Consider the following 55,507-nt stretch of genomic DNA (forward strand, 5'->3'; position numbering starts at 1 on the left):
GCCGGACGGATGCGGTCCGGACGGATGCGGTCCGGACGGATGCGGTCCGGACGGATGCGGTCCGGACGGATGCGGTCCGGACGGATGCGGTCCGGACGGATGCGGTCCGGAGGGCGGCTGCCCAGGTGGAGGCTGGCCACCCGGCGGCCCGGGCGGACGCTGCCCGAACGGAGGCCCCTCGGGGGATGGCTCCCCAGGTGGAGGCTGGCTGCCGGGGGGCCCGGGCGGATGCTGCCCGAACGGAGGCCCCTCGGGGGGCGGCTCCCCGGCTGGAGGGGGCGGCGGCGTGGTCACGGCGTTCACCCTACGGGGCTAAAGCGACTCTGAGTAGTAAATCGCCGCCTGCACGCGGCTCTTCAGGCCCAGTTTGTTCAGCAGCCGGCTGACGTGCGTCTTCGTGGTGGCCTCGGCCATGTCGAGCTCCTTGGCGATCTCGGCGTTGGACAGGCCGCGACCGATGCAGGCCAGCACCTCACGCTCGCGCGGGGTCAGGGCCTCCGGCTCGGGCGGCTCACGGCGGGCCGGCTGGTCGGCGAAGGCGGCGATCAACCGTCTGGTGACGCCCGGCGCGATCATCCCCTCGCCGCCCGCCACCAGCCTCACCGCTTCCACCAGGGCATCGGCTTCGGTGTTCTTGAGCAGGAAACCGGCCGCCCCCGCCCGGAGAGCGCCGAAGACGTACTCGTCGACGTCGAACGTCGTGAGGATCAGGACGTCACTCACCCCCGCCAGCTCCCTGGTGGCGGAGATGCCGTCGAGACGAGGCATGCGGATGTCCATGAGGACGACGTCAGGGCGCAGATCATGAGCCAACCGAACCGCCTGCTCACCATCGGCGGCCTCACCCACGACCTCGACGTCGTCCGCGCCGTCCAGAATCATCACAATCCCGGCCCGTACGGCCGCATGATCGTCAGCCACCAACACCCTGATGCTCATGCCACGTCCGTTCCGCCATCACCATTCCTGGGACACTCGCCACCCCTGGGACGTTCACCATCCCTGAGGTGTTCACCGTCGTCGCCAACGCTCTCGTCCGGCGCCAACGCTGCCCCTCCGACCGCCCGCCACCGCACCGCCCGCCCATCCACAGCGCCAGCCCCCGGCGCCGGCACACCCGCACCCCGCCCCCTCGAAGCGCGCTCCCCAGAAGCACGCACCTCCACAGAACGGCCACCCAAAGCACCATCACCCACGGCACGCCCACCCACAGGACGGCCACCTGACGCGCTACCGTCCGGCGGGCGGGCGTCGAGCGGCTGTGTGTCCGGCGTGAGCGACGTCGGAAAGGCCGCCGCGATACGCCACCCATCCCCCGACCGCCCCGCCTCGAAGAACCCTCCGACCAGCGAAGCCCGTTCGCGCATGCCGATCAGCCCCGCCCCCGAACCCGGCAGCCGAGCCCCCCGCCGCCCGACCCGGTTCTCGACCGTCAGGAGAACCTCCCGAGGTTCGTACGTCAGCGAGACGACGACCGGCGCCTCACCATGCTTGAGCGCGTTCGTCAGCCCTTCCTGAAGGATGCGATAACCGGCCAGATCCACCGAAGCCGGCACCTCACGCACCTCCCCGTCCACCCGCAGCTCGACCTCCATCCCAGCCCGCCGCGTACGCTCGACCAGGCTCTCCGCGTCGGCCAGCCGCGGCCGGGTGGCCTCAAGCTCCGGCCCGTCCCCCTCACGCCCGCCGTTGGCCTCCCGCAGCAGCCCGATCATGTCCCGCATCTCGGCCATGCCCTTGACGCTGTTCTCCCGTACGGACTCCATGACCTTCCGGACCGTCTCCCGATCCAGGTCCTTTCGGGACAGAGCAGCCGTCGACTGGATGGCGATGGCGCTGAAATGGTTCGCGATCATGTCATGCAACTCACGAGCCATCCGGGTACGCTCGGCCGCGATCGCGGCCTGCCGGTCGAGCTCGGCGAGATGCGCGACCTGCTCGGCCCGCGCGCGTTCCGCGGCCACCCGGTCGCGCTGCTCCCGCAGCACCCAGGCCGTGGTGACCGGCGTGACCAGCACCAGCCCCGCCTGGATCCCCATGACGGCCAGCAACCGCCAGTCCGCCGCGATGAACGCCGCCACGGCCCCGGCCACCACGGCCAGCACCGTCGTGATCCCGAGCAACCACCGAGCGAGCCGCGCCGGCCCATAGAGCGCCGCGGCGTAAAGATTGTCGGTGAACACCAGCACGGTCGCCAGCGACGGCCCCACCAGCCCGTCGATCGTGACGGCCACCACTCCCAGAGCCAGCGACCACAACGGGGCCCGCTGCCGCAGCAACACGGCCGAACAGGTGATCGCCAGCGGGACCAGCAACACCCACACCGGCACGCCACGGCGCAGGTATCCACCGGCCAGAATCAGCAGCGCCCCCAGAACGAAGGCCACCCCGGCCGCCACCCCAGGCGGCACCCTGCCCTTCTCCTGACCGCCGCCCCCGGAGGCCCCTCGCGCCTCGAACCGCCTCAACCACCGTGAACCCGTCCGCACCCCGGCCCCCCACGGCAGCGGCACCGACCGCCACCACTGTGAAACCGACCGCGTCAAGGCCGGCGACCGGTCAGCGACCCTACGCACCCGGACCACCCGGCCTACTCCGGCCCCGCCCACACCCTGAACAACCAGAGCCGGCCTCCGGCGGCGCCCCGGACAGTGTCGCCCGACCCGCCACCGCCCGCGCCCCGGCGCCACAGCCTTTCACCGCCGCTCGTGTCATGTCCTCATCTCACCACTCCCGGACGCCGCCGCCGTCCTCCGAGGGTCACCCTGTGGATACACCTTTCGATGTATCCACAGGCTCGTTTTCACCGACGATGTGCCGGCCCGCGAATCACAGCAAGCTGGTACACGTGATTGTCGCCATCCTCATCGGCTGCGAAATCGGCTTCTGGCTCCTCCTGGGCCTCGGCCTGGCCTGCCGCTACCTCTGGAAGCGCCGACGGCTGAGCACGGCCCTCCTGCTCTGCGTCCCGCTCCTCGACGTGGTCCTCCTGGCCGCGGCGGTCATCGACATGCGCGGCGGCGCCACGGCGGACCTGCGCCACGGCCTGGCAGCGGCCTACCTGGCCTACTCCATCGTCTTCGGCCACCGGACGATGCGCTGGGCCGACGCCCGCTTCCACCACCGCTTCGCCGGCGGCCCCCCGCCCTGGAAGCCTCCAGCAGGCGGACCCGCCCGGACACGCTACGAGTGGGCGTTCTGGCTGAAACTGCTCCTGGCGTACGGAATCTCGTGCCTCATCCTCTTCGGCCTCATCTGGCTCGTGAACGACCCCTCCCGCACAAAAGCCCTGGTGGACTTCATGCTCAACCTCCTCAAGGTCCCCCTGATCGCCCTGATCTGGCCGGTGAGCCACACGCTCTGGCCCAAGAAGGAGGAGCCGGCTCGCCAGTGATCGCGGTATTCGGTTCGATGCACTGCACAGAACCCGCTATGCTTGCTTACGCAGCGAGCGGCCGTAGCTCAATGGATAGAGCATCTGACTACGGATCAGAAGGTTGGGGTTTCGAGTACCTCCGGCCGCACAGCAGGTCAAAGGCCCTCCGGGATGATCCCGGAGGGCCTTTTTCGTGGGCGTACAGCAGCCGCGTACAGCAACGTGCTCGACATCACGTTCGGGCCGACCATCACAGACGGCACCCGGCGCCCATCATCAGACTGCATCTGACGGCCCGCGATCTATGCGGCGACCGACGGTACGCAGTGAGTGACCTCACCACCACTGCAGACGAACATCACCGCTGTAGTGTGATCTACATCACAGATACCCTTGTGCAGTTAGGATCTCGTTCGCCACCGAACTTCCTCTTCGCTTTCATGGAGCCCTACACCAATGCAGCGACATGAAGGGAAGTTCCAATGTCCGACGTCAACAGCACCCCGTCGAATCTCCAAATCATCATGCGCTACGTGATCATCCTCTTCATTCTTGTCGTCGTAATCATCTGGGGCCCGGACGCCTCGGACAAGATCATCACTTCGATGGCACTTATCTACGCCATCAGCGGAGTGGCAATCAAGAATGTGAGAGAGTTGTGCGCATAGAGGACCTTCCCGTCCTGCAAGACGGAGACCGCTGGCTAACGACATCACAGGTAGCGTCACAGCTCGGCGTATCCGTCCAGTCGATCTACGCCTACGCCAGCAAGGGGATCTCCCCCACTATCCCCTTCCCCAAGCCCGACGCGAAGCTGGACAACGGTCGGTGCTACTGGAAGAAGTCCACGATCGACACATGGTTCTCATCAGCGCGTTCAATCGTATTTATACGGGACTATGACCCTCAATTTGATGAGGACTAATCCCGTCAATCAGAGAGGCTCTATCGCACAACGTGCCTGCCGCCGCGATATAGCGGCAGCAGGCACGTGCACTCTCAAGAGATTCTACTGAAGACATCGAACAAGCACTGCTACATACCGCTCAAGCCTCCAAACTCTTATTGAGCCGATCGAGGGCTTTACGAGTCTCTAGTGACGGTATTTGGGTGTAGACGTCCATGGTCATCGAGATCTGCGAGTGCCGCAGGATGCGCATCGCCACACGCGGATGGACGTCGAGGGCGGCCAGGAGCGAGGCACAGGTGTGCCGGGTGTCGTGGACACGGATGCGCGGGACGCCCGCTCGGTGGCAGTGGTTCTCGAAGGCCCGGTTGAAGTTGCGCGGCTCGATCGGCGTACCGGTCCGGGTCGTGAACGTCAGGTCCGAGGTCTTCCATGCGTCCCCAGCCACTTTTCGTGCCTCCTCCTGGACGCGCTGCCGGTGCCTGAGTGCGGAAACGCACAGGCCGAAGAGTGGCAGCGAAGCGGTTGAGTCCTCTGTCTTGGTGGTGTGCCGATGGAGGAGCCGGCCACCGACTCTGGTGAGCTGGTGGGAGATCCAGAGCTGTTCGCCAACGAGATCCACACTGTCCCACGTGAGACCAAGGACCTCTCCCCTACGAAGGCCCAGGACGAGGATGAGCACGTACGCCGCGTAGAGAGGGTCTTCGACCTCCCGTAGGTGCTCTAGGAATCTGCGGGCCTCATCTACAGTCCAGACCGTGTTCTGGCGCTTCTTCTTGGTCTTGCTGGCGCTCGGGAGCGTGGTCAGCGAGGCGACGTTTCTCGTGACCAGTTCTTCCCGCAGGGCGTGACCGAGCGCCGAGCGCAGGACCCTCCGGATGCCCGCGATGCTGCTGCGGGAGAGGTAGCCCTTGCAGCATTTGCCGATCGAGCAGCACCGTCGCTTGTGCTCCGGTCGCTTGTGATCCTTCCGCTGGTCACAGCAGGTACAGAGCGTGGGCAAGGTGTTGAGCCAGGCTTGCACGTCCCGGACGGTGAGCTTGTCGAGACGCTTCTTGCCCAGGCCGGGGACGATGTACAGCCGGACGAGCGGTTCGTACGCCACGTAGGTCGTGGGCTCTCTGTTGGGCTCGATGACTTCTCCGAGCCAGCGCTTGAGGAAGGCGGCCAGCGTTTCGTGCTTGGTGGCCACCGGTCCTCGTCGCGCTCGTTCGTGGAGCTTGAGCCACTTCTCATGGGTCTCCTCGCGGGTCTTGCCGTAGGCCCACTTGCGGGTCTTCTTGCCATCCGGTGTAGTGACCCAGACGTAGCCCGCCCAACCGTTCTTGTACGGGAAGATCGAGCCTTCGTTGTTGGCCCGGATACGACGGCTCGTACGCGGACGCTTGGGCTCACCTGGGGAGGCAAGCGTGGTCTTGGCGGGCATCAGACTGCCTCCTCGCAGAGTCGCGTGACGTAGTCGCTGAGGGCGGCTTGAGGAATGCGGCGGCAGCGGACGCCTACGATGACCGAGCCCAATTCGCCGGAGCGGATGAGGTTGTAGAGGGTCCACCGGCTGACCTGCAAAGTGGCCATGGCTTGCGGAACCGTGAGCAGTTCAGGCGTCATGCTGTTCCCCCAAGTTCGGCACGCGGTGGCCTGTGATGGCGGCGGCGAGGAGTTGTTCTCCGAGGGAGAGGCCCTGTCCGGCGTACTCCCAGTGAGCGACGACGAGGATGGTGTCCTCGTCGAAGAGCGGCAGCCGCCCGAGGCTGATCTCTTCTGTGCGCATGTGTTCTTCGCGGGCGGCGCGGAGGTCGCCGAGGGTGGTGGAGTAGTGGCGGCTCTTGGTGGAGAAGTGGCCGCGGAAGCCGAGCATGTGGGCCCATTGGGTGAGCCGTAGGTCGGCCAGGTCCTCGTCGCTGCCCAGTCGCATGCAGGCGGCGATCAGACGGCGGGCGTGGTCGCGAACGGGGAGGGCGTCGAGGTTGTCGAGGGGTTGGATGCGGCGATCCAGCGTTCCTACACATTCGGCGGCCTTGGTGGCGTATTTGGCGATGTAGGCGGCGACGGCTTGTTCGGTGAGGTCGCCGTTCATGGTGATGTGGCGGACGTCGAGCTGTGTGCCCCATCGGAAGGTCCGGCTCAGTGGCTTGATCTCGGCGGTCACGGCGGCTGCCGCGTGCTGGACCGCTTGGGCCAGGGTGTCAGCGGTGGCCCAGGCCGGAGGCGGTGAGTTAGGGCCATCTGGCCCGTCGAGGCGGATGACAGCGTGGAAGTGGACGACACCCCGCCGCTGGTACTCGGCGACCTTGGCGAAGGCGATGGTGACCTGGTCGCGCAGGGCCTTGACGGTCAGACCGTTGAGCCGGGCGAAGCGGCGACGCAGAGCCAATGTGAAGCGACGCCACAGTTCGGGGCTGATGGCGTTGAACAGGACCGAGCCGTCGTAGTCGTAGCAGTCCAGGCACAGCGGTTCACCCAGACGCGGGTCTTCTGTGCTGTGGCGGTCGGTGCAGGACATGACATGTCCGTGCGGGCAGGTCTCCGCGTTGCGGCGGGCGTGGCAGGGCTGGACCTTGCCGTTCTTCTCCCGGCGGGTGTGGACGGTTCCGAAGGAGGGTGCGGTGAGTGTGACGAACAGGCACGGGTGCGAGCTGACGGTCTCCGGGACGCCCTTGCCGCCGATGAGGCCGGCGCGGACGAGTTGGTAGGTGTCGGCGCGGTAGACCTCGGCGCAGGCCGGGCAGCGGGAGGCGCGGCGGGTCTTGCACGGGACGCGCAGGACGCCGTTCGGTTCGCGGTTGGTGGTGTAGCGGTGGAGCAGTTGGCCGGTGGCCTGGTCGAAGTGCTCGACCTTGCCGCGCAGGTGGATGGGCTGTCGGCAGCCGCCGGTGCGCTTGATCTGGTGCGCCCAGCGGTCGTAGTCGGGCTGGTGAAGCCGGTCGATCATCCCGGCTATGGCGTGGGAGTGGTGCATGATGGATCCGTCCTGTCCGGATGCGTTCTGGAGTGGGATGGCCCCTCACCTGGCGCGGAACTTGGCGGTTGTGTGGCCAGGTGAGGGGATCTCGGCTATGCGCCGTGGTTGTCGATGCCGCTGCCGTCGCAGTCGCGGCAGGTGTCACTGTCGCCGTCGAGGCCCCTTCCGTTGCAGGTGCAGCAGCGGCCGTAGGCGAGCGGGACGGCGGCGAGGATGCCGGGCCAGTCGGTCCAGGGTTCTTCGGTCGTCATGGGCGGTGGTCCTTGCGCGGGGTGATGGTGACGTAGAGGCGGTAGTTCCGCGGCCGGCTCCTGTCGGGGAAGGCCCGCGACATGCTGGTGACGGTGAAGATCTGGCGGAGGTGGATCATGTCGAGGGTGAGTTCGGCGCGGTTGCCTTCGAGGCGGATGCGCATGGTCAGGGCTCCCGGGTGGTGTCGATCTGGATGCAGCCGCGGTAGCTGTCATCGGCGGCGTAGCGGGCGCGGGCGGCGGCGAGGATGGCGATGAACTCGTAGCGGACCGGTCCGAAGCCGATGCCGGTCATGTAGTGGTCATGGGGCAGGTGGTGGGGGTCGATCTCCGTGCCGAGCAGGGCGGCGACCTTGTCGACCTCGGCGCGCATGTCGTCGTCGGAGCCGTTGTCGGGGAAGGCACGGATGGTGACGGGTGCTATCGAGGTCGGGATCTGAGGGTGGGCCTTGAGGAAGCCGGCCATGGCGATGAGTCCGGCGATGAGGGCGTCTCGGTCGTTGTGCATGGTGCGCCTTTCAGGTGGTTTCTGGGACGGTGCGCAGGGTGTGGAGCAGGTCGGAGGCGAGTTGCTCGGACACGCCCAGGCGGGCGCGGAGAACGTCGCGGGTGATGGGCTTGCTGTGTCGGGTGTGGTGTTCGTCGGCGACGCGGCGGGCGTAGTCGACCAGTGCCGGGGACGGTCCGGGGTGTTCGTCCTGGCGCCCCTGGGCGGGGACGAGGGCGGGACGGTCGGCGGACGGGATGGCTACGGAAGCGTCGGAACGCGGAGGGGACGCGGGGACGTCTTTCGGGGACGTCCCGAAGACGTCTGGGGACGAGTCGGGACGCGGGCCGGACATCCGGCGTTCGAGCATGGAGACGGCGACGAGGAAGGCGGCGGCCGGGGTGGCTGCGGTGATCCAGCCCCAGGCGGTCGGGTCGGCTTGTTGGAGGTTGGCGGCCAGGGACAGGACGATGCCTCCGGTCAGGACGAGGACGGGCCAGGAGATCAGGCCGCGCCGTACGCGGGCGGTCTTCTTGTCGCGTTGCCGCTCGCGGGCGGCCATGACGCAGGTGAGGTCGATGCAGACGGCGATCGCCCAGGCCATCCAGCCGGACTGTCCATGGTCGCTGGCGGTGTCGCGGATGTGGGTGAAGGACCCGGCTCCGGCGATGAGGGCCAGGACGAGGACGGGGCCGGTGTCGAGCAGCCAGTGAGCGAGGCGTCGCATCGGAGTTCAGGCCTCTCTTGGGTCAGGGATGGAGTTGAGGAACTCGGCGAGGTCGGTGTCGCTCACCTGGGCGGCGTGGCCGGCGACGACGTCGGCCCAGACGGGTGAGCGATCGGCGTAGGTCGAGGCGGCGAGTTCGGCGGCTTGCTCGCTGACGTAGTAGGAGCGGGCGCGGTACCACTGGCCGTCTTGAGAGGCGACGATGGCGACGCCGGGTGTCTCGGCGGGAATGGCACGCGCCGAGGCAAGGGCGGCGGGGTCGAGGTCTCCGAGCGTCATGGTGGCGGTCTCCGGATCGTTCACCCGGTGGCAGATCCGCCCGGAGCACTGAGCCCGTAGAGCGGTGACGCCGGGCCCGAGATCGGAGCCGATGCGCTGGCCGCAGCAGAACAGGTAGATGCCGAACGCCCTACCGAGCTGAGCCACCCGAAGCAGCGCCGTCGAGGTCTTGGCGATCTCGTCCTTTTCGCTCTTGTCAGCCATCAAGTACAGCTCGGCCAGTTCGTCGACCAGGACCACCACGGGCACAGGCCGCTGATCGTCCGGGAGTTGCCAGATGTTGCGGGCGCCGGCCTCCCGGCACTGGGCCATGCGGCCGGTCATCAGGCCGACGAGGTCGTCCAGCAGGCCGACGCATTCAGCTCGGGTGGTGCCCAGTGCTGACAGGCGAGGGCTGTACGGGGTGAACTCCACGCCGCCCTTGAGATCGAAGCCGACCAGGGCAACTGGTTGTGGAGCCAGCCCTTGGACCAGGGCGTTGGCCAGGTTGGACTTGCCGGACTGAGTCGCCCCGGCGTTGAGCCAGTGCGGGACGGTCCTGAAGTCGATGGTCCAGGGGCCACCGGTCTCTAGACGTCCCACGGTGACCTTGAGCAGTTCGGGCGAGGTCGGCAGCGTCTCGACCCGGACCAGTGGATCGCGGACGGTGGCGGACAGGACGACTCGTCCAGGACGAGGCGACGAGACGCGGATCGCATGGACGCCCCAGGAGTGGGCGAGCCGTTCGGCGGCGTCGGCGTAGTCGGCGGGGATCTGTCCTTCCAGGGTGTGGAGGGTGACGCGCCAGCCGTAGCGGGAGGGCTTGGGCAGCCACATGAACGGCTTGGTGTCCACGGCGATGCGCTGCCACTTGCGCCGGACGCGGACGACGCCGGTCGAGGCGACCAGGCCGGGGACGGTGGTGAACCAGAAGCGCTGCCGCTTCTTCGTGAGGTTGCAGCCGAGAGCGACCTTGCGCCAGCTCGCCCGTACGCTCACCGCGACCAGCGGGAAGGCGGCCACGAGCCAGAACGACGGGTAGTGCCAGCGGCGCCAGGCCCAGAGCCCGGCCGCCGCAGCGGCCAGGACTCCGAGCACGAGGAGCGTGGTGTCAGACACGAAGCGGCTCCGTGTCTGCCGGTAGGAGAGCGGCGGCGCGGTAGGAGATGCCCCACCGGCCCGCGATTTCCCAGACGTAGCCGACCATGCCGGTCGGGTTGACCTGCTGACCGGCGGTGATCGGGGGTTCCCCCGAGGTGCCGATCTTGACGAGTTCGATCCGGCCGAACTCGTCTTCCACCGAGACGGTGATCTCGTAGACGGTGTTGCCGTTCTTGTCGGTCTTGATCTCGCCGGTGTCCTTGTTGACCAGGCGGGGCTTCGGTGCCTTCACGCAGGTGATGACGAGCTTGGAGGTGTCGACGGGGATCGGGATGGTGCGCATGAGAGCTGCTCTCCTTCAGAGTGACTGTGCTAGTTACAAAGATACCTAGGTAACTAGCTCTGTAAACCGAGATAGCTAAATCGCTTCGAGATTCCTTACAGGTTGCCCAGAGACCTAGGCATCTAGAACCGCTAAAATTGAGTCATGGCAACCACTGACCGGCGCCGGCCGTACCTGCGGATTGCCGAGGACATTCGGCGCGACATCGCCTCAGGCCGGTATGCAGTGGGAGAGCAGCTCCCCGTAGCGCGTGAGCTGTCCGAGAAGTACGGCGTGGCCATGATGACCATCGGCAACGCCCTGGCCGTACTCCGTGATGAAGGGCTCATCGAGACCCGCCAGGGGGCGGGCAGCTTCGTCACCCGCACCCCTGACGACGTCGAGGCCGTCCCCACCCCTGGCGAGCACAGCGAAGAGTTCCGCATCATCTCCGAGCAGTTGCGCGAGATCCGTCAGCACATGAACAAGCTGACGGTCAGGCTGGACGAGCTGGACGCTCGGACTCGCCCTGATCAAGCCGAGTAGAGACCCTGGTCGCACGCCGCTGGAGTTCGGTCAGGTCGACCGCGATCTCCGCCAGCTCGCGAAGCAAGATCTGTCGTTCAGTCTCGCTAAGACCCATGTATCACCCCATCGTGTAGGCAGGACGCCGAAGCGCCCCCCGGGTTACCTGCTGGGTGGGGAGCCATTGCGCGGATAGCCCTCCGCTTGTCGTGCTCAGAGCAGCCGCATCACCTTGGCGAGGTTGAGGATCTCGCGCTGACGATGCAGCTTGCCGCTGTCTCGCAGGTCGCGCACGATGTTGCGGACCAACGGACGGTTCCGGACGTGCTGAGGCGCGATCCGGTCGGCACGGAGCAGAGCGTCTGCGGCTTCGTTGTCCTTTCTGTTCATGTGGTAGCCCGCCGCGGTGCAGGTCCAGTAGTGAGCCTGACGTTCGGACGAGGCGATCTCGGCTATCTCGACGTGTTCGGCCCGCGAGATGACCTCACGAGGCCGGCCCAGCTCCATGCTGACCTCGACGGCGTGAATCGTGGTGTTGACCCGGTTGAACTGGGTCTGGAACGCGTTACCGTCCCGCGGCAGGACCTCGGCGACACGGCGAGCCTCGTCCAGATGGCTCTCCGCCTCTCTCTGATCCCACAGCCGGGAGTACGCCACGGCGGCCCGCAGATGCAGGGCACCCCACATCGCCTTGATCGTGTCGTCTCCGCTCACATACGGCTCGATCTGGTCCAACGCCGACAGAGCCGCGTCCTTGGCCGGATCGAGCTGCGCTTCGTGCAGCCACACCCCGCACAGGTCCCAGCCTGCCGCCGCGATCAGATCGGGTGAGCCGACGTGCTGCGCGGCGACGAGTTCGCGCTGTACCGCCGTCCAGCCGAGATCATGGTGACCCAGCAGGTTCGACGACACCCGCGCCATGTGGCAGGCCCGCAGCATCAGCGCCTCGGCCCGGTCGCGATCGGCCGAGGAGCCGTTGAGGATCGTGATCAGGTCGGTGAGGATCCTGGGAAGCACCTCACCGAGGGCGGTGAACTTGGCGTCCTGGCGAAGCTGCTCCGCCAGGCGGACGTTCGCCTCCAGCTCCTGCAACGTCCGTGGCTCCCCGCGCGCCGGCAGCCCGATCCCGCTGGGCAGCGACGCCTGCTGAAGCGCGAGCCGAAGCCCCGGAACAGCCGCGTGCCCGGAGTCGAGTTCCGTCGTCTCGTGCCGGTACGGCTGGCCGGTCAGCTCCGCGACCTCCACGCCGAGCTGTCCGACGACGCTCATCCGGTCCAGCGGCATCCGCCCGTTTTCCACCTTCGACAGCCAGGAGACAGATCGGCCGACCTTCTCGGCGAGGGTTGCCTGATCCCACCCCTTGCGGTGACGAGCCCGCGCGATCCGCTGGCCCTGCGTCACGTACTCTGTTGCCACGTCGCCGCCCCTCCTTCTCGTCGTCGCCTGCTTCGACGATAAGACGGGTGACCTGCGTCACTGGCAGAAAAACTGCCAGTCGGAGGGCATGCGAAACCGCAGATCGGCCTTCGGCCTGCGGAAACGTTCGTCACCGATCGGCTTCAGAAAGTGACGCTACGTGTGCATGACTCGCCGGATCTGTGTGTCGCTACCTCGCTTCCCCGCACATGAGCTGTCGCCACAGCGTCATGGCATCGACGACCCGCATGCGCGGGCTCTCCATCAGCCCCCAGGGAAAGACGGACCGGTCGTGTCGCCGGACGAAGCCCTGGCCGCCGGCCATGCATTGCTCGAAGACCAGTGACAGGCATTCGCAGGTGTAGTGCAGGACCCGGGCCTGATCCGGAGACCGCTCGATCGGGAGCCACCTCACCGACACCGCATGAGGGCGAGGCGGGGCAGGGTGCGTACCGTGGAAGTCTCCGAAGTCTGCCACCGGGCTCACCGTCCTTCGTAACGCGCGATCGCCAGCTCGGTGCCGGCAGTGCTCGCGGATGTCCCGACCGATGAACAGGCGTTGGTGAGCGAGGAACTGTCTCCAGTCGCACAGCGCATCCTCGTGGAGCGGCAGACCGAAGCGCCCGAACGGAGCCCCACCCGGAGGGACTCCGAACAGCCGCTCACCAACGCCATGGCTGCAACCTATCCCAGCCCGTCTTAACCTGTCTATAGCATTCCTAGCAATGCCTGTTCTATGCCATTAGGTGCAGGGATACCTAGAGTCGTCCCGTGATCGAATGGGACCCGCGGCTCTACAAGTGGGAGCAGATAGCCAACGTCGTGGCCGAGCGCATCGGCGACGGCACCTACCCGCCCCTCACCCTCATCTCCGAGGTGAAGCTGCAGGAGGAGTTCGACGTCGCACGAGTGACCATCCGCAAGGCGATGGAAGCACTCCGAGAACGAGGGCTGATCACCACAAAGCCCGGCAAGGGCTCCATCGTGTCCCCACAGTAGCTATGCCTGCCCCCTCAACAGCCGCACCACGGGCGGCACCTGATGGGGGTCTATCCACGGCACCCTCAAAGGCACTGGTCCGGCTGTCGTTCGACGAGGATGGGCCTGGAGAGCTTCGGTCCTAGACTCGGGCAATGGACAGGACTGACCGCGCCAGCCGGCTGATCGCGGCACCACCAGCGACTGTCTACGGAGCCCTCCTCGACCGGGAGGCCCTCGAAGCATGGTTGCCGCCGGACGGCATGCGCGGACGGATCGAGCGGTGGGATCTCCGCCCTGGCGGCGGCTTCCGGATGATCCTTACGTACCTCGACCCCACCGACAGCCCCGGCAAGACATCAGACACGACGGACGTCGTCGACGTCGGGTTCGCCGAACTGGTGCCACCGGAGCGCGTGGTGCAGCGGGCAGTGTTCAAGGCCGACGACCCGTCGTACGCGGGCACCATGACGATGACCTGGCACCTAACTGCTGCTGGCGAAGGAACCAAGGTAACCGTCACCGCTACGGGCGTACCACTCGGCATCGACCAGGCGGTGCACGAAGCTGGGATCGCCTCCTCTCTGGCCAACCTGGCGTCGCACGTCGAAGAGGCCGGCTGAGTCAGGTCGGCTTGGGACCGAGGGGCCAGCCCCAGCCTGACCAGCATCGCCAGCACGAGAGAAGTCAACGGAACAGCAGGTCAGACGGAGTGCCTCACGGCCGGATGAGAACTTTCCCTACGGTTTCAAGGGCAGGCCGCCTGCGGCGACCTGCCACGCGTCGGGCGATCGCTGGCCGCGCTGCGGCTCTTCGGCCGGTCGCGGCCAGCGCCACCCCACGCGTTGGAACGCCACAAGCCTAGGTCGAGGAAACATCACTAGCTAGAGCGCAGCACGCTAAGCACTTCGTGCGCCGTCGATTCACTGCGGAGCGGCAGCGGATCGAGGACGGAGTCACTGCCGGGCTTGATTGCTATAAGAGGCCAACTTGACTGAGGGGGCTACGAAGGTTTGGTTCAACAAACACATGGCCATGTTCCAAGCTCTTTAACCTAGGGCCAGAGCTGGTCAGTTCGTCGAGGTGAAAAGTTGACCAGACATGGCAGGTGGGGCATTCGGTGCCTATCAAATATGGCCGAAGTAGATGCAGAGAACGCTGGTCATCGAGGATATATAGGCTTCCTATTTCAAGTTCGCTCGAAGAGTAGCTCATAGCCTGCACCGGCACTACAGAGTGATCTCCCATGAATTCCTGATAGTGCACAATAGAATTCCCCTGAAAGCTGTCCCATTGTGAGGATGTGACACATATCAGCGGCAGTTCAGCAAGAAATAGAGATGCCTTCAGCAGAGTGGATAGCTCATCGAATGCAGAGTCAACGAATGCCGAAACTTCTGGCTTACTGATCCTGCGCTGATGGGACTCATCATTGCGGCGCTGCTTCAGTGATTGTAATGCGTCATCCACTTCCGCTGGGGCGAGCAGCAGTCGCATCTCCACAAGAGGCTTGGCGACGGCTTGGCCATCGATCAATTTGGAATCGCGAATCTCTCGAAGGATTGCGACCCAGTCGCCTAGGCCGGGACCATTACCCTTTCGACCTAAAGACGCTCGCAGATTTCCAACGTATCCAATAGATATATTTGAACTACGAGCAAATGCGAGCCCTGCTAGTGCCGAATAGCATGCCAGAATTTCCGCTACATCCAAAATCGCAGTATATGCCTCTCTGGAAGGCCCCGCACTTAGCGTCGCCTCAGCAAGCCGCCATCGGTAGGCGATTGGATAAGGCAATCGCGTCCGGAACAGGTATCGATTATCATCCAATGCCGCAGCCGCGTTGCTGCGTAGACGAATTTTTCGACCAGAGCTGAGGAGACGAAGACGTGCTTTCTCTGGAGAGTCTCCTTCGAAGATGGAGTTTAGCAGGTGACTGCATTCGGCTTGCCATGTCTCGAAACGCGATCGAGCGTGTTTCAAGTTCTCCAGCACCGTGCGTAGTTCGTCGCTCAATTGAGGTATTGGCAATTCTGCCAACGAGCCGAGGCGAAGATGACCCACACTCTCGTTGGCATCGATAACAAGCTTTCGAGCAAGTGGCATACGGAGTAGCTGTAAAGCCGTGCTTCGTTGCAGATCGTCCGTAGTGGGTTTAGCGCGTAGCGTGATGACGTGCTGAGTTGCCGCAAGCGGGAGATCATACTCCGATATCTTGGCTGCGATTAATCCTCCGCGATCACCGCGGCCATATATCTCGCGAAGCACGATGTCGCCACTTCTCAGAAGCCAGTCCTCTTGGACGCGTGCACGCCTCGCTTCATCGGAGACCTCTATTTCTCCACGCCTAGTGATTTCCCGTCCAGAGAGGAGGGGAATCGCTTTAACGTCGAGGTCGTCACTTATAAGGTCAGAGTTATGCGCCAGATGGAATGGCCCGCGCTGGATGTCAAACAAGTCCCCGAGGCGAGTTAATGTCCCGAAGCTTTTAAGATTGTCCCTCTGATCTAACAGCTGCGGATCGTAGCGCGAAAATCCTAGACTTTCAGCGGGAGTCACGGTTCCCTGAGGTACATATCCGAAGGTTCCGCGTCCAGTTCGCCTTTTCAGTAAATTTCGAAAGTCTCCGAGCACCTCCCTGTCTCCCGGAGATGAATCGGGAAGGGAGAAGAACTTTGTTTGATGCTGCTGCTCCTTGTCGGCCCAAAGAAACAATGCAGCTGCGCGAAATCTCTTATCGACGCCATCGAGCAGGTCAGAGCCAATGACAATTAACGATATTTGCCAGTGCTGGGCAATGGTCCGACGAAGATTGCTGTGCTGCACACTGCTAAGAAAGCTAGCAGGGACGATCAGTACGAGCGGCATCGCCGGAGAAGGAACTCTTACTTCTGAGATAAGTTCCTCGGCAGGCCATGGATTCCTCAAATTCTTGGGTGCTGTTAAAGGTGGAAGGAGTACAACTGGCGCAGCTGTAATCTCTTCAGCTACTGCCTCCAGTGTTCGCGCATTTACCGATGTTCTTGTCGTGCGCCATTGAGCGCGAAAGTCGATCCCTGTATTACTCTCTCCCGCGTCGGCGATTACCGCGACCGGACCGGCATCCGAATAAAAGCGGCACGCAATATCGAGCAGCCGCTCGAAGAGAGAGAAAGTTTCTTGCATCGTCGTCCTATAGTGCCGCGGAGTTTGAGGCTTAGAGATATTAGCTCTCTTCGGCCGCTCTTGCTGTGATCCTGGTCCTTACAGTCATTGAAAGTCTGAGGTAACACACGTTCGGGCACCCAGCCCCACAGTCGCTGCCGCGCTGTGGGGACCATGAGTGATTACCTAGAACGATGGTTCCCTGAACGATCTGATCCTGCAAGGCCCCCCGAACAAGAGGGGGAACTGTGAGGGGATGCCTCAAGATCCTGAGCCAGGCCCGTCTGACTCCTTGTCGATCGCGACCTCGTAGAACGCGTCGGCGAGCGCCACGATGATCCCCTTGATCGCAGGCCCGTCGGTGAAGAAGTAATCAGCCATGGTGTTGTGCGCCTGCTGGTTGTCGGCGACGGCCTCGGTGACGGCGGACTGGAAGTCCTGTGACTCCATGAACTGCTTCTTCGAGTTCACCCGGGTCTGCTGAACCAGGCCCGGGTAGGTGAGCAGCTGCTGCACGAGCCCCTGCACGAACTCCCGGATCTGGGCCTCGGCGAACGACTCGGCACCGAAGAGGTCGTTCATCTTGTCGATGACGACCTGGAGCGCGACGTACTTCGGCTCCTTCTTGGCACCGGTGCCTGCCGCACTGATCCCCTTCAGCTCGCCATCCCCGATCAGCGAGATGTCAACCGCGATTGCCTTGGTGTGCTTCACCCCGACCAGGACCACATCCGAAAGGTCGACCTCGGCGCTCCACGAGGACTCGGCGATGACCTTCTCCAGAAGCCGGAGAAAGATCGAGAGCATCTCCATGTACGGGTCGCCGTAGTCGACGATCTGGCTCATGAAGTCATACAGCCGCACGTAGGTGGAGACGTCCTTGCGGAAGAGGTCGAGGGTGTTGAGCGTGACCTTGTCCTCAGCCTCGATCGCGGCCGCGTAGCGACGCCGGAAGTCGTGCTGGGCCGGGCTGATCGCCGCCGAGAGCGCGTTGTTGCCCTTGCGGGTGACCCACAGCTCGGCGACCTGGCGGACCTGCTCCTCGGTGTAGATCCCCGCCTGGGCGAGCTTGTTCGCCAGGTGTACGACGACGTACGGGTCAGTCTCGGTCTCCAGGGTGGCGTTCGTGAAGTACGGCTCGAAGGCGGCCTTGATGTCGTCGGGCTTGTTGACGAAGTCGATGACGAACGTCTTGGTCTTCTTCTCCCCGCCGGCGGTGCGGTGAGTGCGGTTGAGCCGGGAGAGCGTCTGCACGGCGGTGACCCCGGAGAGCTTCTTGTCGACGTACATCGCCGAGAGCAGCGGCTGGTCGAAGCCGGTCTGGAACTTGTTGGCAACCAGCATGATCTTGTACGTCCCGCCCTTGAACGCAGCAGCCAGGTCGGCGCCCGCGCCGGGGTTCATCTTGGCCTCGGTGAACTCGTCATCCTCCGACGGCCTCGGCCCCCAGTCCTGGCTCCACTCGTCGTTCTCGGCCATCGACACCGACCCGGAGAACGCGACTAAAGTCCGGTAGTTGTACGACGCGTCCTTGGCGGCCCGCTTGGCGATGTAGGCGTCGATCGCCTTCTTGTACTTCACCGCAGCCTTACGCGAGTCAGTGACGATCATCGCCTTCGCCTTGCCCTCCAGCAGATGGGCGACGTTGACGTGGAAGTGCTCGACGATGATCTGCACCTTCTGGCTGATGTTGGTCGGGTGCAGCTTCACCCACCGCATCAGCCCCTTGCGCGCAGCCGACTCCTCGACCTCGTCACCGTTGCCGTTCTCGAGCTTGCCGGCGATCTTCAACGCGGTGTCGTAGGACTGGTAGCCCTTGAGCACGTCGAGGATGTAGCCCTCCTCGATCGCCTGCTTCATCGAATACAGATGGAACTCGTGCGGCTTGCCGTCCGGCCCCTTGCGGCCGAACAGCTCCAGGGTCTTGTTCTTCGGCGTCGCGGTGAAGGCGAAGTAGGAGATGTTCTCCGACTCGGCCCGCTCGGCCATCTCCGAGGCCAGGACCGCCTCGACGTCGACCGAGCCGCCGTCCTCAATCTCCTTGATCTCCTCGGCGGTCAGCACCTTTCTCAGCTTCGAGGAGATCTGCCCCGACTGCGACGAGTGCGCCTCGTCCGCGATGACGGCGAACCGCTTGCCCTTCAGGCCGGAGTCGGCCCGGATCTCATCGAGTGCGTACGGGAAGGTCTGCACCGTCACCGCGATGATCAACTCGCCGTTCTTCAGCGCCTGCGCCAGCAGGCCGGACTTCGACTTCGCACCGGCCTTGCGCACGTCCTCAGGGCTGATCGTCGCGACGATCTTCCCGCTGCCGTCGATCTGCCGGATCGCGTCCTGAAGCTGCCCGTCGAGCACCGTACGGTCGACGACCACAATTACCGAGTCGAATACCTTCTCATCATCGACGTGCAGCCGCGCGAGACGGTGCGCCGTCCAGGCGATCGTGTTCGTCTTCCCCGACCCCGCGGAGTGCTCGATCAGATAACGCCGGCCCACACCCTCCTCAGCCACGGCGGCCACGATGTTCGTGACCGCCTCCCACTGATGAAACCGGGGAAACAGCATGCTCGTACGGCGCACCGACGTGCCGGTCGCCACATCCCACTCCTCCTTGGTCTCCACGATCATCAGCCGGCCGATGATGTTGAGCCAGGCGTGCTTCTCCCAGACCCGCTCCCACAGGTACGCCGTCGCCGACCTCCCATCCGCACCCGGCGGGTTCCCGGCACCATCGTCGAAGCCGGTGTCGAACGGCAGAAAGTGCGTATCCTCGCCCTCCAGCCGGGTCGTCATCGCGGCCAGGTCATTGGAGACCGCGAAGTGGACCAACGCCCGATGCCCGAACGACAGCAGCGGCTCCGGCCGCCCGTTCGTCAGCGGGTTGCGGTCCTTCCGGTACTGCTGGACCGCCTCGTTCAGCGACTGGGTGAAGTCGGTCTTCAGCTCCACCGTCGCGACCGGGAGCCCGTTGACGAACAACACCAGGTCGATGCTGCGCTGGTCGGCGGTCGAGAAGTGCACCTGCCGCATCACCCGCACGCGCATCGCCGCATACTCGGCGTTCGTCGTCGCGTTCAGCGTCGTCTCGGGCCGGAACTGCGCCATCTTCAACCGGCCACCGCCGATGTACTGCACCCCGGTCCGCAGGATGTTCAGCATCCCGCCACCATGCACCAGCGGCTTGTCCAACGCCGTCATCAGCACGTCGAGAAACTTCGCCTGCGACCCAGCCGCCTTCAACGCCTTCTCATACGCCGACTTCTGCGTCGCCTCCAGCCACGCGAACACGTCCTCCGGAAACAGCGCCCGCTCCCGGTCATAGCCAGCGTCGCTGGCCGAATAGAGCCAGCCGTGGGCTGCGAGGTGCTCACAGATCTCGGTCTCGAAGACGACCTCGCTGTGGTCAGCCATCACGCCACCTCACCTACGTCCATCTGACCCGTCACCGCGGCGGTGATCAGCGCAGACCGCCGCTCACGGGCGATTTCGATGAACCGCTCCGTTTCCGCGATCAGCGCGTCGGTCTTCGCGATCTGCTCATCCAGGTGCTGCGCGGTCCGGCGCTGCTCTACGACTGAGGGCAGCGGTAGCACGATCCTTGAGATCGTCGTCTGATTCAGCCCAGCCACCGTCGACCCTACCGACCACTGCTCAAGCTGGCTGTGCGACTCCGGCGATTGAAAGAACCACCACAGGTAAGACGGATCAACGTCCTCCCTTGGACGCAGCAGCATCGAGTCCGATCCGCAGATGTAGCCAGCTTCGGCCTCTGAGACGAGGGCAGATTTGTCGACTTCACCCTTTCTCCCAAGAACGATGTCTCCAACCTCCAACTGGTGCCGTCTAAGTTCGGCCGCCTTTTCTGGAGTCACGGAAATCATCGCGTCCGGGGTGATGGCGCCACGTTTGATGTGAGTCGGGTTCACCACTGAAATGCCGTCTTCGACATATTCCTCAGCGGAAAGTTGGGTTCCAAACGGCCCTGTCTGAGCGAACTGGATCGCGTACCGGAGTCGCCCAGTTGCGGGTGCCTCGAACTCTCCGGCGATCACGGCTGCGCGCCGCTCGCGGAGCATCTCGATCAAGCGCTGCTGCTCCTCGATGAGCGTGTCGATGCGGGCGGTCTCGCGGTCGAGGTAGTCGGCGATGGCGCGCTGCTCGTCCAACGGCGGCACCGGAACAGCCATGCGAAGGAAGACCTCTGGGTAGATGCGGAGGCGGGAGGACCAGATTCCTCGCGAGACCCGCGTCATCTCCATGACGTACTCCGTCGACCGATACAGGTGGTCGAAGAACCTCGGCTCGAAAGGGGCCGTCGGACGCGGACGGTAGACGCCGTAGGCCGGACTGACGATGCCTGCATGCCTGGACACGCCGAGGGCGCCCATCCACGCCCACATCGTGTTGATCACGAGGTCGCCTGGATCGACCACTCGGTATCCGTCGAGACTCGCGGCCTCAGTCATCGTGACGTTCTTTTCCGAGCGGGGGCCGACGCCAGACAGATGCGAGACGCTCAGAAGCTCCTCGGATCCGTCCGTCGACAACCCCTGCGCCTCGAACAGCAGTTCTTTGTTTCGCATCCAGTTCCAGTGGCTTGGAATGGGGGCGGTCCATGCAGGCGCTAGATCGTGGTGTGCCCTGGTCACTGCTCAACCTCGCGGAGCAGGTCGAGGATCTTGGAGACCTGCTTCTCCAGGTCGGCGTCGATCTCGGCGAGCGGTCGGGGTGGAACGTACTTGTAGAAGTGGCGGGTGAAGGGGATCTCGTAGCCGATCCTGACCTTGGCCCAGTCGATCCAGGCGTCGGGTACGTGCGGCTTCACCTCGGTGTCGAAGTACGCCTGGATGACCTCGGTCTTGGCCGCGGCGCCAGCAGTCGAGCCGCCGTAGGTGAAGGGCACGTTCTCGGTGTCGCGCTTCTTGGAGTCGGGCTTCGGTTTCCCCTTGCGGTCGACGACAGGCTTGCCGTCCTCGTCCAGCAGGGGGCGCTCGACAGTGATGGTCCAGTAGCCGAATTCGTCGTTGCGCAGCACCTTCGAGAAGTCGGGGTCGGCGTCGGTGAAGTCGGCGTACAAACCGACGACCTTGGCGCGGTCGGCGTCGCTGATCTCACGGCCCTTGCTGCCGAGGTTCTTGCGCATCTTGGTCCAGAACGAGGTGCCGTCGATGAGCTGGACTAGGCCCTTGCGGTCGGGGTGCTTGGTGTTGTCGAGGATCCAGATGTAGGTGGCGATGCCGGTGTTGAAGAACATGTTGGTCGGCAGCGCGACGATCGCGTCGACCAGGTCGTTCTCCAGCAGCCACTTGCGGATGTTCGACGGGCCGGACTCCGCGGCCCCGTTGAAGAGCGGGGAGCCGTTCATGACGATCCCAGCTCGGCCGCCGCCGTCCTCGGGGGCACGCATCTTGTGCGCCAGATGCAGCAGGAACAGCATCTGCCCGTCCGAGGTGGAAGGTAGGCCCGGCGCGAATCGGCCGTACGGGCCAGCCTCGGCCTTCTCCTTGGTGACGGCCTTGGCGTACTGCTTCCAGTCGACGCCGTACGGCGGGTTGGACATGCAGAAGTCAAACTGGCGGCCCTTGAAGGCGTCGTCGGTGAGCGTGTTGCCGAAGGCGATGTTGGACGTGTCGTGGCCCTTGGCGAGCAGGTCGGACTTGCAGATCGCGTACGACTGCGGGTTGTACTCCTGGCCGTACAGGCTCAGCCGGGCGTCCGGGTTCTGTGCGAGCAGGTGCTCCTCGGCAAGGGCGAGCATGCCGCCGGTGCCGGCGGTGGGGTCGTAGAGCGTGCGGACGATGCCTGACTCGGTCAGGGCGGCGTCTTTCTCGGCGAACAGCAGGTCGACCAGCAGCCGGATCGCGTCACGCGGCGTGTAGTGGTCACCGGAGGTCTCGTTCGCGGCCTCGTTGAACTTGCGGATGATGTACTCGAACGCGTCCCCCATGTCGGCGTTGGACACGACATCGGGGTGCAGGTCGACAGCCGCGAAGGACTTCACGATCTCGCGCAGGAGACCGGCCTTCTCCAGGTTGACGATCTCCTTCTTGAACTCGAAGTACTCGAACACATCGACGTCGGCGGAGAACCGGTCGATGTAGTCGACGAGGTTGTCCTCGAGCCCGTCCGCGTCCTTCAGAAGGTTGGCGAAGCTGTATTTCGAGGTGTTGTAGAACGGCCAGCCAGTCTTCTTCTTGACCTCGATCCGGAGCCGATTCGAGTTCTCGTAGGCCGCGGCCAGGTCTCGGACGGTCTCGCGGTCCGGCTCCAGGATGCAGTCGAGGCGCCGAAGGATCGTGAACGGAAGGATCACGTTCCCGTACTGGTTGGGGCGGTAGGGACCCCGAAGCTGGTCGGCGATCGACCAGATGAAACTACCGAGAGTGCTCACAAGGCTCCTCACAGGAATCACTCAACGTGCATGGCTGCGCCGGCCCACTGGGGTAGTCGCGCCCCCGCAGGCAACGCACGTTCGCTGACGGGGCGTCATGAAGCCATCTTCGCGCACCTCGGCCTCCTGCGTACGCGGGAAGTCAGGCGGAATCTCAAGCCGCCCGCACCGTAGTGGAGGGGGTCGACACAAAGCGTGAGCAACGAGTGTCAACACACGGTGTTCACCAAGCCATGCTGGGCATCGCCCGGTTGCACAACATGGCCCTCACCGGGTAATTCACGCCTTATACGGGAGAACCTTTAGCCGGCCGCTACCTGGCGAAAGCCCCCGCTGCAGAACCAGTCGTGGGCAGCGAGCTCTTCATACAAGGCCACCATCCAGGAATTCTTGTGCAGGCGGGCACGTGAGCGTGCGAGTCCCTCCAGGTGAGCACGGACGTCTGGTGCTCCGCCGGCCTGAAAGGCTTCCTCGATCGACAGCTCGATGCCCGGTAGGTCGTCGGCGGCCTGATCCTCAAATAGCGGGGCCAACTTGAAGATCTCGAAGTGGAATCTGACGCGTTCCGCGAACCTCGCATCCCACGAGGTGGGCGGATCCACGTAAAACTCGATCAACCAGCCAGCCGGGCTGTCCAGGGGCTTTGCCCGATAGACCCGGCCATCAGCCGAGCGGGTTATGAGCCGCGCCCTCAGCCATCGGTCGTCATCGACCTCATCGAAATAGGGATGGAGGGTCTGTTCCTCGTAGCGGGTCGGTACACGGTCCTTCTTCTCAAAGTTGCAATCCGAGCAGATGGGCAGCAAGTTGACCGGTACGGCGGCAAGATAGGGGTAGATCGACGTGGGCATGTGGTGATCGACCTGGCGCACTGCACCAACACCGCACATGGGGCACTTGGTAGTGAGTGGCGAATGAGAAACGATCCCTGTTTTCTCAAGCTCGCCTACTGGCCCGAAGACACCGAAAAACAGCCGGTCGAGGGACTCGTCCCCGGCATGTATCTGCCAGTCTCTTACATTCGATTGCTCTTGAACGACGACTGCACACGTGGCGCCCGGGCTGAAAGCCCGGCACGGTACCTCGGCTACAAACAGGTGGAGCGCTATCTAGTTAATACACAGTTCATCGAGCTGGTCAAACACGGGCTTGCCGGCACGGTCGGCACCACTCCCGAGCAACTACACTCTCTCGTGCAAGCTCGTATCGAGGCAGGCCAAAGCGTCGTCGTGGCCACGAAGCGTAGCCGCGAGTCGGTCAGCGCCCGTCAGAAACGTACACGTAGCCGCGGCTCCAAGGCCAAGCGCTACATTCAGCAGGCATACAGCCAGGACCCTCTGTTCGGACCGGACCTGGGTGAATGACCGCAGGCGGACTCATAGCAGACAGGTCGACCAGCATGGATTAGGGCACAGGCCGGTCTCCCTCGGAGTCTCCGTGCTGGTTTCAAGCGGAAACCTGCGAGACGACCTGTGTGACTCCTGAGCGATCATCGCTGCGGTTAACGGTCTGACATCCTGACGCGATCGTTGGCGTACCACACTCTCGTTCTGCCGAACGACGTAGCAACCGCCACAGCCGACAGGGGGCATGCGCGGGATGATCTTGCGTAGCACCAGCGCCGCATAAGCTATTTGACCAGCTCAAGCAACCTTCACAGACGAAGCAATCTCCCCTCTCCTAATGCGGTTGCTGAAAAGCCCTGCCGCGTGGCTTCCGTTCCTCGGGCCTGGCGGCCCTGCGGTACGGGTCCCCTTGCCACCGGATAAGCGGGCTGGCCGCCTGCCCCACTGCTGTACAGCAGCGGAATACAGCAACGCCATCGCACATGGGCACGCGCGACCGGCCCGCACCTGCGGCTTGACCAGAGAAAAGTCTGCTCGACGTTGTGACTGGCTCCCGTTTGCAAGCAGGAAGTCAGAAGCTCGATCCTCCTAGACTCCATCAGTGGGATCACCTCCCCACGTGGAGAGGTTGACCGCTCGGGACTCCCACGGCCTGTAGAGCTTCGCTCGGCCCAGTGGCTCCGGCGTGTAGAGCTATTCGACGATCTCGCTGAGTGCGTCCTCGTACGCCTTGGCGTCTGAGGGGGCCATGTCCTTGTCCACGCGCACCACGACGTTCCCCTTAACGTACGTGTATTCAGCCAGCATCGGAGTCTTTCCGAGCGCCTGTATGTACTCGGCGCGGGCCTCGGCACTGCCGGCGTCCTCGAACACCTCGACACTGCCCGCCTTATCGGCCTTAACCCTGCTATCGGTGAACTCCGCCTTGCTGAGGTAGCCATTGGGGCGGCCAAGCAGCTTGTTCGGGTCGGTGTTCTCGTCGTAGACGGTACCGAGCTTGGCGGGCACGCCGTTAGCACCGAGGTCACCGATGATGGCCGCGGCGTCCTTGTTGGTCGAGGCGCCGCCGCAGGCGGTGAGAAGACCGACCAGTGCAAGCAGGGCGGTGGCGTGGAGGTGTCGTAGCGCGATCATAAGATCATGCATACACTTTGGATCGGTCCAGCACGGCAGTGTTGATGCGATTGGTAGCTGCCTCGCCACTGGGCATGCAGGTTCTGTCCGCTGCTGTACAGCGCAGAAGTACAGCAACACAGCCTTACTACGCCTTCCGATTCCATCCACTCTCAACCACCTGACCAGGCCAAAGGCGCCTCGACCAGGAGGCTGCCCTTCCCTACGGATCAGAAGGTTGGGGTTTCGAGTACCTCCGGCCGCACACATGCGAAAGGCCCGCGACCAGGGGTTCCTGGGAGCGGGCCTTTCGGTTTGCCAGGACAATCTCCGGATCTTGCAACACCTCTGCTAACACGACCTCTCATCCCTCACCGATCGCCTCAGCGAATACATCGGCGGCTGACGCCTCGGCGGCGCGGATCACATGGGCATAGACCCTGAGCGTGATCGACGGGTCGGCATGGCCGAGGCGGGCCGCGACCACATGGACGGGGACGCCGGCTAGGAGCAGGATCGTCGCATGGATATGGCGTAGGTCGTGAAGCCGTGCATGGGGCAACGGCGTGCCGGTGTTCGTTTGGTTGTGCCGCTTGATCAAGATCGGGAAAAGTGAGCTGAGCGTGTCGGGGTGGACGGGCTCGCCCCATCCCGTGGTGAACACGTAGTCGCCGCCGCCCCGCCACTCGGGGCCGAGCTGGAGCCTGTCCGCGGCTTGCTGGGAGCGTTGTGCACGGAAGACCTGAACCGTCCGCGCGTCGAGGCTGACGACGCGCCTACGACCGCTCTTGGTGGTGCCCTCGACGCGCTTGCCGTCGATGAACGAGGCCGAGCCGCGGATGGTGATCTGCCTGTCTTCAAGATCGACATCGGACCAGCGCAGATGGAGCAGCTCACCACGCCGAGCACCCGTGTAGGCCGCGACATGGAAGAAGGGCCAGAGGCGGTGATCGCGAGTAGCGAGGAGGAACGTCTTGAGCTGGTCCGTGGTCCAGACCGTGCCAGGCTCGCTGATCTCCCGTCGCGGGCGCTTGGCCTTCTCCACCGGACTGGACGACAGGATCTCATCGACGTTCACGGCGTCACGGAATGCCTTCCGAAGCACGGCGTGGACGTAATCGACCGTGCGCGAGGAGAGCGGCCGCCCATTCTTGCCGCCGCCGGCCCGTCTCTCTGGCGACGCCGTCACGCGCTACCTCGACCAGTGGATCCTGGCGATCGATGACCTCACCGATCGGGCCCACGGAATCCATCAGGCGCTACGCCAAGGCCGGGACGTCACGGACATGCTGCCCGCGGAAACCCCGTATCCCCTACCCCTAGAGCTTGCCCAGGCCATCGGCGCCACGATCGCGCCCGATCTCAGCTAAGTAACGGATACCTCCCGCAACACGGGAAGGAAGAATGAAGTCTGAGGGGCGTGCCCGTTGCGTGCCCGATCGGTCGATGACCAGGGTGGAATGACGGGGAGTCACGGGGAAGCGGGCCAGCGGCCCGAGCTGGGAAGGTACAGGTCGAGGATGATTGGCACACGTCTTTGCAAGCAAGGTGTCAGGCTCCATCTAGGCTGAATTCGTGGGTTCCCAGAATTCCCCGCTTCATGAGGCTGCTTGGCTCTATCTAGCAGGTACCCGTTCTGTTGAAGGCGCCACCAGCGTTGCTCAAGTCATGGAGTGTCTGGGAGACGAGGACTGGGAGACGGCGTTCATCCTTCTCGAAGAGCTCGGCGATGCTCGCCCACAGCGGCCTGAGTTCTGGAGCCTTCTGGCCCACGCCGCGCGGATGATCTGGCTCCCTGAGGATGCCGACTGGTACGAGTGGCGGAGCAGTGAGGCCCGGAACGGTGCCTTGCGGGCTGAGCTCCGCTTGGTGCGCACCGAGGAAGGTGCCCGTGCGCTGCCCGTTCTTCCTGGCAGGTCGCTCCGGCCCATGTGGGACATAGGCCGACGCACTCCCGAAGGTGAGCTAACGCTCAGCATTGCCTCTCTCTGGGTCGAGAGTCGTGCCCCACTGGAACCAGGCGGGCGCGCGCCGGTGAGGCTCATCCCCCTGACTCCTGAGCACTGGCAGCACATCAAGCCGGGTGACGTGATCACCATGTACGAGATGCGACCGCCCGCCGGATGTGCGCGCGTCACCGAGGTCCTGGCACCCGTGATGGACGTTCCTTAGTTGCAGTTTGAGTTGCAATCCAAGGGGGTTCCACACTGTTCCAGGTCGACCGTCCGAGTCTGTTGGTGCAGGCTGCACTGATCGGAACGGACAGGATCCGAGCTGCTAAGGCGGTTGGGTTGCGTCGTTGACCTGCTGCGGTTTGCGGTGGGCCGACAGCAAGGTGCCTCAATACTCAAGAACGCCATGGGCGGCCACCACGTCACTTGACGCGTTCGGACGCACCTCGGTGATGCGCTCGGCCAGCAGCAGCGGAGCGGCGAGCCCGCCCTCCGACTTGGCGCCGGCCAGCCCGAGCTCGATCCGGTCGGCCACGAAGTCCTCCGGGATGCCGTCCTCACCGCCGCCGAACAGCGGATCGGAGGTCAGGATGTTGCGACCGTCGGCGTAATGGTCGCAGGACGCGACCATGTTCACGTTGACGAAGACACTCGCCGCTACCATCCCAGCCGACAAGAGCCTCAGCACCTCGGGCAGCGTGCCGGCGAAGCCGTTCCACTCGCTCAGAATGGTCCCGCCATCGGCCCGCCGGGCGCAGATGAGCCGTTCCTCGAATCGCCTTCCTCGTCATCCCCGTAGAACACGTCAATGCCAAGGCGGGCCTAGCCTCGTGCGGGGTAAGACCGCGGGCGCTTGTCGGCGGATATGAAGGACAGCGGCACCGGGTGGTCACCGGGAGCATCAAGGGAGAAGGCTTGCCGGTGGATCGTCCCACCCGGCTGGTGATGCCCGACGGACGGCCGGTTCCCAGGACGGCGGTCGTGCTGGGACGGGGCAGTGAGCTGCACGTCGTCGTGGGGCCTACCTGGTTGAAGGCGGGGTTCGAGGACCTGGCGTCGGCGTGAGTGATCGAACGGCACGTGCGGAGTCTGTGTCAGTCGAGTGGCCATGGTTTGCGGCCTTTGGCGAGAACGCGGCGGAGGACCGATCGGGCCTGGACGACATTGCCGTCGACGTCGCCGACCAAGGCGCAATTGCCGACGGGCATATCCGGCGGGCCGGCTGCTGCGGCGTTCCTACTGCTGGACGTATGCCTCGATGCCGTCGAGGATTCTGGCGAGGCCGAATTCGAAGCCGTCGAGCGGAGGTTCGTCGGCGAGGAACATCGGGTCCTGGATCGCGTCCGCGACGGCGTTCAGGTTGCGGGAGCGGAGCTGGCCGTCGAGGAACACGCGGACCGCGCGCACCGCCCGCTGCTGGTCGGGGTTCGCGCGGCGCAACGCGGCCGGTGTCGGAGTGTTGCGGCGCAGGTTGGCGCCGTAGCGGGCGTGGCTGTCGAGGAGGTACGCGCAGTTCAGCATCAGCTGCGCCTCCATGCCGGTCGATCCGAGCGCGGTGATCAGGGCGTCCAGCCAGGCCGCGTTGTGCGGGGTCAGGGAGACGGTGGTCGGCACGTCCAGCAGCCACGGACGGGAGAGGAAACGCTCGAACAGCCGGCGTGACCACAGCGCGGCCGCCTCTCGCCAGTCGCCGTCGGGCAACTCGGGCGGGTCGCCCCAGGCGCGATCGGCCAGGAGCACGATGAGCTCTTCCTTGGAGCTGACGTAGCGATACAGCGCGTTGGCGGTCACGCCGATCCGGGCGGCCACCTTGGGCAGGGAGGCGGCGGCGATGCCCTCCTCGTCGGCCAGTTCGGTCGCGACCGCGATGATCTTCTCGACGCTGTGCGCCGGCTTGGGGCCGCGCCGCCCACCAGTGTCGACGACGCCCCAGGCCGCGGCCAAGCCAGGCGGCAGCGCATCGAGGTCTGCGTCGTCGGCGGGCCCGGGACCCGGCGCGGGCTCGTGGTCTCGCGTGAGGTCGCGTCCGGAGCTCTTGCGTGGGGTCATGGCCGGCATCCTCTCGAAGATCTGAAGGAAATAGTAGACGGCTTACACAGTTGTTGCTACTGTGCATGCCATGAACACTTCATTACTTACACAGATTCAGCTCCCGCCCACGGCTCGCCGCTGGATCGGCGTGGCCGGGATCCTCGGCGCCGTCTTCGCGATGGCCGAGCTCCCCCTCTACTTCGTCGTGCCCGCGTGTGACCCTCCGGCCTGCGGTGTCGAGACCGGCGCCCTCATGCCGGACTGGCTGATCCTCACCCGTACGCTCTTCAACTTCTGCGCGCTGACGCTGTTCCTGGTGTTCATGAGCGGTGTCCGGTCCCTCATCACGCGGGCCGACGCCCGCTACGAATGGTTCGGGGCGGTCGCCGGCACCGCCGGCGTGGCGTGGACGATCATCGACATGGTCGCCAAGGGGATCGAGGGCAGCAGCGCCATCAAGGCCGTCGAGGAGATCGACCCGACCCGCACCGTGCCCACCTACCTGCTCTACGGCTCGATGAGCCACCTGATGCTGGTCGTCTTCGGTGTCGCCTTCGGGTACGCGGTGCTGCGCACGGGCGCCCTTTCCCGGTGGGTCGGCTGGTCGTCGTTCGGCATCGCCGCACTGCACCTGGCCGGGGTGCCGTCGATGTTCTTCGGCTTCAACTCGTCGGAGTTCTACGCCTCGAACGGCTGGGGCGCGGTCGCGATGTTCAACGGCATCGCCGCCATCTGGGTGGCGGCCGTCGGCGTCGCGGCGCTGAGGAAGAGGGTCATCCCGGCGCCGCGGTTCGCCTGACGGCGGCGACGCACAGGCACGTACGCGTGGCGAGTTCGGCGAGCCGGATCCCGCTGAAGCGGGCCGGATCCGGCTGAAGCAGGTCGAATTCCGCTCAAGCGAGTCGGATTCCGCTGAAGCGGGTCGGATTCCGTTGAACTCCCACGCGCCGAACTCCCCCAAGGAGCGATGGAACCGAAAGGCCGGTGCGGGTGAGTCTGTGGTGAAGGGTGCGAACGCGCCCTGTGGAAGGACTTCCCCTCATGAGAGGACTCACCCCGGTGGCGGCCATCACGGACGCCGCCCTCATCGAGGAGTCGCTGGCCGACCCCGATCGGTTCGCGGGCCTCTTCGACAGGTACGCGGATGAGATCCACCGATATGCCACCAGACGTCTCGGCCAGGAGAACTCCTCCGCGGCCGACGACGTGACAGCCGAGACGTTCCTCGCGGCGTTCCGAAAACGGTCCCGCTACGACCTGTCCAGACCGGACGCCGCCCCCTGGTTGTACGGCATCGCCGCCAACCTGATCGCCAAACACCGCCGTACCGAGGTGCGCAGGCTGCGGGCCCTGGCCAGGATGCCGGGTCACGACGACAACCCCTTCGAGCAGCGAAGCATCGACCGGATCGACGCCCAGCGGCTCGGTCCCCGCCTGGCCGACGCGCTGGCCAGGCTCTCCTCGGCGGAACGCGAGCTGCTCTTCCTGGTCACCTGGGCCGAACTGTCCTACGAGCAGGCGGCTCAGGCGTTCGACATCCCGGTGGGCACCGTCCGTTCCCGTCTGTCCCGGATTCGGGCCAAGATTCGCAACGTCCTGGAGGACCCCCGATGAACGAGTTCGACCTGATCAACGAGGTCCGGCCGGAAGTGGCGCCCTACGACCCCGGCACCAAGGCCATGGCCAGGGATCGGCTGCTCAGGGCCGGACGGCCCCGGTGGTCCTGGCGCAGGCCGTACGGCTTCGCCCTCGCCGGAGGGCTGGCGCTGGCCGTCGGCCTGGTGGTGGTGAAGGTGCCGCCGGCCCCGTCCCCGCCGCAGGAGATGAAGCTGCTGTCGGCCGCCGACGTGCTCCACCGCGCGGCGAGGGCCGCCGTCGACGAGATCGAGCCGCGCGACGACCAGTACATCGTGGTGAAGACCCTGCAGATCACCGACCACTCCCTGGTGCCGTTCGACAAGTCCGACGAGCACTACTACCGGCGTTCCAAGACCACTGTCTGGCTGCGGGCGGGCGAGCGACGGCCGGGGCAGTACGCCGACGGCGTGTTCGAGCACTCGCCCATCGAGCCCCTGGCCTACGCCGGCGAACCGATCCCGAAGTCCGCCTACAAGGACATGGGCACCAGAACCGACCCCATCGTCTACTGCAAGGACTTCAGGAGCGACTATCCGACGATCAAGAACCTGCCGACCGACGCGGACGGCATGCGCGCCCACCTCGACGCGATGTGGAAGCCCAAGGCGAAGAGCCTGACGCCGTTCCTCGCCTACCTCGCCGCACGTCAGCTGCTGTGGCACAGCTACCTCCCGGCCGTGCAACGCAGCGCGTTGTACCAGGCCCTGAGCACGTTCCCCGGCATCACCATCGACGAGGGGGTGCAGGACGCGGCGGGCCGCACGGGCATCGGCGTGGGCTTCACGAGCCCGGACGGGGTGCGCTGGGATCTCATCTTCGACAGCGACACCTACGCGCTGCTCGGCGACCGGCAGTTGGTGGTGGACGCCGAGGCGGCCAAGTCGCCGGCCGGCACCTTGGTGGCCGCCACGGCGCAACTCGACATCGCGGTCGCCGACTCGGCGCCCGAGGTCGAGGTCGAGGAGCGGTTCAAGAGCGGCAGGTGGTGCACCGGCAGCTAGCGCCGACGACGACGGCGGCGGGGGGTGTGGTTTCCCGCACTCCTGAACGGCCACCTGCCTCATGGTGGCCGCCCCTTGGTCGTTCCTAGTCTCTGACGCATGACGGAATGGCTGATCGACCTGATGGAGCTGCTGGGCGCGCCGGGAGCGGGGATCGCGATCGCGCTGGAGAACCTGTTCCCGCCCCTGCCCAGCGAGGTGATCCTGCCGCTGGCCGGCTTCACCGCCTCCCAGGGGGCGATGAACCTGGTCGCCGTGCTGCTGTGGACCACGGCCGGCTCGGTGATCGGGGCGCTGGCGCTGTACTGGGTGGGCGCGGTGCTCGGCCGCGAGCGCACAGTGGCCCTGGCCGCCCGGCTTCCGCTGCTGAAGGTCTCCGACATCGCGCGGACCGAGGCGTGGTTCCACAGGCACGGGCGCAAGACGGTGTTCTTCGGACGGATGATCCCGATCTTCCGCAGTCTGATCTCCGTTCCCGCCGGGGTGGAACGTATGCCGCTGGGCGTGTTCACGCTCCTGACCACGGCCGGCAGCCTGCTCTGGAACACCGTGTTCGTGCTGGCCGGCTGGGCGCTCGGCGAGAACTGGTCGCTGGTGGAGTCCTATGTCGGCATGGGCACCAACGCGGTCATCGTCGTAGTGCTGCTGGCCGTGCTGGTCTTCGTGGGCGTCCGGCTGGGCGAGCGGCGCAAGGGACGGCATGCGGCGCAGGCCGGATGACGGCGCGGGCCGGTCGTCACGGAGGCGCTGCGCGACGGACGGCTCGGGCGTCCTGCCCGGTCAACGCGGCGAGGGCGTCGAGGAGGGTGGAGGCGGCCGGAGGGCCGGACCAGCGGGCGGCGACGTGCCCGTCGGGACGGACGAGCAGCGCTCCCTGCGCGGTGATCCCGCAGAACGCCGCATGTTCCACGGGAAGGGACTCGACGCGCACCGGCCATGGCGTCGTCGGCCCGGCCCAGGCGGCGGGGTCCGGGGTGAGCACGGTGAACCATTCGCCGAACGTGTCCAGGGTCGAGCGGTCGCGGGCGAGCCAGAGGTGCGGCATCCGGCGACCTGGTTCCGCGCTGGGCACGTAGTCCGCGCCCGGCGGCTCCGGCGCGGGCCCCTCGCCCGCGAGGACGGCGCCGGAGCGGTACGTGCCGCCCAGCACCAGGCCGAGCTGCGCGAAGTACCGCTCCGACCAGGGCAGCTCGACGTGGTCCGGCGCCGCCCGGCCGGGCTGGAGCTGGGCGCGGCGCCGGTTCTGCACGTCGAGCATGAGCTCGGTGTTGGCCACCGCCTGGCGCAGTGTCCGGCAGGCGACCGGCCGCCGCTCCTCCTCGTACGTCTCCAGCAGGCCGGGAGCGGCCCACCCCCGCAGGACGCCCGCCAGTTTCCAGCACAGGTTGTGCACGTCGGCGATGCCGGTGTTCATGCCCAGCCCGCCGACGATGGGCATCGCGTGCGCGGCGTCCCCGGCCAGCAGGATCCGGCCGTGGCGGAAACGCTCGGCGACGAACGCGTCGGTCTCCCAGTGCTGGATCCGTACGACGTCGGCCGGCACGCCGCCGAGGGCGCGCGCGAGGAGGGCGGGCCAGTCGGCGTGCGGGCCGTCGTCCGGGGTGGGGACGAACCAGGCCCAGCCTCCTTCCGGATACAGCGGCGCGAACAGGCCGTGCGCGGTGAAGTAGACCCCGGCGGGCCGGTCGGCGCACCAGCGGCGCAGGTCGGCGTCGAACACGACGGTGGTGAAGCCGCCCATGCTCCCGGGCCCGGTGACGCCGATGCCCAGCAGGCGCCGGACGGTGGAGTTCGCGCCGTCGGCGGCGAGGACGTGACGGACGCGGAGCCGGGTGCGCTCGCCGCGCCGGGAGCCGCCGAGCAGGACGGCCACGACGCCGTCCGCCTCCTCGGCAAGCTCCGCGAGCTCGACGCCGAAGCAGGCCGGCGACCTCGCCCCAGCGAGCAGGACGGGTTCCAGGCGGTCCTGCGAGGTGACCACGCCGGTCACGGGGCTCTCGGGCACCGGCGCGTCGATGCCGGTCATCGCCGCCGTGGCGAAGTCGCGGCCGCACAGCGTGTCGCGGAAGCGGATGCGGCCGTACTCGGGGGCGAACGCGTGGGCGGCGATCCCGGCGGCGAGCCCGAGCCCGCGGTAGATCTCCATCGAACGCACGTTGACCAGCCGGGCCCGCGGGAAGGGCGACGGCTCGCGGTGCCGTTCGACCAGCAGGGCCCGCACGCCCCAGCGGTCCAGCAGCGCCCGTGCGGTGAGCCCGACCGGCCCGCCGCCGACGATCAGCACCTCCACCTCGCCGTCCGCCATGGGGACGCTCCGCAGCCGATCCACGCCTCATCGTAAGCAAAGCCTGCCCGGCCGAGTCGTCGCGGCGGGGCGGGCGCGGGAGGCGGCGCGGGCCGGTGAATCGTCCGTAAGCTGAGGATGTGTCTCCCGCACTGGTCCTCCTCGACGGCGTCCGCTGGCACGGCGCGCGCGTCGTGGGCGACCGCGCGCACACCCTGCTGGCCGTGCTCGCCCTGCACGGGCGCGCGGGCGTCGGCGACGAGCGGCTGGTCGAGGAGCTGTGGCCCGACGGCGCGCCGGCCAACCCGACCAAGGCGCTGCAGGTGGTCGTCTCCCGGACCAGGGCCGCGACCGGCCCCGACGTCGTCGTGCGCGTCCCGCGCGGTTACCGGCTCGGGCTGTCCGCGGGCCAGGTCGACGTCCTGCTGCTGGGGACGCTGGTGGAGCAGGCGCGGGCCGCGCTGGGCCAGGACGACGCGGCGCTCGCGCGCCGCCGTGCCGAGGAGGCCCTGGACCTGGTCGTGGCCGGCGGCCCCGACGGCGCCACGGGCGCGCTGGCCGACCTGCGCGCCGTCGCGGAGCGGCAGGTGGCCGAGGCCCGGCGGGTGGCGGCGATCGCGGCCGCCCGCGGCGGCGCGCACGAGGCCGCGCTGCCGCTGCTGGAGGAGGCCGCGGCCGAACGGCCGCAGGACGAGGAGCTGCTGGCCTGCCTGCTGCGCAGCGAGGCCGCCGTCCGCGGCGCCGCCGCCGCGCTGGAGCGCTACGAACGCCACCGCTCGGGCCTGATCGCCCGGCTCGGCACCGAACCCGGCCCCGAGCTGGCCCGCGTGTACGCCGAACTCCTCGCCGCGGACCGGCCGGTGCGCGTCGGCCTCCAGTTCGACGGCTCCTCGCTGCTCGGCCGCGAGGACGACATCCGCGCCGTCCACGCCCTGTTGCAGACCAACCGGGTGGTCTCCGTCGTCGGCCCCGGCGGCCTGGGCAAGACGCGGCTGGCCCATGTGGCGGGCCGGAACGCCGCGCAGCCCGTCGTGCACTTCATCGAGCTGGTCGGCGTCTCCTCGCCGGAGGGCGTGGTGGGCGAGGTGGGGTCGGCGCTCGGGGTCCGCGACTCGGTCAGCGGGCGCCGGATCCTGACCGCCGGGCAGCGCGCCGACGTGCGCGCCCGCATCGCCCAGCATCTCGACCAGGCTCCGGCGCTGCTCGTCCTGGACAACTGCGAGCACGTGATCGAGGCCGTCGCCGACCTGGTGGCGTTCCTGACCGTGACGACCCGCGACCTGCGGGTGCTGACCACCTCGCGCGCCCCGCTGTCGATCCCCGCCGAACGCGTCTACCTGCTCGGCGAGCTGCTCGCCGAGGACGCGGCGGAGCTGTTCCGGCAGCGCGCCACGGCCGCCCGCCCCGGGGTGCGGATCGGCGAGGACGCGGTCGCCGAGGTCGTCGCCCGCCTCGACGGGCTGCCGCTCGCGATCGAGCTGGCCGCGGCCAAGGTACGGGTGATGTCGGTCGAGGAGATCGCGCGGCGGCTGGCGGACCGGTTCGCCCTGCTGCGCGGCGGCAACCGGACGGCCCCCGACCGCCACCAGACGCTGCTCGCGGTGATCGACTGGTCGTGGAACCTGCTGGACGAGCCAGAACGGCGGGCCTGGCGCTGGTTGTCGCTGTTCGGCGACGGGTTCACGCTGACCGCCGCCGAGCACGTACTCGGCCCGGACGCCCTGGCCGTCGTGGACGCACTCACCGAGCAGTCCATCCTCGGCGTCCGCGAGACGGCGTACGGCCTGCGCTACCGGATGTTGGAGACCGTCAGGGAGTTCGGGCGGATGCGGCTGAAGGAGGCCGGCGAGGAGGCGGCGGCACGCGCGGCGCAGCGGAAGTGGGCCACGGCGTACGCCCTCGCACACGCCTACACGCTGTTCGGCCCGGGGCAGTACGAGTCGGTCGACGCGCTGCGCGCGGAGGAGGGCAACCTCGCCGACCTGCTCCGGCAGGCACTCGGCGAGCCCGACCCGGCCGCGACGGTCCAGTTGCTGGCCGGTGTGGGCTCGCTGTGGTCGATCCGCGGCGACCACACCCGGATCTTCGTCCACCGGGAGGCGATCGGCCAGGCGCTCAAGGGCTGGACGCCGCCACCGCCGCTCGTCGAGGTGACCAGGGCCGCCCTGCTGATCACGCTGATGAACACCATCGCCGTGACCGACCGCGCCCACGATCCCCTGCGCCTGCTCCTTGAGGAGCTGCCGGGAACCGGCGAGACCGATCCCCGCCTGGGGGCCATGACCACGGTGGCGCTCGCGTGGGACCGGGACGACGCCCACCGCAAGCTCCTGGAGCTGCGCCGGAGCCCCGACCGCGACGTGGCGCTGGCCGCGGCGCAGGCGAGCATCCACGTCCTGGAGAACGTCGGGGAGGTGCACCAGGCGATCGGGGCCGCCGAGCAGGCCCTGTCGCTGCTCCGCGACAGTGAGGGCCCGTGGATCGGCGCGGTCGCGCACGCCGTGCTGGCCCAGCTGTTCATGCAGCTCGGCGACCGCGGGCGGGCGGTCGGTCACGCGCGGACCGCGCTGCCGGTGCTGCGCCGGCTCGGCGCCGTCGACGACGAGGCCCAGCTCCGCTCGGTCCTGCTGATCTCGGCGCTGGCCGACGGCGATCTCGACGCCGCCGAGGCCGAGCTGGCCGGCATCAACGGGATCAGCGAGGGTGACACCGTGCTCGGCGGCGCGGCGATCGACTCGCTGTGCGCAGCCGAGATCGCCCTCGCCCGCGGGGAGACGTCCGCGGCGCTGGTGCACTACCGCAGGGCGGTGGAGCGGGCGCGCGACCTGCGTCCGCCGGGGGTGCCGTACGAGGGGGCCACGTCCTGGTCGGTCGTCGCGGAGTCGATCGCGCTGACGGCGTACGCCCACCATGCCGGGCCGCGGGAGGTCGGGTACGGCGCGGAGCTGTTCGCCGCCGCGCGGGGCTACGACCTGCTGATCGTGACGAACCCGGTCCTCGACTTCCCGGTGTGCGGCTCGATGTTGTTCGCGCTCGGGACGTGGGGGCTGCTGCGGCAGGCCGTGGCGGCGCGCGACGCGATCAGGCTGCTGGTGCTGGCCGAGCGGTTCTCGTACAACAGGACGATGCCGAGCATGCACTTCGCGCTGATCGAGCCGCACGCGGAACGGGCCGCGCCGGGCACGCTCGCGGCCGTCCGGGCCGAGTACGGCCACCGGCGCGGCCCTGACCTGCTCGACGAGGCCCGGCGGCACGTCGATCAGGTCTTCGGCCATGACCGGCGGCGCTCACATGTGCCGCTTGTAGCTGCGCACCGACAGGGGCGCGAAGATCGCCATGACGACCGCGCACGCCAGCAGGGTCCAGGCCACCTCGCCGCTGACGAGGGCGTTGTTGGCGAGGTCCCGGGTGGCCGTGACCAGGTGTGAGACCGGATTGACCCGGACGAACGCGGCCAGCCACCCCGGCAGGGTCTCCACGGGGACGAACGCGTTGGACAGGAACGTCAGCGGGAACAGGATCATCATCGAGATGCCCTGCACGGCCTGGGCGCTGCGGGCGATCGTGCCGACCCAGGTGAAGATCCACGCCAGCGACCAGCCCGTGAAGATCGCCAGCAGGATCGCGGCCAGCACGCCGCCCACCCCGCCGCCCGGCCGGTAGCCCATCACCATGCCCATGCCGAAGGTCAGCGTGGCCGCGATGGTGTAACGCAGCAGGTCGGCCACCATCGGGCCGGCGAGCGGCGCGATCCGGGCGATCGGCAACGACTTGAACCGGTCGAAGACGCCCTTCTCCATGTCCTCGCGCAGCTGCGTGCCCGTCGCCATGCACGTCGTCAGCACCGTCTGGGCGAGGATGCCGGGGATCATGAGCGGGAGGTAGCTCTGCACGTCGCCGGCGATGGCGCCGCCGAAGATGAAGGCGAACATCGCGGTGAACAGCAGAGGTTGCAGCGCCACGTCGAAGAACTGCTCCGGGTTGCGGCGCATCTTCTTCAGCGCCCGCCAGGCCATCGACAGGGTCTGGCTGACGGTCTCCGCCAGGGTCACGCGCCGCCGCGCGGCCTCCACGCGGTCGGCGGCCCTTACCGTCTCGCGGGTGGGGGCGATCATGGTGCTCATCGGTTCTCCTCCGTGCCGGTCGCGGCGTCGTCGTCCGTCCCGTGGCCGGTCAGGACGAGGAACACCTCGTCCAGGCTGGGCTTGGCCACGCTCACCGACGAGATCGACACCCCGGCGGTGCGCAGGGCGATCAGCACCTCGGCGGCCAGGTCGGCCTGGTCGAGCGCGACGTTGAGGCGGCCCTGCTCCGGGCTGAGCACCGGGTCGAAGCCGAGCACGCGCCGCACGACCTCCACGGCGGCGGGCACCTCGTCCGGCTCGGCGAGCAGCAACTGCAGGGTCGAGTTGCCGACCGCGCTCTTCAGCTGGTCGGGCGTGCCCTCGGCGACCTTGCGGCCGTGGTCGATGACGGCGATGCGGTCGGCGAGCTGGTCGGCCTCGTCCAGGTACTGGGTGGTCAGCAGCACGGTGCAGCCGTCGGAGACCAGGTCGCGGATGGCGTCCCACATCTGGCCGCGGGTGCGGGGGTCGAGGCCGGTGGTGGGCTCGTCCAGGAAGATCAGCGGCGGCCTGGTGATCAGGCTGACCGCCAGGTCCAGGCGCCTGCGCATGCCGCCGGAGAACTGCGAGATCGGCTTGTCGGCCGCGTCCTCCAGGCCGAACTGGCCCAGCAGCTCGGTGGCGATGCGCCGGGCGCGCGGCTTGGCGATGCCCTGGAGGCGGCTGAACAGCCAGAGGTTCTCGCGGGCGGTCAGGTTCTCGTCGACCGAGGCGTACTGGCCCGTGACGCCGACGAGCTGGCGGATCACGTGCGGGTTGGCGGCCACGTCGACCCCGAAGATCTCGGCGCGGCCGGCGTCGATCTTCAGGAGGGTGGCCAGCATGCGGAGGGTGGTGGTCTTGCCCGCGCCGTTGGGGCCGAGGACGCCGAAGATCTCGCCGGTGCGTACGTCCAGGTCGATCCCGTCCACGGCCCGGTGTGCGCCGAACGTCTTCACCAGCCCTTCGGCGTGTACGGCCGCCTCGGTGGCCGCTCTGGGGGGCGGGCCGACCCCGGTGTGCCCGAGTTCTGTGATGCTCATGGCTCCAGTGTCGGGGACGCCGGTTTCATGGCGCCCTCGACAAGGTTTCACCGGTTGCCGAGGAGAATGTACGGATGCGTGAATCGCCGTGGATGATCCTCATCGGCCCCGCCGCGGCGGGCAAGAGCACCCTGGGCGAGGGCATGGCCACGGCGACGGGCCGGCGCTTCGTCGACATCGACGCGATCGGCGCCGACTACTACGCCGAGGCGGGCTGGGACATGGACCGGCTGCGCTCCCGGATCCGGGCCGTCGGCCGGGTCGCGGCCGAACGGGAGTGGGAGCCGGCCCGCGCCCATGCCGTGGAACGCGCGGTGGCCGACCACCCGGACGCGATCATCGCCCTCGGGGCCGGCCACAGCCACTACACGCGGCCGGAGCTGTTCCGGCGCGTCCGGGCCGCCCTCGCCGCCGTCGAGCACGTGGTGCTGGTGCTGCCCTGTCCGGACGAGGAACGATCCGTCCAGGTCCTGCGGCGGCGCAGCCTGGCCACGAAGCAGACCGACTGGATCGGCGCCGACGGCCACGACTTCCTCGCGGAATGGGTGCGCGACCCGGGCAACCGCACCCTGGCCACGACCGTCCTGCACACCGACGCGGACACCCCCGGCCAGACCCTCGCCCGCCTTCTGACCGCGTGCGGGACCGGCTAGCGCTCGGAGCCGAAGCGGTAGACGGTCGAGTTCCTGGCCCGGAGCCGAGGCGCTCATACAGGCGGTTGGCGGCCGCGCGGTCGGGGCGGGAGGTGAGGTCGACGGTACGGGCGCCCGCCTGTTCCGCCAGGCGCAGGGCGTGCCGGGTCAGCACGGTGTTCGCCTCGCTGCGCACGACGCGTTCGAGCGCCGCCCGGTCCGGCGGCTCGGCGGACGCCGAGAGCTGCGGCAGCAGCACCCCGAACGCGTCCACGAGCTCCTGATCCACCTCACGCACGACCGCCACCTCGACATCCATGCGCCCGACGCTACCGGCGACGGCGCTCAGGCGCCCAGGACGGCCTGCCGCTCCTGGCGGATGACGCCCTGGATGTCGAGGTCGTAGTTGCACAGGATGACCCCGACCCAGTCGCCGTCGAGGTAGATCGACCAGTTCGTGTTGCCGCCCGCGATGCCGCCCCCGTGGCTGACGTGCCGCTGGTCGCCTGTGATCTCGGCGACCGGCCCGTACGCGCGGGCGGCGTTGGTGCCCCCGGAGCTGCTGTAGGTCTTGTCGGTGCCGGGGGCGAAGACGGGCGGTCATAGGCGGCCACCCCGCCCTCGGCAGACGTCAGCCCGCCACCGGCCGCCAGGGGCACCGCCCCGAGCAGGCCCAACGTCGTCCGCCGCGACGGCCTCGCGGATCCGGCTCCACTCATGCGCACCTCTTCTCGGACAGGTCCAGGAGAGGCATGCAACCGGTCACGACGTTTCCCCGATGTTTCCCGTACGGCCGCCACGCCGGGCGGACCAGCACGGTAATCTCATCGGACGATAACTAAATGCATTAATCTGACGACTGTGAGTAATGGACACGTTGTCGGTACGCCGCCGCTTCGCCGTACCCTCACCCGCGTCCTCCGCCGCGTCGGGAGGCGGGGCGCCTCCTTGACGTTCGTGGGCCTGCTGAGCCTGGCCATCGCGGCCTCGCTGGCGTTCGTGCCGGGCAACCAGCGCGGCACGCCCGGCTACGCCTCGCTGGCCGTCGTCGCGCCGTTGCCCGCCTGGGCGGCGGTCTGGTGCGCGCTCGGCCTGCTCTGCCTGGCGCAGGCGTTCATGCGGTCCGACCGGGTGGCCTTCGCCGCCGCGACCGCACTGCTCCTCACGTACGGGCTGATCTATCTGATCTCGACCTTCACCGGCGACAACCCGCGGGGCTGGGTCGGCGGGGCGGTCTGGCTCGCCTTCGGCGGCTGGATCGCGCTGATCGCCACCTGGCCCGAGGCGGTCGTGCTGGGCCGCCTGCCGGGCGGCCGCGCGGCGTCCTCGACGGCCGTCGTCGTGGCGGACGCCTCGGGCACGATCCAGTCGTGGAACCCGCAGGCCGAGGCCCTGTTCGGCTGGGACACCGACGAGGCGGTCGGCAGGTCGCTGACGATCCTGATGCCGCCGCGCTTCCGCGACCGGCACGCCGACGGGCTCGCCCGGGTGCTCTCCGACGGCCACTCCGACCTGGCCGGCCGGATCATCCCGCTGGTCGGCCTCCACCGCGACGGCAGCGAGTTCCCGATCGCGCTGACGGTCAACGCCTGGCACAGCGACGACGGCGTCACCTACACAGGGGTGATCCGTCCATTGGGGGGCCGCCATGTCCGCTCTGAGTGACATCCTGGTCCAGCTCGGCGTCGGCATCGTGCCGCTCGGCGTGGCCTACCTCGCCTTCCGCTCGGCGACGGACGCCAGCAAGAAGTCCCAGCAGAGCGCGCTGCTCCAGGTCGAGCACCAGGCCGAGGTCGAACGCTCGAAGGTCGACGCCGAAGCCTTCATCCGCGCCAAGACGATCTACGAGGACGCCCTGGCGCAGATGGAGAAGCAGATGACCCGGATGCAGGGCCAGGCCAGTCAGCTCGGCGCGGAGCTGGTCAACGAGCAGAGCAGCTCGGTGGCGATGCGCGACCAGATCCGCCGCTTGCAGGCCCAGATCCGGGCATTGGAACGCACGGTCCTGGCGTTGCGCTCCCAGCTCGTGGACGCGGGGTTGTCACCGGCGCCGCCGTCCGACCTGACCGGGCCGCATCTGCTGCGGCCGCAGCGCTCGGCCGACTAGGAGGCGTCGCGGGCCAGGCCGTGGGCGGCGGCCAGCAGCTCGATGGAGCGCAGCCACGCCTTCCTGTCGGGCGCCGAGGAGACGACGATCAGCTCGTCGGCCTGCGCGTGCGCGGCGAAGCGGGTGAGATAGTCCTCGACCTCGGCGGGCGTGCCGACGGCCGAGTACTGCATCATCCGCAGGATCTGCTGCCCGCCCGGCGATTCGAGCACCATGTCGGCCTCCTCCGGCGTGAACGTGCGCCCGCGCCCGAGGAACCGGCTCACCCGGTACCGCTTGGCCGTCAGCAGCTGCTCCTGTGCCTCCTCGCGGGTGTCGGCGGCGATCACGTTCACCCCGGCGATCACGTACGGCTCGGCGAGCTGCTCGGACGGCTTGAACTCGCGCCGGTAGAGCGCCACGGCCTCCTCCAGCGCGTCGGGCGCGAAGTGCGAGGCGAACGCGTACGGCAGCCCGAGCGCGGCGGCCAGCTGGGCGCCGAACAACGACGAGCCGAGGATGTACAGCGGCACGTTCGTGCCCTTGCCCGGCGTGGCGTCCACACCGGGGATACGTGACTCGCCGGTGAGAAATCCCTGCAGTTCGAGGACGTCCTGGGGGAAGGTGTCGGCGGCGCCCGGGGTGCGCCTCAGGGCGCGCATGGTGGGCTGGTCGCTGCCGGGGGCGCGGCCGAGGCCGAGGTCGATGCGTCCGGGGTGGAGGGTCTCCAGGGTGCCGAACTGCTCGGCGATGGTCAGCGGGGAGTGGTTGGGCAGCATGATGCCGCCCGCTCCGAGGCGGATCGTCCTGGTGTGAGCGGCTACGTGGGCGATGAGCACGCTGGTGGCCGAGGAGGCGATGCTCGGCATGTTGTGGTGCTCGGCGTACCAGATGCGGTGGTATCCCAGCTCTTCGGCCCGCTGGGCCAGACCCACGCTCGCGGCCAGACTCTCGCTCGCCGTCTCTCCGTCGCCGATGTGCGCCAGATCAAGGATGGAGAGTGGAACAGTCATGGGGAACGAGCCCTTTCGCCTGGACGGTGGCCATCGGGCAGTGCAACCGTAATGGCTCTCCGCTTATTTCCCGGGCTGGTTTCCGGGCTTGTTCCCCGGGCGCCCCCCGCGCGGGGGCGCCCGGGGGGCGTCAGGACGCGGTGCAGGTGAGGGCGGGCGGGGTGCTGGTCGCGGCGTCGCCGTTGGCGAGGAAGCCGAACGTGGTCGTCGCGCCGCCGGCCAGGGCGCCGTTCCAGCTCAGGTTCGTCACGGTGGCGTTGCCGGACAGAGTGCCGTTCCAGAGCTGGCTGATCGTCTGGCCGCCGGGGAACGTCCACTGGACCTTCCAGCCGGTGGTCGGCGCCGAGCCGGTGTTCTTCACGGTGACCTCGCCCTGGAAGCCGCCCTGCCACTGGCTGGTCACCTTGTAGGCGGCCGAGCAGCCGGCCGGGCCGGTGGTGGGGGTGACGGTGGGCGTGACGGTGGGCGTGACCGTCGGGGTCACCGTGGGGGTCACGGTCGGGCTCGCGGTGGGCGAGGGCGCGGCCATGGCCAGGTCGTACGCCCGCTGCGGCACGAACTGGCCGGCCCCCGCGATGCAGCCGTCGGCCTCGCCCGGCGGCTTGACCCACAGGTAGGCGTCGATCGCCGCGTCACCCGTGTTCGTGGTGCTCCAGATGCCCGTGGCCCGGCCGGCGGGGTCGCACCACTCGCTGCCCGCCGGGCCGTTGCCGTTGCGGCTGGTGTCGATGACCGCCTTCAGCCTGGACACGCCGGTCGCCGCGATGACGCTCTTGGCGTACGACACCAGCCCCGGCGTCGCGCGGTAGTTGGAGGTGTTGAGCGCGATGCCGTCGGCGCTGCCCCCGACGTCGGCGCCGTTGAGCCTGGACGCGGCCTCCGACGCCGGCAACCAGGCGTCGTGACCGATGTCGAAGTACACCTTGACCTGCGACGACGTCGCCTTGAACTTCTTGCCCGCGTACGCCATGGACGCCTTCACCTCGGCCTGCTGCGCGGCGTTCATGCAGTTCGTCATGATGGCCAGCGCGTCCGGTTCGAGGACGATGGTCGCCGCCCGCCCGCCCAGACCGGCCGCGATCTGGTCGATCCACGCCCGGTAGGACGCGTGGTCGGGCGCCCCGCCCGCGCTCGCGCCGCCGCAGTCGCGGTTGGGCATGTCGTACACGACGACGATCGGGATCTTGCCCGCCGCGGCGGCGGCCCCCACGTAGGAGTCCACCTGGCCGCGCACGGTCGCGGGGTTGTAGCTGGCGAACCACCGGCCCTGCGGCACGGCGGCGATCCGGTCCCTGATCACCGGCGTACGGCTGTCGCCCGGGTTGGCGGCGACCCATTTGGCGGCGTTCGTCTGGGGATCGACGTAGAAAGCGGAGTCGGCGGCCTGGGCGGTGGACGAGGCGAGGACGACCGCCCCCGCCGCGGCCACGGCGGTGGCGGCGACGAGCGCCGCGAGCACGGGCCTTCTGCGAGACATGAGGTTACTCCGTCCGTAGAGTGGGAGTGGGAGCGCTCCCACGGCTCTCTCCGGATCGTAGGGAGCCTGCCCGGCCGCAGAAAGACATCCGATCGCTGCCGACCGGCTTTCCCCAGGATTTCCCCAGGCCAGGGCCGGTCAGGGCGATGAAAGTTTCACTCCGCCAGGCACGCCTCGAACACCGCGGTCAACCGGTCGACGTCGGCCGCCGTGGGCTGCTCGGGGCCCAGCCGGCGGCGCATCGCCCCGATGCCCAGGAAGACCGCCGTCGCCATCCTGGCCCGCGCCTGGACGTCGGGCCCGTCGAGCTGCGCGGCCAGCGGATCGAGGATGGACGTGCGCAGGCGCTCGCGGACGACGTCCTGGATCTCCGGATGGGCGGCCGAACGTTCGAGGGTGCGCAGCACCGGGCTCTCGGGGTCGTGGTGCATGCGCTCGGCGGCGTATTCGGCCAGGCGGCGCGGCAGGCTCCCGCGATCGCCGGCCAGCAGGGCGACGAATGTGGGCTCGCCTTCGAGCACCGCGCCGAAGAGCCCGGCCTTGGAGCCGAAATAGCGGCCGACCAGGGCGATGTTGGCCTCCGCGGCCGCGGCGATCATGCGGACGGTGACCTGCTCGTATCCGTGCTCGCCGAACAGCACGCGGGCCGCGTCAAGGATGCGCTGCCGGGTGGCCTCGCGCCCGCGGGGCCGGGCGTCCGTCGTCGGGGCGTCCATGTTCCGAACTCTACTCAGGAATAAAGTCACTTGCCGCGCGGCTAGTAAACATGCGTATACTCAACATTGGATAAGTGCGTACGAAGGGGATGTGGTGTCTTGGTAGCCCAGGCACAGGCCGCGCCCCCCGCCCGAAGGCAGTACACCCACCGCGAGATCCTCGAAGTCATGTCCGGGCTCATGCTCGCCATGCTGACGTCGATGATCTCCACTTCCGTGGTGGGCACCGCGTTGCCGACGATCGTGGGGGAACTCGGCGGTCAGGACCAGTACTCATGGGTGGCCAGCGCCACCATGCTGACGATGACGGTCTCGACGCCGTTGTGGGGCAAGCTGTCCGACCTGTTCGGACGGAAACTGCTCTTCCAGACCGCTCTCGGTCTGTTCGTGGCGGCTTCACTGGTGGCCGGTCTGTCGCAGAACATGGGACAGCTCATCGCGGCACGTGCCGTGCAGGGCCTGGGCGTGGGTGGTTTGTCGGCACTTGCGCAGGTGATCCTGGGAGACATCGTCTCGCCGCGCGAGCGCGGCCGGTACTCCGGTTACATGGGGGCCGTCTTCGGGATCTCCACCGTCGCCGGGCCGCTGCTCGGCGGGTTCATCGTGGACACCGACTGGCTCGGCTGGCGCTGGTGCTTCTACGTCGTGGTGCCGTTCGCCATCGTCGCGTTCGCGGTGGTGCAGAAGGTGCTGCGGCTGCCCAAGGTCAAGCGGAACACCTCGATCGACATCTGGGGCGCGACCACCATCACGGCCAGCGCGGCCTCGCTGATGCTGCTGCTGACGCTGGGCGGCAACGAGTTCGAGTGGAACTCGTTCTGGACCTACTTCCTGGCCGCGTTCGCCCTGCTCATGCTGGCCTTGGCGGTGCTGGCCGAGCGTACGGCCCGTAACCCGATCCTGCCCCCGCGGCTGTTCAGGAACCGCACGTTCGTGCTCACCAGCGCGGCCTCGCTGTTCGTCGGCATGGCCATGTTCGGCGCGATGATCTACCTGCCGCAGTACCTGCAGATCGTCAAGGGCCTGAGCCCGACGAACTCGGGTCTGATGACGCTGCCCATGGTGGTGGCGCTGTTCCTGGCGGGCGTGATCTCCGGCAAGATCGTCACGAACACCGGCAAGTGGAAGATCTTCCCGGTCGCCGGTCTGGTGATCGTGGCCGTCGGCCTGTTCCTGCTCTCCCGGCTGCACGTCGACTCCAGCGAATGGCTCATCGGCTTCGACGTGGGCGTCCTGGGCATCGGCCTCGGCCTGTCCATGCAGATGCTCATCCTGGCCGCCCAGAACGGCTCCGAGCTGCGTGACATGGCCTCGACCACGGCCGGCGTCTCGTTCTTCCGCTCGCTCGGCGGCGCAATGGGCGTCGCGGGCTTCGGCGCGATCCTGACCAACCGGCAGGCGAGCGAGTTCGCCGACCTCGTGGCCAAGGTCAAGCCCCACCTGTCCGGCGCCGGGCAGAAGCTGGGCAGCCCCGCCGCGATCCAGCACCTGCCCGAACCGCTGAAGGGCATCATCCTGGAGTCCTTCACCCGGGCCCTGGAGACGGTGTTCATGGTCGGCGTGCCGATCGCCCTGCTCGGGTTCGTCGCGGCGCTGTTCCTGAAGGAGCTGCCGCTGCGCGGCACCACGATGCCGGCCGGCCCCAAGCCCCTCGGCAAGGACGACCTCGTCCTGGCCGGGCTGCTCCTGGAGCTCATCGCCCAGCGCGTCGAGCGCTCGAACGGCCAGCCGTCCGCGCTGCTCTCCGCGGTCGCCAGGATGGCGCCGCCCGACGGCCGCCCCGAGCGCGAACGCGCCTGGACGGTCGCACAGAACGTGCTCCGGCCCACCTCGCGCGCCCTCATCGCGCAGGCCACGCCGGCGCAGCAAGACCTCGTATCCGGAGGAGTCTCACAATGATTCGCAAGTTCGTGGGCGCCGTAGCGGCCGCCCTGGCGGTCATGGCCGGCCTGTGGCTGATGATCGCCCCCTTCGCCCTCGGCACGCAGCCCGAGAACGCCGACTGGACCGACCCCACCACGACCGAGTTCTTCTCGGGCCTGGGCGTGACCGTCTTCGGTCTCGTGGGCGTCATCGGCTTCGTCCTGGCCATCTACGAAGAGCTCGTGATCCGCGGGCTGGTGACCGTCAAGCAGCGCGTGAAGCCGGAGCCGGAGCCCGAGCCCGTGCCCGCCGCGCCGCAGGCGTCCTCGGCCGAGCTGGCGAGCCTGCTCGCGCCGCTCGTGGAGGCGCTGCGCGAGGACATGCACAACCCGAGCCGCGGCGGTGAGCACCGTCAGAACGGCAGGACCACCCTGGTGGGTCTGGAGGAGTCCCGATGAAGGCCAAGCTGGGCATTGCCGCCCTCGTCCTGCTGTTCCTGACCGGGCTGTGGCTGGTCGCCGCGCCGTTCGCGGTCGGCTACCAGCCCCGGGGCGCCGTGTACGCGGACGCGACCGTCAACGACCTGTGGGTCGGCGGCGGGCTCGCCGCGGTCTCGTTCGTCGCCCTGGTGATCTACGCCGCCGACTCACTGCGCGAGCTGGCCCGCCGCGGCAAGCACGCGGACGCCTGACGCGAGTCCTGCCGTGTTCGGCGGTAGCACAGACCCCGGCTGGGAGCCACTGGAAGGCCGGCTCCCGGCGGGGCAGTTCGAGATCGGCAAGGACGGCGCCGGGCTGCTGGTCGTCGGCTTCGACGGGTCGGACCCCAGCCGCAACGCGCTCGCGTACGCGGCCGGACTGGCCCGGCGGGACGCCGCCGCGCTGCTCGTCGTCTTCGTGGAGCCGATCAACAGCGCCACGTTGTGGTTCTTCGCCGGCTCCCCGGTCATCCCGGACAGCGCGGCCGACCTCACCGACGACCTCCGGGACGAGCTGAAGGGCGCCGGCGTGCCCTGGCAGTTCGTCAGCGTCCGCGGGGACACCGCCCGCGAGCTGGAGGCGCTCGCCGGCTCCTACCGGGCCGACGCCATCGTGGTCGGCAGGTCGCGTTCCTCCTGGCACGCCCTGGGCGGCTCGGTGGCCGTCGGCCTGGCGAAGCGGGCTCGCCGTACCGTGCTGATAGTCCCCTGACCTGGCATGACGTCGCATATGGTGGCCAGATGAAACGTACCGCCGCCATCGCGTTCGTGGTGCTCACGTCCGTTTCGTGCGCAGGGCAGGAGCCCGTCGCCTCGTCCGGCGCCACGCCCACGCCCTCCGCGCCCGCACCCGGGACGACGTCGCCCACGACCTCGCCCACCAGCGAGCCGAGCCCGACGGCTCCGCCGCCGTTCACCTCGAAGGTCACGAAGGTGTCGCGCGAGCGGCTGCCGTACTCGTGGCGGCCCGGGTGCCCGGTGTCCTACCAGGACCTGCGGCTGGTCACCATGTCGTTCTGGGGCTTCGACGACAAGCCGCACACCGGCGAGCTCGTCGTCCGCAAGACGGTCACCGACGACATCGAGACCGTCTTCCGCAAGCTGTACGACTGGCGCTGGCCCATCCGGCAGATGAAGCTCGTCGACGTCTACAAAGGCGACGACTTCGCCTCCATCGAGGCCGACAACACCTCGGCATTCAACTGCCGTCGCGCGACCGGCTCCAGCAATTGGTCGAACCACGCGTACGGCCAAGCGATTGACATCAATCCACGCGAGAACCCATATGTCACTGCAAGCGGTGGCACAGCGCACCAAAATGCCAAGAGGTACACCCAGCGCCCAATGAAGGGTAAAGGTGTGGTAAACCCTGGAGACAAGGTCGTAAGGGCCTTCGCCGACGTCGGATGGGAGTGGGGCGGCTACTGGACGGGCGCCAAGGACCTGCAGCATTTCAGTAAGGGCGGAGGCTGAGACAATCCCTCATGGCGGCTAAGGACGGCGACGGCTGGGCCGAATGCGGGCTCGGACACAGACATTGGGGCATCCACGGAGCGTCGGGCCTGCTGCTCGTCCACCATGACCCGCTCGGCGTGCCCCACGTGCTCATGCAGGAACGCTCCTTGTGGAGCCACCACGGCGGCACCTGGGGGCTGCTCGGCGGCGCCCGCGACAGCCACGAGGACGCCGTCACCAGCGCGCTGCGCGAGGCCCACGAGGAGGCCGCCCTCGGCGGCGACGGGTTCCGCGTCCAAGGCGTCTACCTCGACGACCACGGCGGCTGGAGCTTCGAGACGGTGATCGCCGAGTCCGCCGAGCTGGTGCCGGCCAAGCCCGCCAACAGCGAGAGCACCGACCTGCGCTGGCTGCCGCTGCCCGAGGTGGCCGCCCGCAAGCTGCATCCCGGCTTCGCCGCGACCTGGGACCGCGTCCAGGCCGCCATCCGTCCCGAGACGATCGTGCTCGACATCGCCAACATCATCGGCGCGCGGGCCGAGCGCGGCTGGTGGAACGACCGGCTGGGCGCGGCCACCCGCCTGCTCACCGACGTGGCGGAGCTCAGGCTGTTCCACCCGGTGTTGTCGCAGTGGTTCCCGCGGGTGGTCGCGGTGGTGGAGGGCGCGGCCAGGAGCACCCCCGAGATCCCCGGGCTGCAGGTCGTCGCGGCGACGGGCAGCGGTGACGACGCGATCGTCGACGTCGTGGCCCGGGCCAAGCCGTGGGAGCGGGTGCTCGTCGTCACGGCCGACCGCGGGCTCCGGGAACGGGTCGCCGAGCTGGGCGCCGAGACCGAGGGCCCCCGCTGGCTCCTGTCACAACTGGGCCGCTGAACGGGCGGCACTTCTAAACAGAAAGCACCTCGTCGAAGGCGGCCACCAACCCGGTCACGTCGAGCACCCGCCGCAGCACGCCGTGCACGCCGAACAGTCGTAACGAGCCGCCGTGCCGGGCGACCGCGCGCTGGTGCTCCACCAGCGTCCACAGGCCGCTGGAGTCGCAGAAGTCGAGGTGGTGGGCGTCGATCGCGAGGTGCACGAGCCCTTCGGCGGTCAGCTCGGCCAGCCGCTGCCTCAGCAGGGGCGCCGTGACCTTGTCGAGGTCTCCGGCCAGGCGCACCGTCGTGTCGCCAGGACCACGCTCCACCTCGACGCCGAGATCCGCCACCTCCTGAACGTACACCCCTGCCACCACAGCCGCTATCGTGGTGTCCGCACAGGAGGGTTCGCATAGTGGACGAGTGCAGCCGCCTTGAAAGCGGCCAGGTCAGCGATGGCCTCGTGGGTTCGAATCCCACACCCTCCGCTCACTCGCGCACACCCGCGAACCCGTCGCCCACACTGGCGGCGAGCTGCAGGTAGGCCTCCCTGGTCGCCTCCTGGAGCCGGTCGAGGTCGATCTCCGCGCCCTCCTCCAGGTGCGGGTCGTACGGCACCCTGATCACCGCGCGGCACCTGGCCGCGAAATGGGCCTCCAGCTTTCTGATGTCCACCGCCGACTTCGACCGCGGCCGGACGCTGCACAGCACCACGGTCGCGTTCTTCACCAGGTCGGCGTAGTGATGGGCCTCCAGCCAGTCGAGGGTGGCCGAGGCCGCCCTGGCGCCGTCCACGGAAGGACTGCTGACCAGCACGATCTGGTCGGCGAGCCCGAGCACGCCGCCCATGGCGGAGTGGAGCAGGCCGGTGCCGCAGTCGGTGATGCAGATGGAGTAGAAGTTCTCCAGCACCTGGGAGACGGCCTGGTAGTCGGCGCCGCTGAACGCCTCCGACACCGACGGGTCGCGGTCGGAGGCCAGCACCTCCAGCCGCGAGGGCGCCTGCGAGGTGAACGCCCTGATGTCGACGTACCGCTTGACCTGGTCGCGCTCGTTGAGCAGGTCGCGCACGGTGGCGGAGGTCTCCAGCACCAGCTTGTCGGACAGCGTGCCCCGGTCGGGGTTGGCGTCCACGGCGATGACGCGGTCGCCGCGCATCTGCGCGAGCGTCGCGCCGAGCCCGACCGTCGTCGTGGTCTTGCCCACGCCGCCCTTCAGGCTCAGCACGGCCACCCGGTGGTGGCCGGTGGTCACGGGGGTGCGCGCCCTGGTCACCAGCTCGCGGCGGCGGCGCACCTCCGGCGCCTCGCCCGGCTTGATCCAGCCGCCGGACGCCTTGTAGACCAGACGCCGCCAGCCCTTCGAGGGCGCGTTGCGCCTGCCGCGCAGCAACGACTCCGGGTCGAGGCTGTCGGCGGTCGGCCTGCCGGTGAGCGGCGGGCGCTGCGGCGCGGTGAAGACGGGGATGGGCGCCGGACGCCGCCGGCGCTCGTGCGGCGGCGGGATCTCCCGCTCGGCCGGCCGCCACTCCTGGCGGTCGCTCCACTGCGGGCGCTCGTCCCGCGCGGCGTCCTGGGGGGCGGGCGCCTCGCCGTGCGCGAGGTCGGGCCGCTGCGGGCGGCCCTCGCGGAAGGAGGTGTCGGACCACTGCGGCCGCTCGTCCCAGCGGGGCCGCTCATCGGCCGGCGCCTCCTCAGCCGCCTCCCCGCGTACGGGCTCCCTGCGTACGGGCGCCTCCGCGCGGACCGGCTCCTCTCCGCGGACGGGCTCCTCGAACCCCCGCGGCGGCTCGACGGGGGCGGACTCGGCGGCTTCGATCCGGGCGGGCTCGTCGAACACCCGGGCCGCGTCGGTACGGGCGGGCTTGTCGGACGCCCCGGGCGACTCGGTACGGGACGGCAGGTCGAATGCCTCGGGCAGCTCGGTGATCATCGGCTGCGTCTCGTTCGACTGCTCGGCGGGCCGCGACCAGTCGCCGAGCGACGGCCAGCCCGGCTCCTCGCTCTCGCGCGCCTGCTCCTCGCCCTGCTGCCGGCCCTGCTCCCGGCCCTGCTCCCGGCCCTGCTGCCGCCCCTGGTCCCCGACCGGCTCCTCGCCCTGCTCCTGGCTCGGCCTCTCGCCCTGCTCCCGGCTCTGCTCGGTGTCCTCCCCGCTCCCCGCCCGCTCGGGCGGCGTGAACGTCAAGGAGTAGCTGTCGGTGTCGTCAGGACGCGGCAACGGCTTGAGCGGCGCCAGGAAAGGGTCCTCCGACCGGCCGAGGCTCACCGGCGGCGCGGCCGGCTCGCCCGCCGCGCTCTCCTGCCCCCTGCCGCCTTCCCGGCCCCTGCCGCTCTCCTGCGTGGCGGCCCTGTCCAGCCACTCCCCGGCCTCGCTCTCGGCCTCGGGCAGATCCTCGGCCGCCGCGTGGCCGTAAACGGAGTCGACGGCGGCGCGGAACAGCGGCGGCGTCGGCGTGTCGTGCGGCGTGGGCACGAGCAGCCACGGGTCCTTGGGGTACGGCGAAGCGACCGGCTCGTCCGCCGACGCGGACGAGGCTCCGACGGAGACGGGCGTCTCCTCCGTCTCCTTGATCGCGTCCAGCCAGGCCAGCTGTTCCTCGAGAGATTCTTCTCGATCGTGTCTTGCCACCGTGTTCCCCCTCGGGTGGGTCTAAAGGGGCAGCAAATACTTTGCAGGTTAACGCCACGCGTTCCCGCGCAGCCCGGCAACCCACAACTTCTTTGCCCGGCTACCGTGGATCGCATGCGAGCCATTGAGATCACCGAGCCGGGCGGACCAGAGGTCCTGGAATGGCGTGAGGTGCCCGATCCGGCCGTCGGACGCGGCGACGTGCTCATCGACGTGGTGGCCTCGGCGGTGAACCGCGCCGACGTCCACCAGCGGATGGGCTTCTACGACCCGCCGCCCGGCGCGCCCCCGTACCCGGGGCTGGAGGTGTCGGGCGTGGTGGCCGCCGTGGGGGCGGACGTCGAGCAGTTCAAGGCCGGAGACGAGGTGTGCGCGCTGCTGGCCGGCGGCGGTTACGCCGAGCGCGTGGCGGTGCCCTGGCAGCAGGTCATGCCGGCGCCGCAGGGCGTGCCGCTGGCGGAGGCGGCGGGGCTGCCCGAGGTGGCGTGCACGGTGTGGTCGAACGTGTTCATGGTCGGCCGGCTGCGGCGCGGCGAGACCCTGCTGGTGCACGGCGGGGCCAGCGGCATCGGCACGTTCGCGGTGCAGCTCGCCAAGGCGCTCGGCTCGCGGGTGGCGGCCACGGTCGGGTCCGAGGCGAAGGCCGAGCAGGTCAGGAAGCTGGGCGCGGACGAGGTCGTCAACTACCGCGAGGAGGACTTCGCCGACCGGGTGGAGGCCGACGTCATCCTCGACATCATGGGCGCCAAGTACCTGGCGGCCAACGTACGGGCGCTGCGCACCGGCGGCCGGCTGGTGATCATCGGCCTCCAGGGCGGCGGGAGGGCCGAGCTCGATCTCGGCGCGCTGCTGACCAAGCGGGCCTCCGTCCACGGCACCACGTTGCGCGCCCGTCCGGTCGACGAGAAGGGCGTCATCGTCCGGAGCGTCGTGGACAACGTCTGGCCGCTGGTCGAGGCGGGTGCCGTACGTCCCGTGGTCTACGCGAGCGTGCCCATGGCAGAGGCGGCCGATGCACACCGAATGTTGGATTCGGGAGAGCACGTCGGCAAGATCCTGCTAGTACGGTGAGTGTTATGAATGCTGAGGACAACAACACCCCTCACATCGTGGTGGTGGGCCCCGACTTCCAAGGTCAGGGCGATAGCGGTGATGAAGAGCGCTCGGTCACCAACCTGGTCGAGCAGCCCGCCAAGGTGATGCGCATCGGCAGCATGATCAGGCAGCTCCTGGAGGAGGTGCGCGCCGCCCCCCTCGACGAGGCCAGCCGCAAGCGGTTGAAGGAGATCCACGAGTCCTCCATCAAGGAGCTTGAGGACGGTTTGGCGCCGGAGCTGGTCGACGAGCTGGAACGGCTGTCGCTCCCGTTCACCGACGACAACGGCACGCCCCCCAGCGAGGCCGAGCTGCGCATCGCGCACGCCCAGCTCGTGGGCTGGCTGGAGGGTTTGTTCCACGGTATCCAGACCACCCTGTTCGCCCAGCAGATGGCGGCCAGGGCCCAGTTGGAGCAGATGCGCAGGGCGCTGCCCGGCGTGCCGCAGGGTGACGAGGGCCACCGGCCGCCGAGTGGGTCGGGCCCCTACCTGTAGAGCCGTTCCAGCACCTGAGCGACGCCGTCCTCGTCGTTGGACGCGGTCACGTGATCGACCGCCGCCAGCACGTCGGGGTGGGCGTTCGCGACGGCGTACGACGTACCTGCCCAGCTCAGCATGGGCAGGTCGTTCGGCATGTCGCCGAAGGCGACCACGTGGGCCGGCTTGATCTCGTGCCGCCCGGCGAGCGTGGCCAGCGCCGTGGCCTTCGTCACGCCCTGGGCGCTCATCTCGACCAGGCCGCCATGGCTGGAGTGGGTCGCGGTCACCAGGTGGCCCACCAGGTCGTGCACGGTCGCGTGCAGCTCGTCGGCGCCCATCTCGGGATGGAGGGCGAGCAACTTGGCGCAGGGCCGGGCGGTCAGCGCATCTCGGTCAATCCGGACAACTCCGACACCCTTGCGATCCAGACCACCGAGCCGGAAATCGGACTCATGCGCAAAACCACCTTCATACTCGACCGAAAATGCGAGACCGGACACGTTCGCTCGTAGCTGAGCGACGACTTCCCCCAGTACGTGGGCGTCGATGAGGTGAGATTCCACTATCCGTTCGGTATGGAGATCGTAGATCAGTGCGCCGTTGGCGCATACGGCCAGGCCACGGTGCCGTACGGCGCCCGCGACCTCCCTCATCCACCTGGGCGGCCGTCCGGTCACGAAGACGAGCGCAGCCCCGGATTCCTCGACTTTCGCGAAGGCCGCAGCCGTCCGGGGAGACACGGTTCCGTCGGCGCGCAGGGCGGTGCCGTCGAGGTCGGTGGCCACTAGGCGCGGCGGTGCAAGGCTCTGCATAACAGGTTCCAGTTTGCCCGGTGATGCCGCCTGACAGAAATCTTCGTAGGGACGGGAACACCAACGCGCCAGAATGGTGTTAGATGTGATGGCGTTGTATTAGCTGATCCCGTAGTGAAAACCAGCATGACTTTGTCTGAGCCACCCCGGGTGCCTGCTGTACGACACACCGGGATCCACGAGGTGTGGGTCCCATAGATTCACATCCTGAGGGAGAGCTTTTATGGCTCAGGGAACCGTCAAGTGGTTCAACGCTGAGAAGGGCTTCGGCTTCATCGCCCCGGACGGCGGTGCGCCGGACGTGTTCGTGCACTTCTCCGAGATCGTCGGCAACGGCTACCGCAGCCTTGAAGACGGCCAGCGGGTCGAGTTCGAGATCACGCAGGGACAGAAGGGGCCGCAGGCCTCCCAGGTCCGTGCTATCTGACCTGTAGTTCGTAGTTCGCAAGTAAGGCCGGGGTCCGCATTCCAGCGGGCTCCGGTCTTTCTGCTTCTCGCCCCGGAGACCTCCACCGCCTCTCGCCAAAGCCTGAGGACGCCGTGGCGGCCCCGAGA

The 55,507-nt window shown here is 67.8% G+C and carries 56 protein-coding genes, 2 tRNA genes and 2 pseudogenes; 30 read left to right on the top strand and 30 right to left on the bottom strand.

Annotated elements, in window-relative coordinates; all coding sequences use genetic code 11:
* Positions 1-312: 312 nt before the first annotated feature.
* Positions 313-939 (bottom strand): response regulator transcription factor, encoded by a 627-nt coding sequence (locus AB0C33_RS21960; protein WP_358290840.1) that lies wholly within the window; start codon positions 937-939, stop codon positions 313-315.
* Positions 936-2,387 carry a histidine kinase gene (locus tag AB0C33_RS21965; protein ID WP_358290843.1) on the bottom strand — a complete coding sequence of 484 codons (1,452 nt, stop codon included), beginning with the start codon at positions 2,385-2,387 and terminating at the stop codon, positions 936-938. Before AB0C33_RS21965 ends, AB0C33_RS21960 begins: the two co-directional genes overlap by 4 nt.
* Before the next feature lie 461 nt (positions 2,388-2,848).
* Between AB0C33_RS21965 and AB0C33_RS21970 the strand changes: the two genes are divergently transcribed.
* The 4 genes from AB0C33_RS21970 (at position 2,849) to AB0C33_RS21985 (ending at position 4,301) form a co-directional block, all read left to right on the top strand.
* Complete coding sequence (locus AB0C33_RS21970; RefSeq protein ID WP_358290847.1) at positions 2,849-3,394, top strand: hypothetical protein; 546 nt, start codon at positions 2,849-2,851, stop codon at positions 3,392-3,394.
* A gap of 57 nt (positions 3,395-3,451) precedes the next feature.
* A tRNA-Arg gene (locus AB0C33_RS21975) sits at positions 3,452-3,524 on the top strand.
* A 334-nt stretch (positions 3,525-3,858) separates the two neighbouring features.
* Positions 3,859-4,044 carry a hypothetical protein gene (locus AB0C33_RS21980; protein ID WP_358290849.1) on the top strand — a complete coding sequence of 62 codons (186 nt, stop codon included), beginning with the start codon at positions 3,859-3,861 and terminating at the stop codon, positions 4,042-4,044.
* Positions 4,035-4,301 (top strand): helix-turn-helix domain-containing protein, encoded by a 267-nt coding sequence (locus AB0C33_RS21985; RefSeq protein WP_358290851.1) that lies wholly within the window; start codon positions 4,035-4,037, stop codon positions 4,299-4,301. Before AB0C33_RS21980 ends, AB0C33_RS21985 begins: the two co-directional genes overlap by 10 nt.
* Before the next feature lie 121 nt (positions 4,302-4,422).
* Here the strand turns inward: AB0C33_RS21985 and AB0C33_RS21990 are convergent, their stop codons facing one another.
* The 9 genes from AB0C33_RS21990 to AB0C33_RS22030 all read right to left on the bottom strand — a co-directional run bounded on the left by AB0C33_RS21990 (position 4,423) and on the right by AB0C33_RS22030 (position 10,412).
* The gene (locus AB0C33_RS21990) at positions 4,423-5,709 is read right to left on the bottom strand and encodes a site-specific integrase (RefSeq protein ID WP_358290854.1); all 1,287 of its coding nucleotides are present in this window, start codon (positions 5,707-5,709) and stop codon (positions 4,423-4,425) included.
* Complete coding sequence (locus AB0C33_RS21995; protein ID WP_358290857.1) at positions 5,709-5,891, bottom strand: helix-turn-helix domain-containing protein; 183 nt, start codon at positions 5,889-5,891, stop codon at positions 5,709-5,711. Before AB0C33_RS21995 ends, AB0C33_RS21990 begins: the two co-directional genes overlap by 1 nt.
* On the bottom strand, positions 5,881-7,242 hold the full coding sequence (locus AB0C33_RS22000) for a replication initiator (protein WP_358290859.1): 1,362 nt from the start codon (positions 7,240-7,242) through the stop codon (positions 5,881-5,883). Before AB0C33_RS22000 ends, AB0C33_RS21995 begins: the two co-directional genes overlap by 11 nt.
* A 95-nt stretch (positions 7,243-7,337) precedes the next feature.
* On the bottom strand, positions 7,338-7,496 hold the full coding sequence (locus AB0C33_RS22005; RefSeq protein ID WP_358290862.1) for a hypothetical protein: 159 nt from the start codon (positions 7,494-7,496) through the stop codon (positions 7,338-7,340).
* The gene (locus AB0C33_RS22010) at positions 7,493-7,660 is read right to left on the bottom strand and encodes a hypothetical protein (RefSeq protein WP_358290865.1); all 168 of its coding nucleotides are present in this window, start codon (positions 7,658-7,660) and stop codon (positions 7,493-7,495) included. The genes AB0C33_RS22005 and AB0C33_RS22010 overlap by 4 nt, the downstream gene beginning before the upstream one ends.
* Before the next feature lie 2 nt (positions 7,661-7,662).
* Positions 7,663-8,004, bottom strand: a complete 342-nt coding sequence (locus tag AB0C33_RS22015; protein WP_358290868.1) for a hypothetical protein — start codon at positions 8,002-8,004, stop codon at positions 7,663-7,665.
* 10 nt (positions 8,005-8,014) lie between these two features.
* A complete protein-coding gene (locus AB0C33_RS22020; RefSeq protein WP_358290871.1) occupies positions 8,015-8,710 on the bottom strand; it encodes a DUF2637 domain-containing protein in 696 nt (231 codons plus the stop codon).
* A gap of 6 nt (positions 8,711-8,716) precedes the next feature.
* Entirely contained in the window at positions 8,717-10,087 is a 1,371-nt protein-coding gene (locus AB0C33_RS22025; RefSeq protein WP_358290874.1) for an FtsK/SpoIIIE domain-containing protein, read from the bottom strand.
* Positions 10,080-10,412 (bottom strand): hypothetical protein, encoded by a 333-nt coding sequence (locus AB0C33_RS22030; RefSeq protein ID WP_358290877.1) that lies wholly within the window; start codon positions 10,410-10,412, stop codon positions 10,080-10,082. The genes AB0C33_RS22025 and AB0C33_RS22030 overlap by 8 nt, the downstream gene beginning before the upstream one ends.
* Positions 10,413-10,556: 144 nt before the next feature.
* On the opposite strand from AB0C33_RS22030, the gene AB0C33_RS22035 reads away from it, so the two are divergent.
* On the top strand, positions 10,557-10,937 hold the full coding sequence (locus AB0C33_RS22035; protein ID WP_358290880.1) for a winged helix-turn-helix domain-containing protein: 381 nt from the start codon (positions 10,557-10,559) through the stop codon (positions 10,935-10,937).
* A gap of 192 nt (positions 10,938-11,129) precedes the next feature.
* Here AB0C33_RS22035 and AB0C33_RS22040 read toward each other — a convergent pair whose 3' ends face one another.
* Entirely contained in the window at positions 11,130-12,332 is a 1,203-nt protein-coding gene (locus AB0C33_RS22040) for a helix-turn-helix transcriptional regulator (RefSeq protein ID WP_358290884.1), read from the bottom strand.
* A gap of 771 nt (positions 12,333-13,103) precedes the next feature.
* Here AB0C33_RS22040 and AB0C33_RS22045 point away from each other — a divergent pair.
* Together AB0C33_RS22045 and AB0C33_RS22050 are read left to right on the top strand one after the other, a co-directional pair.
* Complete coding sequence (locus AB0C33_RS22045; protein WP_352365806.1) at positions 13,104-13,331, top strand: GntR family transcriptional regulator; 228 nt, start codon at positions 13,104-13,106, stop codon at positions 13,329-13,331.
* A gap of 134 nt (positions 13,332-13,465) precedes the next feature.
* Positions 13,466-13,933 (top strand): SRPBCC family protein, encoded by a 468-nt coding sequence (locus AB0C33_RS22050; protein ID WP_358290887.1) that lies wholly within the window; start codon positions 13,466-13,468, stop codon positions 13,931-13,933.
* Positions 13,934-14,285: 352 nt separating this feature from the next.
* Here the strand turns inward: AB0C33_RS22050 and AB0C33_RS22055 are convergent, their stop codons facing one another.
* The 4 genes from AB0C33_RS22055 to AB0C33_RS22070 all read right to left on the bottom strand — a co-directional run bounded on the left by AB0C33_RS22055 (position 14,286) and on the right by AB0C33_RS22070 (position 22,845).
* The gene (locus tag AB0C33_RS22055) at positions 14,286-16,475 is read right to left on the bottom strand and encodes a hypothetical protein (RefSeq protein WP_358290890.1); all 2,190 of its coding nucleotides are present in this window, start codon (positions 16,473-16,475) and stop codon (positions 14,286-14,288) included.
* A gap of 240 nt (positions 16,476-16,715) precedes the next feature.
* Positions 16,716-19,865: a DEAD/DEAH box helicase family protein gene (locus AB0C33_RS22060; protein WP_358290893.1), complete on the bottom strand. Its 3,150-nt coding sequence runs from the start codon at positions 19,863-19,865 to the stop codon at positions 16,716-16,718.
* Positions 19,865-21,037 (bottom strand): restriction endonuclease subunit S, encoded by a 1,173-nt coding sequence (locus AB0C33_RS22065; protein ID WP_358290896.1) that lies wholly within the window; start codon positions 21,035-21,037, stop codon positions 19,865-19,867. The genes AB0C33_RS22060 and AB0C33_RS22065 overlap by 1 nt, the downstream gene beginning before the upstream one ends.
* A gap of 62 nt (positions 21,038-21,099) precedes the next feature.
* Complete coding sequence (locus AB0C33_RS22070) at positions 21,100-22,845, bottom strand: class I SAM-dependent DNA methyltransferase (RefSeq protein ID WP_358290899.1); 1,746 nt, start codon at positions 22,843-22,845, stop codon at positions 21,100-21,102.
* Positions 22,846-23,039: 194 nt separating this feature from the next.
* On the opposite strand from AB0C33_RS22070, the pseudogene AB0C33_RS22075 reads away from it, so the two are divergent.
* Positions 23,040-23,123: pseudogene (locus AB0C33_RS22075) on the top strand (IS5/IS1182 family transposase); the annotation flags it as partial.
* A gap of 24 nt (positions 23,124-23,147) precedes the next feature.
* Here the strand turns inward: AB0C33_RS22075 and AB0C33_RS22080 are convergent.
* Positions 23,148-23,696 carry a hypothetical protein gene (locus AB0C33_RS22080; protein ID WP_358290902.1) on the bottom strand — a complete coding sequence of 183 codons (549 nt, stop codon included), beginning with the start codon at positions 23,694-23,696 and terminating at the stop codon, positions 23,148-23,150.
* On the opposite strand from AB0C33_RS22080, the gene AB0C33_RS22085 reads away from it, so the two are divergent.
* Complete coding sequence (locus AB0C33_RS22085; protein WP_358290905.1) at positions 23,697-24,209, top strand: hypothetical protein; 513 nt, start codon at positions 23,697-23,699, stop codon at positions 24,207-24,209.
* A 675-nt stretch (positions 24,210-24,884) separates the two neighbouring features.
* On the opposite strand, the gene AB0C33_RS22090 is transcribed toward AB0C33_RS22085, so the two are convergent.
* Together AB0C33_RS22090 and AB0C33_RS22095 are read right to left on the bottom strand one after the other, a co-directional pair.
* On the bottom strand, positions 24,885-25,325 hold the full coding sequence (locus tag AB0C33_RS22090; RefSeq protein WP_358290908.1) for a hypothetical protein: 441 nt from the start codon (positions 25,323-25,325) through the stop codon (positions 24,885-24,887).
* 343 nt (positions 25,326-25,668) lie between these two features.
* The gene (locus AB0C33_RS22095) at positions 25,669-26,382 is read right to left on the bottom strand and encodes a site-specific integrase (protein WP_358290910.1); all 714 of its coding nucleotides are present in this window, start codon (positions 26,380-26,382) and stop codon (positions 25,669-25,671) included.
* Positions 26,383-26,428: 46 nt separating this feature from the next.
* Between AB0C33_RS22095 and AB0C33_RS22100 the strand changes: the two genes are divergently transcribed.
* A complete protein-coding gene (locus AB0C33_RS22100; RefSeq protein ID WP_358290912.1) occupies positions 26,429-26,674 on the top strand; it encodes a DUF4291 family protein in 246 nt (81 codons plus the stop codon).
* Between the two features lie 970 nt (positions 26,675-27,644).
* Here AB0C33_RS22100 and AB0C33_RS22105 read toward each other — a convergent pair.
* On the bottom strand, positions 27,645-28,016 hold the full coding sequence (locus AB0C33_RS22105; protein ID WP_358291816.1) for a DUF6461 domain-containing protein: 372 nt from the start codon (positions 28,014-28,016) through the stop codon (positions 27,645-27,647).
* 155 nt (positions 28,017-28,171) lie between these two features.
* Between AB0C33_RS22105 and AB0C33_RS22110 the strand changes: the two genes are divergently transcribed.
* The gene (locus tag AB0C33_RS22110) at positions 28,172-28,321 is read left to right on the top strand and encodes a hypothetical protein (RefSeq protein WP_358290914.1); all 150 of its coding nucleotides are present in this window, start codon (positions 28,172-28,174) and stop codon (positions 28,319-28,321) included.
* Positions 28,322-28,492: 171 nt separating this feature from the next.
* Here the strand turns inward: AB0C33_RS22110 and AB0C33_RS22115 are convergent, their stop codons facing one another.
* Positions 28,493-29,305, bottom strand: a complete 813-nt coding sequence (locus tag AB0C33_RS22115; protein ID WP_358290916.1) for a TetR/AcrR family transcriptional regulator — start codon at positions 29,303-29,305, stop codon at positions 28,493-28,495.
* Positions 29,306-29,375: 70 nt separating this feature from the next.
* On the opposite strand from AB0C33_RS22115, the gene AB0C33_RS22120 reads away from it, so the two are divergent.
* From AB0C33_RS22120 to AB0C33_RS22135, 4 genes are all read left to right on the top strand, one after another.
* A complete protein-coding gene (locus AB0C33_RS22120) occupies positions 29,376-30,086 on the top strand; it encodes a hypothetical protein (RefSeq protein ID WP_358290919.1) in 711 nt (236 codons plus the stop codon).
* 242 nt (positions 30,087-30,328) lie between these two features.
* Complete coding sequence (locus AB0C33_RS22125; protein WP_358290921.1) at positions 30,329-30,901, top strand: RNA polymerase sigma factor; 573 nt, start codon at positions 30,329-30,331, stop codon at positions 30,899-30,901.
* Positions 30,898-31,926: a CU044_5270 family protein gene (locus AB0C33_RS22130; protein WP_358290923.1), complete on the top strand. Its 1,029-nt coding sequence runs from the start codon at positions 30,898-30,900 to the stop codon at positions 31,924-31,926. Before AB0C33_RS22125 ends, AB0C33_RS22130 begins: the two co-directional genes overlap by 4 nt.
* A 99-nt stretch (positions 31,927-32,025) precedes the next feature.
* Positions 32,026-32,646, top strand: a complete 621-nt coding sequence (locus AB0C33_RS22135) for a DedA family protein (protein WP_358290925.1) — start codon at positions 32,026-32,028, stop codon at positions 32,644-32,646.
* Between the two features lie 16 nt (positions 32,647-32,662).
* Here the strand turns inward: AB0C33_RS22135 and AB0C33_RS22140 are convergent, their stop codons facing one another.
* Positions 32,663-34,231 carry an FAD-dependent monooxygenase gene (locus AB0C33_RS22140; RefSeq protein ID WP_358290927.1) on the bottom strand — a complete coding sequence of 523 codons (1,569 nt, stop codon included), beginning with the start codon at positions 34,229-34,231 and terminating at the stop codon, positions 32,663-32,665.
* Positions 34,232-34,578: 347 nt separating this feature from the next.
* On the opposite strand from AB0C33_RS22140, the pseudogene AB0C33_RS22145 reads away from it, so the two are divergent.
* Positions 34,579-35,817, top strand: a pseudogene (locus AB0C33_RS22145) (BTAD domain-containing putative transcriptional regulator); the annotation flags it as partial.
* Positions 35,818-37,497: 1,680 nt separating this feature from the next.
* Here AB0C33_RS22145 and AB0C33_RS22150 read toward each other — a convergent pair.
* A complete protein-coding gene (locus tag AB0C33_RS22150) occupies positions 37,498-38,334 on the bottom strand; it encodes an ABC transporter permease (protein WP_358290929.1) in 837 nt (278 codons plus the stop codon).
* Entirely contained in the window at positions 38,331-39,356 is a 1,026-nt protein-coding gene (locus AB0C33_RS22155) for an ATP-binding cassette domain-containing protein (RefSeq protein ID WP_358290931.1), read from the bottom strand. The genes AB0C33_RS22150 and AB0C33_RS22155 overlap by 4 nt, the downstream gene beginning before the upstream one ends.
* Before the next feature lie 74 nt (positions 39,357-39,430).
* Here AB0C33_RS22155 and AB0C33_RS22160 point away from each other — a divergent pair, with 74 nt between their 5' ends.
* The 4 genes from AB0C33_RS22160 (at position 39,431) to AB0C33_RS22175 (ending at position 42,095) form a co-directional block, all read left to right on the top strand.
* A complete protein-coding gene (locus AB0C33_RS22160) occupies positions 39,431-40,009 on the top strand; it encodes a shikimate kinase (RefSeq protein ID WP_358290933.1) in 579 nt (192 codons plus the stop codon).
* Positions 40,010-40,148: 139 nt separating this feature from the next.
* Positions 40,149-40,394 carry a hypothetical protein gene (locus tag AB0C33_RS22165; RefSeq protein ID WP_358290935.1) on the top strand — a complete coding sequence of 82 codons (246 nt, stop codon included), beginning with the start codon at positions 40,149-40,151 and terminating at the stop codon, positions 40,392-40,394.
* Between the two features lie 551 nt (positions 40,395-40,945).
* Positions 40,946-41,653: a PAS domain S-box protein gene (locus tag AB0C33_RS22170; RefSeq protein ID WP_358291818.1), complete on the top strand. Its 708-nt coding sequence runs from the start codon at positions 40,946-40,948 to the stop codon at positions 41,651-41,653.
* Complete coding sequence (locus AB0C33_RS22175; protein WP_358290937.1) at positions 41,637-42,095, top strand: hypothetical protein; 459 nt, start codon at positions 41,637-41,639, stop codon at positions 42,093-42,095. Before AB0C33_RS22170 ends, AB0C33_RS22175 begins: the two co-directional genes overlap by 17 nt.
* Here the strand turns inward: AB0C33_RS22175 and AB0C33_RS22180 are convergent.
* The 3 genes from AB0C33_RS22180 to AB0C33_RS22190 all read right to left on the bottom strand — a co-directional run bounded on the left by AB0C33_RS22180 (position 42,092) and on the right by AB0C33_RS22190 (position 45,280).
* Positions 42,092-43,087, bottom strand: a complete 996-nt coding sequence (locus tag AB0C33_RS22180; protein WP_352363228.1) for an LLM class flavin-dependent oxidoreductase — start codon at positions 43,085-43,087, stop codon at positions 42,092-42,094. The genes AB0C33_RS22175 and AB0C33_RS22180 overlap by 4 nt on opposite strands.
* A gap of 130 nt (positions 43,088-43,217) precedes the next feature.
* A complete protein-coding gene (locus tag AB0C33_RS22185) occupies positions 43,218-44,564 on the bottom strand; it encodes a glycoside hydrolase family 6 protein (protein ID WP_358290940.1) in 1,347 nt (448 codons plus the stop codon).
* 155 nt (positions 44,565-44,719) lie between these two features.
* Positions 44,720-45,280, bottom strand: a complete 561-nt coding sequence (locus tag AB0C33_RS22190) for a TetR family transcriptional regulator (RefSeq protein WP_358290942.1) — start codon at positions 45,278-45,280, stop codon at positions 44,720-44,722.
* Between the two features lie 99 nt (positions 45,281-45,379).
* Between AB0C33_RS22190 and AB0C33_RS22195 the strand changes: the two genes are divergently transcribed.
* Genes AB0C33_RS22195 through AB0C33_RS22220 form a run of 6 tightly spaced genes read left to right on the top strand, consistent with a single transcriptional unit; the run spans position 45,380 to position 49,951 of the window.
* Positions 45,380-47,179, top strand: a complete 1,800-nt coding sequence (locus AB0C33_RS22195; RefSeq protein WP_358290945.1) for an MDR family MFS transporter — start codon at positions 45,380-45,382, stop codon at positions 47,177-47,179.
* Entirely contained in the window at positions 47,176-47,601 is a 426-nt protein-coding gene (locus AB0C33_RS22200; protein ID WP_358290946.1) for a hypothetical protein, read from the top strand. Before AB0C33_RS22195 ends, AB0C33_RS22200 begins: the two co-directional genes overlap by 4 nt.
* Positions 47,598-47,834: a hypothetical protein gene (locus AB0C33_RS22205; RefSeq protein WP_358290947.1), complete on the top strand. Its 237-nt coding sequence runs from the start codon at positions 47,598-47,600 to the stop codon at positions 47,832-47,834. Before AB0C33_RS22200 ends, AB0C33_RS22205 begins: the two co-directional genes overlap by 4 nt.
* A gap of 13 nt (positions 47,835-47,847) precedes the next feature.
* Entirely contained in the window at positions 47,848-48,333 is a 486-nt protein-coding gene (locus tag AB0C33_RS22210) for a universal stress protein (RefSeq protein ID WP_358290949.1), read from the top strand.
* A 29-nt stretch (positions 48,334-48,362) separates the two neighbouring features.
* Positions 48,363-49,094 (top strand): M15 family metallopeptidase, encoded by a 732-nt coding sequence (locus AB0C33_RS22215; protein WP_358290951.1) that lies wholly within the window; start codon positions 48,363-48,365, stop codon positions 49,092-49,094.
* Between the two features lie 11 nt (positions 49,095-49,105).
* Complete coding sequence (locus AB0C33_RS22220) at positions 49,106-49,951, top strand: NUDIX domain-containing protein (RefSeq protein WP_358290953.1); 846 nt, start codon at positions 49,106-49,108, stop codon at positions 49,949-49,951.
* 13 nt (positions 49,952-49,964) lie between these two features.
* On the opposite strand, the gene AB0C33_RS22225 is transcribed toward AB0C33_RS22220, so the two are convergent.
* Positions 49,965-50,300, bottom strand: a complete 336-nt coding sequence (locus AB0C33_RS22225) for an STAS domain-containing protein (protein WP_358290955.1) — start codon at positions 50,298-50,300, stop codon at positions 49,965-49,967.
* A 36-nt stretch (positions 50,301-50,336) separates the two neighbouring features.
* Here AB0C33_RS22225 and AB0C33_RS22230 point away from each other — a divergent pair.
* Positions 50,337-50,423, top strand: a tRNA-Ser gene (locus AB0C33_RS22230).
* A gap of 1 nt (position 50,424) precedes the next feature.
* Here AB0C33_RS22230 and AB0C33_RS22235 read toward each other — a convergent pair.
* Positions 50,425-52,563, bottom strand: coding sequence for an AAA family ATPase (locus tag AB0C33_RS22235; RefSeq protein WP_358290957.1), 2,139 nt, complete (start codon positions 52,561-52,563; stop codon positions 50,425-50,427).
* Between the two features lie 114 nt (positions 52,564-52,677).
* On the opposite strand from AB0C33_RS22235, the gene AB0C33_RS22240 reads away from it, so the two are divergent.
* Both AB0C33_RS22240 and AB0C33_RS22245 read left to right on the top strand, forming a co-directional pair.
* Positions 52,678-53,634: an NAD(P)H-quinone oxidoreductase gene (locus AB0C33_RS22240; RefSeq protein WP_358290959.1), complete on the top strand. Its 957-nt coding sequence runs from the start codon at positions 52,678-52,680 to the stop codon at positions 53,632-53,634.
* Positions 53,635-53,639: 5 nt separating this feature from the next.
* Entirely contained in the window at positions 53,640-54,155 is a 516-nt protein-coding gene (locus AB0C33_RS22245; protein WP_125641062.1) for a bacterial proteasome activator family protein, read from the top strand.
* Here the strand turns inward: AB0C33_RS22245 and AB0C33_RS22250 are convergent.
* Positions 54,146-54,925, bottom strand: coding sequence for an HAD family hydrolase (locus tag AB0C33_RS22250; RefSeq protein ID WP_358290961.1), 780 nt, complete (start codon positions 54,923-54,925; stop codon positions 54,146-54,148). The genes AB0C33_RS22245 and AB0C33_RS22250 overlap by 10 nt on opposite strands.
* A gap of 250 nt (positions 54,926-55,175) precedes the next feature.
* On the opposite strand from AB0C33_RS22250, the gene AB0C33_RS22255 reads away from it, so the two are divergent.
* Positions 55,176-55,379 (top strand): cold-shock protein, encoded by a 204-nt coding sequence (locus tag AB0C33_RS22255; protein WP_043619750.1) that lies wholly within the window; start codon positions 55,176-55,178, stop codon positions 55,377-55,379.
* The last annotated feature ends 128 nt before the right edge of the window (positions 55,380-55,507 follow it).

The sequence above is a fragment of the Nonomuraea sp. NPDC048881 genome (assembly GCF_040649795.1).
Taxonomy (GTDB): domain Bacteria; phylum Actinomycetota; class Actinomycetes; order Streptosporangiales; family Streptosporangiaceae; genus Nonomuraea.

Coding starts and splice junctions, on each gene's coding strand:
- AB0C33_RS22030 (WP_358290877.1), bottom strand. CDS start 10,412: ATGCGCACCATCCCGATCCCCGTCGACACCTCCAAGCTCGTCATCACC.
- AB0C33_RS22080 (WP_358290902.1), bottom strand. CDS start 23,696: ATGCCCACGTCGATCTACCCCTATCTTGCCGCCGTACCGGTCAACTTG.
- AB0C33_RS22240 (WP_358290959.1), top strand. CDS start 52,678: ATGCGAGCCATTGAGATCACCGAGCCGGGCGGACCAGAGGTCCTGGAA.
- AB0C33_RS22090 (WP_358290908.1), bottom strand. CDS start 25,325: ATGATCGCGCTACGACACCTCCACGCCACCGCCCTGCTTGCACTGGTC.
- AB0C33_RS22135 (WP_358290925.1), top strand. CDS start 32,026: ATGACGGAATGGCTGATCGACCTGATGGAGCTGCTGGGCGCGCCGGGA.
- AB0C33_RS21960 (WP_358290840.1), bottom strand. CDS start 939: ATGAGCATCAGGGTGTTGGTGGCTGACGATCATGCGGCCGTACGGGCC.
- AB0C33_RS22245 (WP_125641062.1), top strand. CDS start 53,640: ATGAATGCTGAGGACAACAACACCCCTCACATCGTGGTGGTGGGCCCC.
- AB0C33_RS22150 (WP_358290929.1), bottom strand. CDS start 38,334: ATGAGCACCATGATCGCCCCCACCCGCGAGACGGTAAGGGCCGCCGAC.
- AB0C33_RS22140 (WP_358290927.1), bottom strand. CDS start 34,231: ATGGCGGACGGCGAGGTGGAGGTGCTGATCGTCGGCGGCGGGCCGGTC.
- AB0C33_RS22035 (WP_358290880.1), top strand. CDS start 10,557: ATGGCAACCACTGACCGGCGCCGGCCGTACCTGCGGATTGCCGAGGAC.
- AB0C33_RS22115 (WP_358290916.1), bottom strand. CDS start 29,305: ATGACCCCACGCAAGAGCTCCGGACGCGACCTCACGCGAGACCACGAG.
- AB0C33_RS22205 (WP_358290947.1), top strand. CDS start 47,598: ATGAAGGCCAAGCTGGGCATTGCCGCCCTCGTCCTGCTGTTCCTGACC.
- AB0C33_RS22060 (WP_358290893.1), bottom strand. CDS start 19,865: ATGGCTGACCACAGCGAGGTCGTCTTCGAGACCGAGATCTGTGAGCAC.
- AB0C33_RS22000 (WP_358290859.1), bottom strand. CDS start 7,242: ATGCACCACTCCCACGCCATAGCCGGGATGATCGACCGGCTTCACCAG.
- AB0C33_RS22055 (WP_358290890.1), bottom strand. CDS start 16,475: ATGCAAGAAACTTTCTCTCTCTTCGAGCGGCTGCTCGATATTGCGTGC.
- AB0C33_RS22050 (WP_358290887.1), top strand. CDS start 13,466: ATGGACAGGACTGACCGCGCCAGCCGGCTGATCGCGGCACCACCAGCG.
- AB0C33_RS22190 (WP_358290942.1), bottom strand. CDS start 45,280: ATGGACGCCCCGACGACGGACGCCCGGCCCCGCGGGCGCGAGGCCACC.
- AB0C33_RS21980 (WP_358290849.1), top strand. CDS start 3,859: ATGTCCGACGTCAACAGCACCCCGTCGAATCTCCAAATCATCATGCGC.
- AB0C33_RS22215 (WP_358290951.1), top strand. CDS start 48,363: ATGAAACGTACCGCCGCCATCGCGTTCGTGGTGCTCACGTCCGTTTCG.
- AB0C33_RS22255 (WP_043619750.1), top strand. CDS start 55,176: ATGGCTCAGGGAACCGTCAAGTGGTTCAACGCTGAGAAGGGCTTCGGC.
- AB0C33_RS22130 (WP_358290923.1), top strand. CDS start 30,898: ATGAACGAGTTCGACCTGATCAACGAGGTCCGGCCGGAAGTGGCGCCC.
- AB0C33_RS22185 (WP_358290940.1), bottom strand. CDS start 44,564: ATGTCTCGCAGAAGGCCCGTGCTCGCGGCGCTCGTCGCCGCCACCGCC.
- AB0C33_RS22010 (WP_358290865.1), bottom strand. CDS start 7,660: ATGCGCATCCGCCTCGAAGGCAACCGCGCCGAACTCACCCTCGACATG.
- AB0C33_RS22120 (WP_358290919.1), top strand. CDS start 29,376: ATGAACACTTCATTACTTACACAGATTCAGCTCCCGCCCACGGCTCGC.
- AB0C33_RS21990 (WP_358290854.1), bottom strand. CDS start 5,709: ATGCCCGCCAAGACCACGCTTGCCTCCCCAGGTGAGCCCAAGCGTCCG.
- AB0C33_RS22160 (WP_358290933.1), top strand. CDS start 39,431: ATGCGTGAATCGCCGTGGATGATCCTCATCGGCCCCGCCGCGGCGGGC.
- AB0C33_RS22175 (WP_358290937.1), top strand. CDS start 41,637: ATGTCCGCTCTGAGTGACATCCTGGTCCAGCTCGGCGTCGGCATCGTG.
- AB0C33_RS22020 (WP_358290871.1), bottom strand. CDS start 8,710: ATGCGACGCCTCGCTCACTGGCTGCTCGACACCGGCCCCGTCCTCGTC.
- AB0C33_RS22220 (WP_358290953.1), top strand. CDS start 49,106: ATGGCGGCTAAGGACGGCGACGGCTGGGCCGAATGCGGGCTCGGACAC.
- AB0C33_RS22155 (WP_358290931.1), bottom strand. CDS start 39,356: ATGAGCATCACAGAACTCGGGCACACCGGGGTCGGCCCGCCCCCCAGA.
- AB0C33_RS22065 (WP_358290896.1), bottom strand. CDS start 21,037: ATGCGAAACAAAGAACTGCTGTTCGAGGCGCAGGGGTTGTCGACGGAC.
- AB0C33_RS22125 (WP_358290921.1), top strand. CDS start 30,329: ATGAGAGGACTCACCCCGGTGGCGGCCATCACGGACGCCGCCCTCATC.
- AB0C33_RS22180 (WP_352363228.1), bottom strand. CDS start 43,087: ATGACTGTTCCACTCTCCATCCTTGATCTGGCGCACATCGGCGACGGA.
- AB0C33_RS22200 (WP_358290946.1), top strand. CDS start 47,176: ATGATTCGCAAGTTCGTGGGCGCCGTAGCGGCCGCCCTGGCGGTCATG.
- AB0C33_RS22005 (WP_358290862.1), bottom strand. CDS start 7,496: ATGACGACCGAAGAACCCTGGACCGACTGGCCCGGCATCCTCGCCGCC.
- AB0C33_RS22015 (WP_358290868.1), bottom strand. CDS start 8,004: ATGCACAACGACCGAGACGCCCTCATCGCCGGACTCATCGCCATGGCC.
- AB0C33_RS21995 (WP_358290857.1), bottom strand. CDS start 5,891: ATGACGCCTGAACTGCTCACGGTTCCGCAAGCCATGGCCACTTTGCAG.